Consider the following 57,671-nt stretch of genomic DNA (forward strand, 5'->3'; position numbering starts at 1 on the left):
AGATGCGGTTAAAAAAGACGATCCTCAGGCTTTTTATCAAGCCCTGCTGGTATACCTAAACCAGCAACAGCAAAGCTTGTCTGACTGGCTAAAAACTCAACCTAGTGAAGTGCAAAGCCAAGTGCATGCCTTGCAAGCCAGTCTATATGGCAAAGGTACTGGCGAGATAAACTTAAAAAGCTTATACCAAGCAGTGCAAAAAGCAGAGAAAGTACACTTACAACAACAAAGTACAGCACCGCTAGACAGTTTATACTAAAGCAAAGCGCCATTTGGCGCTTTTCTTTTATGGCTCTGTTATGCTTAATTAGCTCAGTAAACAAAAAAATGCATAATTGATGAAATAAACCTGCAATAAGGTAGGTCTTGTAAATATGACCAGTAAACAAACCCATTATGAGTCGCTGGTTCGGGCATATCACAAAGAACTCTATAAGTTCGCTTATTGGTTGTCAGGTGATCCGACAATAGCAGAAGACTTAGTCCAAGAAACTTTTTTGCGGGCTTGGCGCGCGCTTGACTCTTTACAAGAGAAAGACGCCGCCAAGCCGTGGTTATTAACTATTTTACGACGAGAAAACGCCCGACGCTTTGAGCGCAAACAGTTTGATTACAGTGATGTTGAGCAAGATACCTTGGTCGATGAGCGCAGCAGCAGTTTAGACGACAGCGCAGAGCAAGCCGTAGTGCAACGACAAATTGCAGCACTTGCCACCGAATATAAGGAACCTTTGTTATTACAAGTGGTGATGGGTTGCTCTGGCGATGAGATCGCTACTATTTTGGAGTTAAACAAAAACACCGTAATGACTCGCCTCTACCGGGCCAGAAATCAACTAAAAGAGGCATTAAAAGCAGGCTATGAACCAATTAAGGGGGCATCAAATTGATGGATGAACTCGAATTTAGGCGTCGATTATTCGCCGATCCACACGATGAAGAAGTTATCGCGGCGGCCAAAGCCCAGCCAGAATTACAGCGCATTGTCACTGAAATGCAGCAGTTCGATGACTTTCTTAATCAATCGATGGCAATCGCAGTACCGGATGATTTGGCCGATAAAATTATCGCCAAACAACAAGCCGAAGTTGCCAACAACCAAGAGCACGGCAAAGTGAGCTGGTTTAGACGAGCAACCATGCCCTTTGCTGTGGCCGCCAGTACGCTTTTTGCAGCGCTCATTTTTTATTTTGGCGGCTTTGGCGAACCGCTGAACACCGGGCAACATGCGCTAGCACATGTCTATCATGAATCTAGCGCTCTTGAGCGTGAAGACGCCATTCCACTTCAGCAAGTGAACGAGAAGCTCGCCATGTTTGGTGGTAAGTTTGATGACTTGCCGGGCAAAGTGGTGTTTGCCACTTTTTGTAATTTTAAAGGACAAAAGAGTCTGCACTTAGTGATGCAATCTGAGTTTGGTCCTTTAACTGTGTTTGTGGTGCCCACCGGGCAACAAGCCACCCTTGATGGCAGTGACCGCTTTTCAGATAACCGCTTTGCTGGCTTGATTGCTCACAACGATAGAGCCAATACTATTTTAGTTGGCGATAAAAGTGCGCCATTGCAACACTTCCAATCCGCAGTGCAAACCTCTTTGCGCTGGCTATAACATGGGAAATGGGCGCTATTCACCCATTTCCCCAAACCGTCATACCATGGCTATTTCAAAGCGCCAGCAACTTCATTACAATAGCATCAGTTTATTTTTAGATAGGAAAATCATGAAAAATTTCATTGTTTTATTCACTTTGTTAGCCTTAGTGATTGGTACTAGCTTTGATGCTGAAGCCAGAAAGAAGTTTGGTAAGCGCAGTAGCGGTAAAACCCACCAAACCACCACTACCCAGCAAAAGAAAGTGGATACCCAAACTCTTAATAGCAAAACCACCAAAACCAAGTCGAGCAAAAAAGGGATCATGGGCGGTATTTTAGGCGGCTTATTGGCCGGTGGCCTAATTGCAGCCATGCTAGGTGACGACTTTGAAGGTTTTCAACTGCTAGAGATGCTTCTGCTTGCTGGTGCGGCCTTTTTTATTTTTAAATTAGTAAAATCGGCATTACTTAAACGCCAACACCCAGGGTATGCTGGCGCAGCACCGCAATCATCTAACTACAACTCGCAACAATTCCAATCTAGCCAACCTAGTCCACAAAGCTCTGGTGGTGGGTTTGGCGCGACGTCTGTGCCACTGAACTTACCCCGCGATTTCGATATTAATGGCTTCTTACAGGGGGCAAGACAACATTATCAAACCATACAAAAAGCGTGGAATGACAATGATTTTGCTACTATTTCTGAGTACTTAAGCCCAGAACTTGTGGCTGAGTTTAAACAAGACCGCGAAGCCCAAGGCGATGTAAAGACGGAAGTGATGTTTGTCGATGCCGAAATGGTTCGTGCTGATACTCACCCCCATGTTTGGGAAATCAGCGTGAAGTTTACTGGTAAATACCGAGATTTAGGCGATATGCAAGAAGAACCCATTCATGAAATTTGGCACCTTGAGCGTCAAACCTCAGGTAATGCCCCTTGGCTTATCGTCGGTGTTGAAGATTTAGCTTCTTAAGCACGGACTATATTACCAGCCTGTGTTCACAAGTATTGCTTGAGCGCAGGCTGGCACGCTATAACTGACCACGAACAGTTAATACCTCGCGATCCTCACCCAGATCAACCACCACGTTGGCGCTTTCACTTAAGCTGGTTACGGCCCACTCCGACAGCCTTTGAAAAGGCTGAATAAATGCCAATACTTCCTCATCCGTCATGCCTTTGCCGGTTTGCGCCCGTAACGCGTGCTCTTGTTGTAAGCGCCAGCGATAAACCCGAGAAAAACTCTGACCATTAAGAAAAACAAGCCCATCAAATTGCTCAAATACTTCCTGGTAGTTAGTCGCTAGCAGGCGGTTAACGCAGTGGCGAAAACAGCCATCGCGGTCGTGTTTTCGCTCAAAATCATTGACGTCATAACCCAACTGCGCAGCTGGCTGAGCGGTTACCCCCATACACCAACCTTCTACGATTAATACTTGCGCCCCCTCTGGCACTGGCCGCCATTGGCTCTTGCTGAGCTTGTTATCTGATGCTTTATCAAACACCGGTAATAGCAACGCCCGCTGCTGTTTAAAGTCCCATAGTACCTGTTGCAATAAAGCCAGATCGTGACTGCCTGGGAGACCACGCTGTTGATACAGTGGATGGACTCGCTGTGCTAACTGTGCTCGTTCATTGGCATCAAAATAAAAATCATCAAGCGATACCGCAACCCCAGTAATATTATCCCCGTACAGCTGCTTGATTAGGTGTTGGCTCAAGGTTGACTTACCACTGCCCTGCATGCCGGAAATGGCCAGCAATAGCGGGGCCTGTTTACGCCGCCATAAACTGGCAACCTGGGTGGCGAGGTTATCTACTAATGGACTGCTAGACACGTTCGCTGACGCCTTAGATCACGCTAAAAAACATAATGGTATTGTAGCAGTAGCGTTCTGCCCTGCTGCGGCACGCGACCATCTCTTAACCTAGGGTCAAATACATCCACTTTTTTATCGGTTAAATTCTCACCTTTAAGGTAAAGCTTAGCATCATCAGCAAGCTGCCATGACAGCGACAGCCCCAACAGCCAATAACTGGGTTGGTCAAAACTGGCAATCTCTGGGTTTGGCGGACCTGGCACAAAGGTGCTATCTCGCCATAATGCGTTTAAGGTCGCTTCAATGCCGTCATATTGATGGGTTATGGCAGCGGCAAAAAACTTTTTAAAGCTGCCATTTAGGGGTTTATCGAACATCTGCGTGAAAGCCCCTTGCAGCCAAGTGCGCTCGCTAAGATTAAGGTTAGCATTGACTTCAATGCCCTGCATATTGGTTTCAAAAACATTACCAAAGGTAAATTCAGCTTGGGGGTCCTTGATTGGGATCAGGTTGATAAAGTCACTCAACTGGTTTTCGAAAAGTACCACATCCAGTTGTTTTTGTTGGTCTTGGTAATGCCATACAAACTCGGTGGTTTTAACTCGCTCTGAGGTCAAATCGGAATTACCAATGGTGACATCATCATTAGAATTTAATTCGTTGCTCACTGGCGTGCGGAACGACTCACCATATTGAAATTTTAAGGTATGGCGCTGATTAACATCGTAAATAAAGGCCAATCGCGGTGATAGCTTATCATCTATATCCTTGACTTCATCATAGCGAATGCCAGCAAACATATTCAGGTCATCGCTGAGTTTGTACTTGGCTTGGAGATACCCGGCATGAGAGTCAAACTCTTGCAGCAGTGGGTAAAATGGCGCGTAGTTTTTTACTGTGGTAACACCGCCTAAGTATGCGCTATCGGCTAAAAATACATCGCCAAAGTCGGGGTCGTAGTAACTTGTTCTAATATTGGCTTGGCTTTGCTCTTCATCTGACCACTCCAGACCAAAATTCCAATCCAGCTTGTCGTTTTGGCTAAAACGGCCATCGAGGTTGTAGGTTAAATCTCTTGATTGCCAAGCCGGCCCGACAAGAAAATCAGCGCCAGCGGCCAACCCTATCTCATCAGCGGCGACAATAAGCCCGGCACTTTCAATGTTGTGCTCAATGAAACTCAGCGAGTGACTTAACATCAGCTGCGGATTAATCTGCCAATCGTAACTTACTATCGTGGCTATATTTTCACTTTGATGCTCATTATCCGGTGAATAACGCGATAGATTTAAAAACTCATCCAGTTCCGTGCGGTTGTACCTTAACTGCCAGCTTAAGGCGTGATGGCTTCCACCAAATGTAATAAACAGGGATTTTAATGGATCTTGTACTGCGTTTTGAAAATAGCCCTCACCGGAGCGCTGATTGGCGGCAATATTACCGTATAACTCAGTATCATCGCTGATTTTTTTTGAACCACTGAGCGCCATTTGCAGCGTACCCTGTTCACCGTATCCAACACTGAATTCGTTACTGGCGGTTTTAGTGATGACGTTCATAACCCCAAGAAAGGCATTACTGCCGTACAGCGCCGATCCTGGACCACGAATAAACTCTACTTTGGCAACGATATCAACAGGAATAAAAGGGGTGTATACAGACGCTTTGCCAAATGACGATTCATTTAATCGCTGGCCATCAATCATCACCAACACATGGCCGGTATCCAAATACACACCTCGAGTATGCTCTTTTGGCACCGCTCCAACCCAATCACCACGGGTGGATTGGAATCCGGGCACATAGTTCATTAATTCATAAACATTATCAACGCCAAGGCTGGCGATTTGTTGGGCATTAAAAACGGTGGTGCTCGATGGCACAGAAGCGCGGGTCTCAGAGGTTTTACTCGCGATAGATATGTTAACATCCAATAGTTCTTCAAAAGACAACTGGTATAAGTCTTCTTCGGATCCCTGTGCTATTGGCATACCGAGCACAGCGGCAAAGAGTAAAACGGCTTTATTCATAATAACGAGCTCTATGTTCCCACACTTCGCTCGCAGCATTAGTGTTTAACTAACCTACGTAGCAGCATATGATTAATTTAATAATACTTGCTATTTGCCACTACGCAAGTTTTTGATTCGCCTTTTAAATTAGAAGCACACTGAAGTTATTAGGCAGCTGCCAGTTTGCGCGCTTTAAAATATTTGTATAAGCCAATTAATGACGCTGCAATCCAGAATAACTCGATAACAAAGCTTGCCAAATTAAAATTATAGCAAAGACTGATCAGTAACAAGATGGCGCCACTGAGATTCATCAAGTTATAGGTTAGCCCTTCTGGTGATGCTTTTTGTAGCTGTAACATAAAAAATGCACCAACCACTAAAAAGGTGCCTGTCATACCAATAATATCGAAAACTAAATCGATCATACGTTATCCATTATAATCACCAACTCCAATTCACCGAACCAGTTATATTGCAGTTGTATTTGCTTTAGACCCAATTGGCTGGCCCAGTTCCATGGGAAGGGTCGTTTTCAATCATTGAAACAGCAAGTCAAACGGCGAGATAGTAACAAATACACAGCCCCAGGTAAGGACATATGTCTGATGACATAACAAATGGCGGGGGTTATTTTGCCGTGACTTTGCCGCCAATCATTTTTAACGCTGGCGTGCCACGGACTAAGGTGTCACGGGCGAAGGTTTGCTCGCAATTAGGACAGTGAATTTGATCTTGGGTGTGATCTTTAACAATACGCTCTTTGAAGCATTTGACCAAACTCCCTTTACCGCCCTTGCGGTATTTAAATAGCGGCTGTTTGCAGCCGGCACAAAATATATCGACAGTGCGAGTTGGTCCTTTTTTGTTTGGCTTAGCCATGTTTAATACATTAACCTCAATACCATTGCTATTAGGCTAAATTGTAAAACATGATACCCCCCATTGACCAGAAACAGCTTAAATGGTCGTTGCTCGAAAATGTAACTAGTGCCCAAGCTGGTGGCAACAATAAATAAGCCAATGGCGGCACCTAGGCCAATGGTGGCAAGCAGCGACTGCCCCATAGGTAACACCACTGACATAAACACCGCTGACAGCAATGACAATATAAATGCCACACCAAAGGTTAACTTCGGGTCGCTTGTTTGCAAGTCAAGCTCGGTTAAGCCACAGCCTTCCATCCACGTTTGCTGGAACAATATTGGCGAATACCAAATACCACCGAGCATGAAAGAAGACAATGCCGCTAACAAAGTCGCCCACAGATTTAATGCCTCAAACGAAAACGTCATCACAGCCTCGAGTGCATTGAGTTTTAGTTAATAATGAGTATAAGAGAAATTTTACTGATACACAGGTTTCTTTTGTAACTTGCGCTGCAATGTCCGCCGATGCATATTCAATGCTCTGGCCGTTTGTGAGATATTGCCATGATTGGCTTTTAGCACCTGCTGAATATGTTCCCACTCCAGTCTATCTGGAGACATAACAGTCTCATTGTCGACGACCATGTTATCTTCGCCAAGCAAAGTTTGGATTATTAATTGACTGCTGGCAGGCTTGGTAAGGTAGTCATCGGCTCCCAGTTTGATGGCAGCCACCGCTGTTGCAATGCTGGCGTAACCGGTGAGCATAATGATCCTGGCCGTGGGAAAGTGCTGACGCAGCGGCGTGATATAGTTAATGCTGCTTTCATCAGCTAACTTCATATCTAACAGAATGTATTGCGGTGCAAACCCTTGGCTTTTTGCTATGACGTCATGCAAAGCACTCAAATGCAAGGTCTCAAACCCATGTTTTTGCATCCGCCGAGCCAAGGTTTGCGCAAACGCAAGATCATCCTCAATGAGCAGTAGTTTCATGTTGTATCCGAGGTAAAGTCACCACACAGGAAGTGCCCTGGGGTGATTGGTTTTTAATAATTAAGCGGCCGCCAAGCCGCTCAATGGTGGCATGACTAAGTAACACCGCCATACCAAGCCCATTTTCGCTGTCGACGATTTGCTGACCCAATTTAGCTAACTGCAGCGGCTCAACGCCAACGCCATGGTCTGTGATGTTAATGGCAATATTGCCATCGCTTTGCTCGCAGGTCACCACAATGCTCTGCTGGTTATTGGCTTCATTCGCTCTCACCGCATTAGCGATTAAATTCAATAAAGCGGGGATAAGCATAGGGTCGTCAACCACACCACCAGAGCAATGTTCTGCAGTAAAAGTAAAATGCTGTTGCGGGTATTGTAAAGTGGCCAACTGCTGTAATGACGATAGTACTTTTGTTATCGCCACAGAATGAGTTTTATTGGCTTTAACGTATTCAGTGACCCGCCGAAACTCATCCAGTTGCTGCTGACAACTGGCAATGGGTTGTGCCATTTCTTGTACAGCCTCATCCTTGGGATAATTGTCTGAGAGTTCTTCATGTAATAAAGCCAAATGTGCAATTGGCGTTGCCAGCTGATGAGTTGCTTGAGCCGCGGCACTGCCCAGTGCAATCACTTGCTCTTGTTGCAATTGTTGCTCTCTAAGTGCGGCGATATCCCGTGCTTTTCTTCTATTTTGCTGCACTAAAATGGTCACTACCGTCGCTACTACAATGATGGTAAAGGTAAAATTCACCAACATACCTAATAAGTGAGTCGACATGTCCATATGGTGCATGTGCTCGTTTGACATTCTTAAGTAAAGATAACCGTAGGCAGCAATGGCGCTAATGCACACAAATAACATGTACAAACTGGGTAAAGTCACCGCAGCAATAATGGTTGGCAATACCAATAATGAAACGAAAGCGTTGGTGGCACCTCCGGTTAATGCCAACAGCACGGTAAGAAATACAATGTCGGCCAACAGCTGCATGGTCATGCCTAAAGGCGCGGCTTCTTTTATATTGCGATAAGCATAAATACTGAGTAATTGAAATACGGATTCGGCAGCGACCACCGCAGCCACCGCGAAAAAGTCAAACTGTTTATCGAACACTAACATCGCAATGGCCACCATCACTATTTGGATCACAATGGCCACTGAGCGCAGCATAAGTAGTTGCCCTAAGGCGGAGGCAGGGGAAAAAGCGATTTTCATATTTCAAAAAGCCACTATAGTTAATGGGTGTGTCTGCAACGAATTTTTAAGGTTACAGCAAACTAGTACGTGTTAGGGTTAGCTTACCATAGTAACAGCAGCAATAGCTTGATCCCAGACAACAGCGTTAACACAAGGCGGATTGCTATTACTGACTACCTATTAGCCATCGGCAACAAAATACACGCACTTTGAGGCGCACAGCACCAGATTAATAGCAAAAGTTTAGCGAATTTGGTATAAAGAAAACATAGGCCAACTGGTCGGATAAGAATAAGAGACACTATGATTTATGCAAAGATAACCGGTTGGGGTAAATGCATTCCACCAGCCAGTATTTCTAACGATGAAATAAGCACTGTGGTAGACACCAACGACGAGTGGATAAGCTCACGTACTGGCATTAAGTCACGCCGAGTTAGCCATGTTAGCACCGCAGATCTTGCCACGGTGGCAAGTCAGCAGGCATTGGCATGCGCAGGTCTTGCTGGTAAAGACATCGACTTAGTCCTACTTGCGACTTGCACGCCATCCACCATGGTTGCGAATACCGCTTCTTTAGTTCAGAAAAATATAGGGGCAGAAGGTGCTGCAGCTTGTGACACCAATGCCGCGTGTTCTGGTTTTTTATATGCACTGCAAAATGCCACAGCGCAAATTCAAGCCGGCATGATCAAAAAAGCCGTGGTAGTCGCGGCCGAGCGCATGACTTGGTATGTCAATTGGGAAAAGCGCGACAGTGCTGTGTTATTTGGTGATGGCGCCGGTGCCGTGGTACTGGAAGCCAGCGAAGAACCCAGTGGCTTAATGGGCACCAAAACCGGCTGTGATAGCAGTGATCGCAGCATTTTGCATATTCCCAACTATGGCACCGATATGGATCGCATCGCCGGCACTGGCCCTTCTGATTTATCTTTTGAAGGCCGTGAAATTTTTAAGCGCGCAGTTAAAGGCATGAGCGAGGCCTGTGATGACGTACTAAAACAAGCGCAGCTTTCATTAGATGAAATCGATGTATTAATTCCACACCAAGCCAATCTTCGCATTATTCAAGCGATTCAAAACCGCCTTGAAATTGCCGATGATAAAGTCATGGTAAATATTGATAAATACGGTAACACTTCCGCTGCTACCATTGCCATTGCGTTATGTGAGGCGGTGGAGAATGGCTTAATCAAACCTCATGCGAACATTATGAGTGCTGCATTTGGCGCGGGTTTAACCTGGGCTGCAAGTTACTTAAAGTGGGGTGATAGAGTCACACCACTGGCCACTTCAGATGCCAGCTTGCCCCCGTGTGACAAAACCGGGCTTGAGCTAATTGCTCCGGCAGTAGCAGCTTGTAAGTCATCGTAACCACTCGATATCTCTCCTTGGATGGGCGATAATAACGCCATATTTTAGTCTCTCATCCAAGGAGAATACCGTGCTTAAAGCGCATAGCGAAATTAGTCAATTGGCTCCCCAAGCCGTTTGGAAATTCTTTGATCAAATTTGCTCTATCCCCCACCCTTCAAAACACGAAGAAGCCCTAGCCACGTTTATTGTTGACTGGGCACAAAGTAAAGGCCTTTCTGTAAAGCGGGATGAAACCGGCAATGTCTTTATCAAAAAGCCAGCCACCCCTGGCATGGAAGACAGAAAAGGTGTGGTGCTGCAAGCCCATATTGATATGGTGCCACAAAAGAATAACGACACCGAACACGACTTTATCACGGATGCTATTCAGCCTTATGTCGATAACGGCTGGGTTACCGCCAAAGGCACTACTCTAGGTGCTGATAATGGTATTGGTATGGCATCGTGCTTAGCCGTATTAGATGCCGATGACATTGCTCATGGTCCACTTGAAGTGTTGCTTACCGTCGATGAAGAAGCCGGCATGAGCGGTGCATTTGGACTGCAGCCAGGTTGGTTAGAAGGCGACATCTTACTTAACACCGACTCAGAGCAAGAGGGAGAAATCTACATGGGCTGTGCTGGCGGTATTGATGCCTCTATTAGTGTCAATATTGAACGCCACAGCGTAACTGCGCAGCAGCAAAGCTATCAACTGACGCTGAAAGGCTTACGCGGTGGTCATTCAGGAGTGGATATCCACACCGGTCGCGCCAATGCCAATAAGCTATTAGCACGTTTTCTAAAAGATCATTGCCAAGAACTCAGTGTACAGCTTATCTCTCTCCAAGGCGGCACACTGAGAAACGCCATCCCTCGTGAGGCCAGTGCCCTGTTCACTATGCCTGCAGAGCAGTTAGCGGCATTTAACCAGACATTGCGAGCGTTTGAAACCACTATAAAACAAGAGTTAAGTAGCATTGAAACCGGGATCACCTTGGTTTTAGATGAGGTGACCAATTCGCAACAGCCGATGACCGAGGCCAGTCAAAGACAAGTGTTGAATTTACTCAATGCTTGCCCTAATGGCGTAATTAGAATGAGTGATGACATTCAAGGTGTGGTTGAAACGTCACTTAATATGGGCGTGATCAGCACCACCGACTCACAATTTGAGGTATTGTGCTTGGTTCGCTCTCTCATCGATTCTGGTCGCGAACAAGTGACCGGCAGTTTACGCTCTTTGGCAGAGTTATGCGGAGCTGAGATTAATTTAAGTGGTGCCTACCCAGGCTGGAAGCCCGATCCGAACTCGCAAGTCTTGGCTATTTTTAGAGACATGTACGAAACCATTTATGGTAATAAGCCAGATATTATGGTGATCCATGCTGGGCTTGAATGTGGGTTATTTAAAAAGCCTTACCCAGAGATGGATATGATCTCTTTTGGCCCCACCATCAAGTTCCCCCATTCACCCGATGAAAAAGTAGAAATCGACAGTGTGGGACTATACTGGCAACAAATGAAAGGAATATTGGCCAATATTCCGAAAAAATAAACCGCAACAAAAAGCCCAGCATCGGATGCTGGGCTTTTAAAAGTAAAGTGATTACCTAATTACTTTGCAAAGCGACGCTCTAAGTATTCAAACATAGTGCGAAGCCCTAATGCCTCACCACCGACTGGGCGACCAGGCAAGGCTCTGAGATTCCATGCCATCACATCAAAATGCAACCAAGGCGTGGTGTTAGGATCAACAAACTCTTTTAGATACAATGCCGCCGTGATAGAGCCTCCAAATGGCGTTGAACCACAGTTAGCGATATCCGCAACATCGCTTTTAAACAACGCTTTGTATTGATCAAACAAAGGTAACTGCCACACAGGATCGGCATTATTAGCACCTAACTCCATTAAATCAGACGCAATTTGTTGATCGGTTGAGTAAAACCCAGGTAGTTCGGTACCGAGGGCAATACGACAAGCACCGGTAAGTGTGGCAAAATCAATCAACAATTCAGGTTGCTCTGTTTGTGCTTCAGCAAGCGCATCACATAATACTAGGCGCCCTTCGGCATCGGTGTTATCGATTTCAACGGTGATCCCTTTGCGGGTTTTTATCACATCTCCTGGTCTAAACGCGTTACGAGATACGGCATTTTCCACAGCAGGAACCAGTACTCTTAAACGTACTGGGAGCTTAGTTGCCATAATCATTTTGGCTAAGGCAATAACGTGAGCAGCACCACCCATGTCTTTTTTCATGTTACGCATGCCAGAGGCCGGTTTTAAATCCAAACCGCCAGAATCAAAACATACTCCCTTACCGACTAACGTTAGTTTGGGATGACTGTCGTCGCCCCAATTGAGGTCCAGCAATCGCGGAGTGTTGTCACTGGCTCGACCTACCATGTGAATGGTCGGATAGTTTTGCTCGAGCAGCTCATCACCCACCACCTGAGTTAATTCACCGCCATAGGTTTCTGCAAGCTCCGCCATGACTTCGGCTAAGTGTTGCGGCATCATATCTGCAGCAGGTGTGTTGACTAAATCTCTGGCGAGATAAATCCCCTCTACAGCCGCTTTAACATGGTGGTATAACGACTCATCAGATAGTGCTAACTTTGCCTTAACAGCGGCCATTTCTTTGTACGAATCAAATTGATAAGCACCAAGCAAAAAGGCAATAGCATGGCTTTGTGGGTTGCTTACTTGCTCATCAAAACAATAAGTACCTGCTGGCAATTGTTTAGCCAGGTCGCCCAACAGCCAAAAGTCATCTTGTTCGTCCGCTACAACAATTACTCGGTCCAACTCGTCGCTGTTTTCTTTGGCAATAACAATATGCTGCTGCGATTGCAATTTTGCAGCGTTCACCACCGCTTGAACAATGTCAGACTGCTGAGATTGCCACTGCTCTAATGCTGCAGTTGTTAAAATAGAAATGGGAATACCCGAAGAAGAGTGAACTAATAAATTGCTCATGTAGGCCTCGTTGTTATTTTATTAAGACTAAGACTACCAAGCTTGAAGATAAAATTCACGATTTCTTGTGATCTGAAGGGGGCTTTTTTTTCAAACTAAATGAACTTGGTAACACATCGACTCCAACCCATTCACCCACTTTTACGATAAGCGGGATAGTGACAGGGGCAAATGGCAGTACGGCAAACACTCCAAGACCAAGTCCTTTTAATAAATCGACCAATTGTGCATTGGCAATTTTAAGATCGGTTTTGGGGGCTTTGCCTTGGCTGTAGCGCTTGTAAATTTCTAGCATTTGTTTGGTTTCAACGCGCTCTTGAGCTAGCGCCAGCTTGAGTGCCAACATCGCTCTGCGCAGCCGGATCTGTTGTCTTCTTTTACTGATCCTAGCCACTCTTACAGGGGCTTTATGAACGACTTTTATTAGCTTCATAGGGTAACTCAACACGACGTATAGTTTGAGTTTATCAAATTTTTGCCATTAAGAGCTATTAGCCAATGGTACAAAAGTGTAACTAAGGTGACTCAGTGCAATTCAAAATAAGTGCAAAAATAATTGAAACAAAAAAACTGAGTACTAAGCGCGCTAAAGTGTACAAACTTTGTTCCGAGCTCCCCGAAAGGTTAGCTTATCATTAAAGTAAATTTATTTTTTGTACAAAAAATCGCCCTGAATTGGGGGGATTTCTACTGACTAAACGCCAAGATAAACCAAAATACATTGTAATAGCCCATAAAACCCACCCTGTTACAGTTACTTACTACTAACCTTTGTAATTAGTTTATTGATTTAACAAAAACTTACTGCAAATGTTGCAGTTTAAAAAAACACTGCTAATTTTAAAAAAGCGCTTGCCAATGCATAGCAAATTAACTTATATGTGTATTAAAGGTAAATATATTATAAACAACCTTTTTTTATTGGTATGACAACAACAATCAACTGGGGAAACAGGATGAAACTAAAAAGTAACACGCTGCGCCGTGCAGTTCGCTTTGCTTTAGCAACAGCAGCGACTTCTTCGTTGCTAACCACTACAGCAATGGCAGAAGAGGCGGATGAAACAAAAGCAGAAGAGAAAATTGAAAAAATTGCAGTCGTAGGCTCACGGGCAGCGCCCCGCTCGGTCGGCGACTCACCAGTACCCATCGATATCATCGGTGCAGAAGACATGTCCAAAGCTGCTGGCTCTGATATGCTGGAGTTGTTGAAAGGCTCTGTACCATCACTTAACGTACATGCTAACCCAATCAGTGACGCTGCAACCTTGGTAAGACCAGCAAACTTACGTGGCTTACCAGCTGATAGTACGCTGATCCTACTTAACGGTAAGCGCCGCCACCGTTCATCGGTTATTGCTTTCCTAGGTGGTGGTATCAACGATGGTGCTCAAGGTCCAGATATTTCAGTAATACCAAGTATCGCCCTGAAACAAGTGGAAGTGCTTCGTGACGGTGCTGCAGCACAATACGGTTCTGATGCTATTGCCGGTGTGATGAACTTTGTACTTAAAGATTCCAGTGAAGGTGGTACCTTTGCCGTTCGCCAAGGTGAATACTATGAAGGCGATGGTGACACTACGGTTATTGAAGGTAACGTAGGTTTACCATTTACTGACAATGGCTTTGCTAATTTAAGTTTCCAATACAAAGAAGCTGACGCAACTAGCCGCAGTGTACAACGTCCAGATGCAGCTAAATTTACCTCTTTAGGTATTGAGGGCGTTAAAAATCCTGCTCAAATTTGGGGCACGCCAGAAATAAAAGATGATATAAGTATTTTTGGTAACGTTGGCCTAGACGTTACTGATAACTCACAGTTCTACATGTTTGGTAATTACTCCGAAAGAGATGTGGAAGGTGGTTTCTATTACCGTAACCCTGAAACTCGCCCTGGTGTCTATGCAAACCCATTGAAACTGGTAGACACCAATGGAGATGGTGTTATTAACTCAGACGATGATGACAGTCACCGTCAGTGGCTTGTTGCAGACATGACTGAGAATGGCACCGGTAATTGTCCTGAGGTGATTTTCCCTGTTGACGAACACTTAGTAAACCAGCCTGGCTATGACCAAGTTATGAACAACCCTAACTGCTTTGCATTTAACAAAATGCTTCCTGCAGGCTTTACGCCAACGTTCGGTGGTAATATAACCGATACATCTTTAGTTATGGGAGTCAAAGGTGAATTAGCTGATGGTTTCTTAGAAGGTGCATACTGGGATTTAAGTGGCTCAGTAGGTCGTAACGAATCGCGCTATTTCATGACCAACACTATTAACGCCTCACTCGGCCCGGATACACCAATGGAGTTTAGTCCAGGTAAGTATATCCAACTAGAAAAAGGCTTTAGTGCTAATATCTCCAAAGGCTACGACTTTGACCTTGCTTACGATGTAAACGTAGCAGCAGGTGCAGAATGGCGAGAGGAAACGTTTGAAGTGCTCGCTGGTGATGAGCCTTCATTCATCGCAGGGCCGCTGACTCAATTGGGCTTTGGTATTGGCTCTAACGGCTTCCCAGGCTTCAAACCTTCAGCAGCAGGTGAGTTTACTCGTCGCAATATCGCAGCGTACATCGATATTGAAACGCCATTCACTGAAGACTTCTTAATGGGCTGGGCACTTCGCTATGAAGATTACGATAGCTTTGGTTCAACCACCAACTTCAAGATCACAGGTCAATATTATCTGACAGAAGACTTAGCACTTCGTGGCTCGATCAGCACAGGTTTCCGTGCACCAACCGTTGGTCAAGCTAACGTAAGTAATGTTCAAACCAACCTAAGCAGTGGTGTATTGGTTGACTCGGCACTATTACCACCGACTAACCCTGTTTCGACACAGTTAGGCGGTACTGAGCTGACACCTGAAGAATCAGAAAGTTACACTCTTGGTGCGGTATATCGCAAAGGTGATTTGTTCTTAACTATCGATTACTACAACATTGAAGTAACGGATCGTTTAAGTCAGTCTGAAAAAATTGAGCTAGACGCGGATGATAAAGCAGCCCTTAAAGCGGCAGGCGTACCAAACGTAGACAACCTAGCGCAGGTTAGCTTCTTCACCAATGACTTTGATACAACCACGCAAGGTATTGACTTAGTCGCTAACTACTCAATGGATATGCTAGGTGGCTTTGCAACCTTCAGTGCGGCATATAACTGGAACGAGACTGAAGTGGATCGCTTCTCAGCTATTACCGGTGATTTCAAGGTTTCACGTCTAGAAAACGACTTACCAAACCACAGAGGCACACTAACGTGGGCACAGCAGTGGGATGAGTTCTCAGGCTTCATTCGTTACAACTACTTTGGCGAATACCAAGGTGTTCACGTAGATTACGATGCAACCGCTAAAACAGCAGACGCGGCATCTACGTTTGACGCAGAACTGACGTACTTTGCTTCTGATTCACTGAGCTTCTCTGTTGGTGCGAACAACATCTTTGACCAAGATGCTGAAGAGTTAGACTTCTTTGATAGAACTGGTATCCCTAACAACAACTGGGGTGGCAAGTTCTACGAGACTTCTCCGTTCGGTATCAATGGTGGATACTACTACGTGAAAGCTACGTATACGTTCTAACTTTTACTGTAACCCAGAAACAAAGGCGAACTAGCGATAGCTATTTCGCCTTTTTATTTTTATTCTATAGCAAATGGTATAAAGCAGTGACGCTATGTTGTTATTGAAAAGAGCTAATGAATTATTAGCCGAAAATAAGCTTCGCGAAGCGGAGTTTATGTACAAATCTGTCTTGAAACAATCTCCAAAGAATGGCCCAGCACTATTTGGCTTGGGCCGAATTTGTATGCGCCTAGAGCAGTACGACAATGCCATCTACTATTTAAAGCGCGCATGTGAACATTTGCCCAAAATGCTGGATCCCTTGTTTGCTTTGGCTGATGCTTTTATCGCGGTAGGTTCTCCAGTGGATGCCAAGACCGTATTGGAGTACACATTAAGTGTTGCCAAACACAATGCTCAAGCACATTATCAGCTTGGACAGTTTTACTTAGATTATGGCTTTGTTGAACAAGCAGAAAAAGTATTTCGTGAAGGGTTAAACTGCCCACATGGCACGGTGACAGGCTTCATGCTGTATGAACTGGCACAAATGTCAGCAGTCATTGAGCTCGAAGGATACCTTGAACTATTAGATAAACTGGTAGCAGAAAGTGAAACTCCAAGACTAAAAGTGGTGCTTTTTTATGCCCAAGCGAAATGCCATGAGCGATTGGGTAACTTAAAGCAAGCTGAGGAGTTTTATCAGCAAGCCAATGAAACACAATTAACCTTAGCCGAATTCAAAACGGAGCAAATGCTGCCTTTATTCGACAGCATTAAAAAATGGTGCAACAAGGCTTTTTTTGATAAGCCTGCCGATAAAGTCAAAACCACATTCACTCCTGTTTTTATTGTGGGGTTACCTAGAACCGGCTCTACTCTTTTAGAACAAATGTTAATTCAACATCCTGAGGTTGGTACCCTCGGCGAAAATACAGTGATCAGCGACAAAATTGTGCCTTACCTTTGTCAACGCAATGAAGCACACTTCCCAAACTGCTTACATACATTAAGCAATAGTATGCTTGATCATTGTAGGGGGTTATACGTTGATGAAATTAAGCGGCAAAGGGTGGCTGAATCCGTGGTCATAAATAAACTACCAGCAAATTTCCAAAACCTTGGTCTTATACATAAGTTATTTCCTGAAGGGCGAATTATCCACCTGAGCAGAAATTTAAAAGCGACGGCCTGGTCGGTATACAGCAATCATTTCGCCGCCAACGAGCCTTATTTTTGTTCAATGTCTGAGTTTGCACTGTATGCCCAAGCAGAGCATGACTTAATGACGCATTTCAAACAGTTTTTAAAACACGATATTTTCTCTTTAAGCTACGAACAGCTAATTGCAGAACCTGAGCGATACATTAAACGTTGTTTGAACTTCTTATACCTAGAGTACGATCCTGAGTGTCTATCCTTCTACAAATCTAAAAAGCCCGTTCATACGTTAAGTAAGGCGCAAGTAAGACAGCCGATCAATACAACTGGCTTGGAGAAGTGGCAGCGTCATGCCGACTTCATTACTGAGCAGCTTCCTGACCCAGAACCGAGCCCTCCGGAGCATACCGAGCAAACCACTTAAGTAAGTCCTTAAACTGATCGTTATGGGCATGTTTACTGGTCAACATATCGATGTGGCCGTAATTATGCCCATGTCCAAACTTTTTGCCATACACTATCATCTTTTGAACTCCGTTACCTGACTCTTTAATAAAAGCTTTTATATCAATTGGTTGAGCTAAAGCCTTATCGTTTACGCCAGCAATATGAAGGGTCGGTGGCAAGCTTAATTGTTGTAACGCTTGAGCATAATTAAAGCCATCGTCGCTGTCTACCCAAGGTCTCTTTTGTGCCCATCTGGCACTTTGCGCATGCGACTTAAGCGATTCATCATCACTGCCCCACCCCAGCTGTTTAGCAGGTAAATAGCCATGCTTTTTGGCGTAGTAATGGGCCAGCTTAAACCAAATTAGATTTGCTTTTAATAGCTTGCTAGGGTGGTTATTATGTAAACTTCGTTTTGACCCAAAATAGACACACGCCTTTACCTTACCAATCTCTTGCGGGAAACGGGCAAACACACTATTCATCAGAACGCCGCCCCAAGAATGCGCAACCCAGTAACATGGGCGAGCAGAGAACTCAGCTTCGATATAATCCAACATCGCTGGAATTTCATGCAGTATAGATTCTGTTTGGCCATACTGTGCAGTGGGGTCAATTTGCGGAATACTGCCACCGCGACCGCGAAGATCGGCAACAAAGCAGCGATAGCCATGCTCTGCTAAAAATGGCGCTAATCCCTTATTTGATTCAGTATAAAAAATCTTGCCATTTTCTACCGCGCCATGCAGCAAAAACACCATGGCGCCGGCTTTTTCGGCATTATAAATATGCCTTAAATGCAGTTTGTGACCCTCACCAATATCAACAAATAATGATTCCTGCTGTACCATTTTGTAATTCTTCTTAGTTCATTTTTCTCATCGTACCAGTTAAACAGATTATCTGTGTGCATTCAATCAAGCTGAGGTGGGAAGCAAACCCTAGTTAAGTGACACCATTTAAATGGTATAATAACCCTTATTTGCTTAAAGAATCGTTAAAAGTGCACCCACGTAATAAACACCGTAATGGCTATGACTTTGAATCACTCATCAGCGCAGAGCCGACATTATCACAACATGTAATATCACGAGAAACAGGTGCCCAAACCATCGACTTTAGCGACCCAAGTGCCGTCAAGTGCTTAAATAAAGCATTATTAAAAGCCGATTACCAGATTCAAGCTTGGGATATCCCGCCACAATTCCTTTGCCCACCAGTACCAGGTAGAGCGGACTATATTCATGCTTTAAAAGACTTATTAGATAAATCAGGCCTACCTGAGAAGGTAATTGGTGTTGATATCGGCACCGGCGCTAACCTTATTTACCCAATCCTTGGTAGTAAGGAGTATGGCTGGCGATTTGTTGCATCCGATATTAACCCTGCGGCGGTGAAATGCGCCAAGACCATTGCACAATTAAATCAATTACCAGTAAAGGTTTTGCAGCAAAAGAACCCAGAACACTATTTTCGCACCATAGTAAAACCAAATCAGTTTTATCATTTTTCCATGTGCAACCCGCCCTTCCATCATAGCGATGAAGCGGCACAGGCAGGTACACAACGTAAGTGGAAGAACTTAAACAAAACTCCGAAAAGCCAACTTAATTTTGGCGGTCAGGCACAAGAGTTATGGTGCCTAGGTGGTGAGAAGCAATTTATCTTAAACATGATTAACGAGAGCAAAGAATTTGAACAGCAGATCTACTGGTTCACCTCGTTAGTATCAAATAAGGATAACCTTAAACCATTACAAAAGCGCCTTAAAGCGCTAGCGGCACAGCAAGTAAAAGTAATCGATATGGGGCAAGGTAATAAAAAGAGTCGCTTTCTTGCTTGGAGCTTTTTTTCTCCCAAAGTTATCGAATAATTAATACCAATTCGTTTAATTAAGTGGTCCATTTGAGGCAAGAAAATTCTGTCGATAACACCGCTCTTGCGTCCTGCTACCGCCAAGGTACCTACATCCATATATGCAAGGCGAAAATTTTGCTATTTAGTTGTTCTAAATGAGAAATTTTAACGCAGTTAGCGTCGAATTTGCTCTCTCAAATTGAGCAAGTATTAATGCGGGTTGGTATAAGGGGCTCACTGCGACCGAAGCACCACTTCGCAATACAATGAACGCGAGGGTGACGAGAAACCGAAGCAATGCTTCGCAGCGCAATGAACGCGAGGTATGGACATCGAGTCGGAAGCCCTTCACAGGGATGTGTGCCCAAAGGTTGTCTACCCGGTAGGCGCGGGTTTACCCCGCGCTTTTTATTGTGCACTGAACGCAAAAAACCCCGACTCTTCCGAATCGGGGTTTTCTTTATAAGGCCCTGGCTCGCTACGAAGTAGGATGTTCTCATTCTTTTCATAGAGAGACACATGGGTGAACTGCGACCGAAGCACCGCTTCGCAGCGCAATGAACGCGAGGTATGGATACCGAGCCGGAAGCCCTCCACAGGGATGTGTGTCCAAAGATTGTCAGAGCAAGGCTTGTGGTTTGTCTCTATCCTATTGCTTCCAGGCTGTTTAGATTTTGTAGGCGCGGGTTTACCCCGCGATGTTTTTATGGTGCTGTAAACGCAAAAAACCCGCTACATTACTGCAGCGGGTTTCTCTTATAAGGCCCTGACGATGTTCTACTTTCACATGGGAAGCCCACACTATCATCGACGCTGTTTTGTTTCACTTCTGAGTTCGGCATGGGGTCAGGTGGTTCCAAAACGCTATTATCATCAGGAAAATTCTGTTTTTTTAGTTCTTGTTTTTATATATAAAATAAGGCCCTGGCGATGTTCTACTTTCACATGGGAAGCCCACACTATCATCGACGCTGTTTTGTTTCACTTCTGAGTTCGGCATGGGGTCAGGTGGTTCCAAAACGCTATTATCATCAGGAAAATTCTGTTTTTTTAGTTCTTGTTTTTATATATAAAATAAGGCCCTGGCGATGTTCTACTTTCACATGGGAAGCCCACACTATCATCGACGCTGTTTTGTTTCACTTCTGAGTTCGGCATGGAGTCAGGTGGTTCCAAAACGCTATAGTCACCAGGAAAACTGGGTGCAAATGTCTAATGACATCGTGCCACGCACGACCATTCCATTTGCGCAAGGTGAACTGATTTCGCGATACCGCTGAGGTTAGTCACCTTGTTTAATCATTAAAATCTGGAAAAAACTGCTTAAATTCTTTGTCTTCGTCGCGGTCTAAAACCGCTGCTACTTTAGTATCTTATCAACTTCTGTCGCTAAACCACTTTGGCGTTGTATGGTTAAGCCTCACGGGTAATTAGTACAGGTTAGCTTAATGGCTCGCACCACTTCCACATCCTGCCTATCAACGTTGTCGTCTTCAACGGCCCTTTAGTGGAGTTAAACTCCAAGTGAGAACTCATCTCGAGGCCTGCTTCGCGCTTAGATGCTTTCAGCGCTTATCAGTTCCGAACGTAGCTACCGGGCAATGCTATTGGCATAACAACCCGAACACCAGCGGTTCGTCCACTCCGGTCCTCTCGTACTAGGAGCAGCCCCTCTCAATTCTCAAACGCCCACGGCAGATAGGGACCGAACTGTCTCACGACGTTCTAAACCCAGCTCGCGTACCACTTTAAATGGCGAACAGCCATACCCTTGGGACCGACTTCAGCCCCAGGATGTGATGAGCCGACATCGAGGTGCCAAACACCGCCGTCGATATGAACTCTTGGGCGGTATCAGCCTGTTATCCCCGGAGTACCTTTTATCCGTTGAGCGATGGCCCTTCCATTCAGAACCACCGGATCACTATGACCTACTTTCGTACCTGCTCGACGTGTCTGTCTCGCAGTTAAGCTGGCTTCTACCATTACACTAACCGTACGATGTCCGACCGTACTTAGCCAACCTTCGTGCTCCTCCGTTACTCTTTGGGAGGAGACCGCCCCAGTCAAACTACCCACCAGGCACTGTCCTCAATCCCGATCCAGGGACCTAAGTTAGAACATCAACACTACAAGGGTGGTATTTCAAGGTCGGCTCCACACCATCTAGCGACGATGCTTCAAAGCCTCCCACCTATCCTACACATGTAGGGTCAATGTTCAGTGCCAAGCTGTAGTAAAGGTTCACGGGGTCTTTCCGTCTAGCCGCGGGTACACAGCATCTTCACTGCGATTTCAATTTCACTGAGTCTCGGGTGGAGACAGCGTGGCCATGGTTACACCATTCGTGCAGGTCGGAACTTACCCGACAAGGAATTTCGCTACCTTAGGACCGTTATAGTTACGGCCGCCGTTTACCGGGGCTTCGATCAAGAGCTTCGCATACGCTAACCCCATCAATTAACCTTCCGGCACCGGGCAGGTGTCATACCCTATACGTCATCTTACGATTTTGCAGAGTACTGTGTTTTTAATAAACAGTCCCAGCCACCTGGTCACTGCGGCTGACTTCAGCTCCGGGCGCGGGCCCTTCACCTAATGTCAGCGTACCTTCTCCCGAAGTTACGGTACGATTTTGCCTAGTTCCTTCACCCGAGTTCTCTCAAGCGCCTTAGTATTCTCTACCTGACCACCTGTGTCGGTTTAGGGTACGATTCAGTATGAACTGAAGCTTAGAGGCTTTTCCTGGAAGTAGGGCATCAACAACTTCACCACCGTGGTGGCTCGTCTCGGCTCTCAGCCTTAGCGACCCGGATTTTCCTAAGTCACCAGCCTACTGCCTTTCACATGGACAACCAACGCCATGCTTGCCTAGCCTGCTCCGTCCCCCCATCGCATTCATACTGAGTACGGGAATATTAACCCGTTTCCCATCGACTACGCTCTTCAGCCTCGCCTTAGGGGTCGACTCACCCTACCCTGATTAACATGGGATAGGAACCCTTGGTCTTCCGGCGTGGGAGTTTTTCACTCCCATTATCGTTACTCATGTCAGCATTCGCACTTCTGATATGTCCAGCATGCCTCCCGGCACACCTTCAGCCACTTACAGAACGCTCCCCTACCCCGCGAATAAATTCGCAGCCGTAGCTTCGGTGGTATGTTTAGCCCCGTTACATCTTCCGCGCAGGCCGACTCGACTAGTGAGCTATTACGCTTTCTTTAAAGGATGGCTGCTTCTAAGCCAACCTCCTAGCTGTTTTAGCCTTCCCACATCGTTTCCCACTTAACATACACTTTGGGACCTTAGCTGACGGTCTGGGTTGTTTCCCTCTCCACGATGGACGTTAGCACCCACCGTGTGTCTCCCGGATAGTACTTTACGGTATTCGGAGTTTGCAAAGGGTTGGTAAGTCGGGATGACCCCCTAGCCTTAACAGTGCTCTACCCCCGTAAGTATTCGTCCGAGGCTCTACCTAAATAGATTTCGGGGAGAACCAGCTATCTCCCGGTTTGATTAGCCTTTCACTCCTAGCCACAGGTCATCCCCTAACTTTTCAACGTTAGTGGGTTCGGTCCTCCAGTTGATGTTACTCAACCTTCAACCTGCCCATGGCTAGATCACCGGGTTTCGGGTCTATACCCTGCAACTTAAGCGCCCAGTTAAGACTCGCTTTCGCTACGGCTCCCCTAAATGGTTAACCTCGCTACAGAATATAAGTCGCTGACCCATTATACAAAAGGTACGCAGTCACCCATCACTAAGCTACCTCTGCTTGATTTTGGCGGTTGATCGTCGGCTAACAAGTTAGGTCGACGTTAACGCAATTTCAAACATTGTGCTTACTTAGGAGTTCACCAAAGTAACTTAGTGATGGGCTCCTACTGCTTGTACGTACACGGTTTCAGGTTCTATTTCACTCCCCTCACAGGGGTTCTTTTCGCCTTTCCCTCACGGTACTGGTTCACTATCGGTCAGTTGGGAGTATTTAGCCTTGGAGGATGGTCCCCCCATATTCAGTCAAAGTTTCACGTGCTCCGACCTACTCGATTTCACTGTAAATAAGTTGTCGTGTACGGGACTGTCACCCTGTTTCGTCATACTTTCCAGAATGTTCCACTAACTACATTACAGCTTAAGGGCTAATCCGATTTCGCTCGCCGCTACTTTCGGAATCTCGGTTGATTTCTTTTCCTACGGGTACTTAGATGTTTCAGTTCTCCGCGTTCGCCTCAACAACCTATGTATTCAGTTGTTGATGACCCAAAGGGCCGGGTTTCCCCATTCGGAAATCCTAGTCTCAAGCGCCTCTTACTGGCTCAACTAGGCTTATCGCAAGTTAGTACGTCCTTCATCGCCTCCAACTGCCAAGGCATCCACCGTGTACGCTTAGTCACTTAACCATACAACCCAAAGTGGTTTTGCTTGGTCTTTGTCATTTAAACGGCCTTGTCAGCACAATTTACTTGGTCACATAACACGTTATGCTCCCAGCGATAAATTGCTTGACGGCGTTGTCTAAATAACAAATCCACGTCGCAAAATAGTGCATTACATCACTAGTTGTACGTCAAAGACTGATTTAACTTCGCCAGAAGTTAATATTGAATACTAAAGTAGACGCTAATTAATCATCGAAATGATTAATTGGCATTTTCTTTCGAAAACTCGATAAATAACGTTACGTTATTCATCAGAATTTAATTATCAGCTTTTCCAAATTTTTAAAGAGCAATATCACTCAGCCATCAGGCCAAGCAACAATCATCTGTGTGGACACTTCGAACAAATCAGTTCTAAATCGTATAAGGAGGTGATCCAGCCCCAGGTTCCCCTAGGGCTACCTTGTTACGACTTCACCCCAGTCATGAATCACTCCGTGGTGAACGTCCCCCCTAAGGTTAGACTATCCACTTCTGGAGCAACCCACTCCCATGGTGTGACGGGCGGTGTGTACAAGGCCCGGGAACGTATTCACCGCAGCATTCTGATCTGCGATTACTAGCGATTCCGACTTCATGGAGTCGAGTTGCAGACTCCAATCCGGACTACGACAGGCTTTAAGGGATTCGCTCACTATCGCTAGCTCGCTGCTCTCTGTACCTGCCATTGTAGCACGTGTGTAGCCCTACACGTAAGGGCCATGATGACTTGACGTCGTCCCCACCTTCCTCCGGTTTATCACCGGCAGTCTCCTTAGAGTTCCCGACCGAATCGCTGGCAACTAAGGATAGGGGTTGCGCTCGTTGCGGGACTTAACCCAACATCTCACAACACGAGCTGACGACAGCCATGCAGCACCTGTCTCAGAGTTCCCGAAGGCACCAAACTATCTCTAGTAAGTTCTCTGGATGTCAAGTGTAGGTAAGGTTCTTCGCGTTGCATCGAATTAAACCACATGCTCCACCGCTTGTGCGGGCCCCCGTCAATTCATTTGAGTTTTAACCTTGCGGCCGTACTCCCCAGGCGGTCTACTTAATGCGTTAGCTTTGGAAAACAGTCCCGAAAGACCGAGCTCCTAGTAGACATCGTTTACGGCGTGGACTACCAGGGTATCTAATCCTGTTTGCTCCCCACGCTTTCGTACATGAGCGTCAGTGTTGACCCAGGTGGCTGCCTTCGCCATCGGTATTCCTTCAGATCTCTACGCATTTCACCGCTACACCTGAAATTCTACCACCCTCTATCACACTCTAGCTTGCCAGTTCGAAATGCTGTTCCCAGGTTGAGCCCGGGGCTTTCACATCTCGCTTAACAAACCGCCTGCGTACGCTTTACGCCCAGTAATTCCGATTAACGCTCGCACCCTCCGTATTACCGCGGCTGCTGGCACGGAGTTAGCCGGTGCTTCTTCTGTCAGTAACGTCACAGCTAGCAGGTATTAACTACTAACCTTTCCTCCTGACTGAAAGTGCTTTACAACCCGAAGGCCTTCTTCACACACGCGGCATGGCTGCATCAGGCTTGCGCCCATTGTGCAATATTCCCCACTGCTGCCTCCCGTAGGAGTCTGGACCGTGTCTCAGTTCCAGTGTGGCTGATCATCCTCTCAAACCAGCTAGGGATCGTCGCCTTGGTAAGCCATTACCTTACCAACTAGCTAATCCCACTTGGGCCAATCTAAAGGCGAGAGCTAAAAGCCCCCTTTGCTCCGTAGAGATTATGCGGTATTAGCCGTCGTTTCCAACGGTTGTCCCCCACCTCAAGGCATGTTCCCAAGCATTACTCACCCGTCCGCCGCTCGTCATCTTCTAGCAAGCTAGAAATGTTACCGCTCGACTTGCATGTGTTAGGCCTGCCGCCAGCGTTCAATCTGAGCCATGATCAAACTCTTCAATTAAAAGTTTTTTTGAAGCCTAAGCTTCAGCTCAATGAATACTGATTTTGATACCTTTCGGTATCGAATTGACTGTGCTGCAATAAATAAATTTATTGCTGTTGGTCACTCAGCTTCTCTTTTGAGAAAACACATTGAGACTCTAAATTTGTTTGCGTCATCTAGCGAACTAGAATCGGCTGTTAGAACTCAATCTGTACGAGCGCCCACACAGATGATTGCTTCATATTGTTAAAGAACGTTGCGATGCTTTCATCGCGTCAGGGCTCCGCATTCTACGCTTTCCTGATTTGTTGTCAATGCTTTATTTGCCTTTCTTTTTAGAGCAACAAATTCAGTCTTATTTGACTCTACCGTTACGTTGCTACGTTGCTACGTTGCTTTTCAGCGCTGTGCTCCGTGTCGGTGGATGCGCATTATAGGGAGAATCGATTTCAGTGCAAGCGTTTTTTCACGATTTATTTAATTAAATTTGAAATGCTTTTTAGCCCACCGCATCCTCACAACTTATCCACATTTTCTGTGGATAACCGCAGGTCATTTCCGCTTTGTTGCTCCTTTGTGGTAGATTACCGCCCCATTATTTACTCGTTCGTAGGAAAAGGCTAAATACATGGCTGAGATCTTAAATTTTATCAGTGGACTACTATGGGGCCACTTACTTATCTACCTTCTTATTGCTGCAGGCGTATTCTTTACTATTCGACTTGGCTTTATACAGTTCACCCAGTTTCCTTACATGGTTAAAGTAATGTGGCACAGCCGTGAAGGCGCAGAAGGTGGCATTTCTTCTTTCCAAGCATTTTGTACTTCCCTCGCTGCGCGAGTAGGTACTGGTAATATGGCTGGTGTCGGTGTTGCTTTATACTTAGGCGGCCCTGGCGCCATTATGTGGATGTGGCTTATTGCTTTAATAGGCATGGCCACCAGTTTTGCAGAAAGTTGCTTAGCTCAGCTTTATAAGACACGCGATGATGAGGGAAACTTCCGTGGCGGTCCTGCTTATTATATGGAGCTGGGGTTAAAACGTAAGTGGATGGGTGTAATATTTTCACTGTGTCTTATCTTAGCGTTTGGATTGGTGTTCAATGCTGTGCAAGCCAACTCCATTGCCGCTGCATTTGAAGTTGCCTTTGATGTACCCAAACATGTCATGGGCATTGGCTTGGTTGCGGCTTCTGGCATTATCATTTTTGGTGGCTTAAAAACCATTTCGCGTTTTGCTGAATTAGTGGTGCCTTTTATGGCGGCTGCCTACTTAATACTTGCACTTTACGTTTGCGCAGTAAATGCAGCCCAATTACCTGAAGTCTTTGCGCTGATCATCAACAGTGCCATGGGTTTTGAGCAAGCTGGTGCAGGAGCCATTGGTTACGCAGTAATGCAAGCCATGATCCAAGGTATCAAGCGTGGTCTGTTTTCTAACGAAGCTGGTATGGGTAGTGCAGCTAATGCCGCAGCAAGTGCAACGCCTAATCCAAACCACCCAGCCTCTCAAGGGTATGTGCAAATGTTAGGCGTGTTTGTTGATACTCTTATTATCTGTACTGCAACAGCTTCACTTATATTGTTATCTGGCTATCTAGAGCCTAACTCAGGTTTGAGTGGTATCGAATTGACCCAAGCCGCGTTAGTGCATCACGTTGGTGATTGGGGCGCGACATTTGTAGCTGTGGCCATTCTATTTTTTGCCTTTACTTCAATTGTTGCCAATTATAGCTATGCCGAAACTAATCTTTTATTTTTAGATCATCACTCCAAAACCGGTATGCTGGTATTCAGAGCGTGCGTGCTCGTAATGGTGATGTTTGGTGCAGTCAGTGAGCTGGGTTTGGTCTGGACGATGGCAGACATATCTATGGGCATGATGGCCGTTGTCAACGTAATAGCGCTGTTTATGTTACGTAAAGTAGTACTTTGGCTGGCCAAAGACTACAAACAACAATTGAAAGCTGGCAAAACTCCCGAGTTTAACCCCAGTAGCAACCCTGAAATCGAAAAGACCCTACCTGAAGGGATCTGGAAAAAATAGCAGAACCATCAACAGTATGGGGCGCTATAATCAGCGCCTCTTTCCTGCAACTCACTGTTATTGTTTATTCCCTACAAATAAAACCGCGATACCGCACATTTAATGTCCAAACAAACCAACCACTTATTGCCTTTCGAAAAAAAATCCGTATAGTAACTCCCAAGTCGGCATATAGCGCAGCCTGGTAGCGCACTGTCATGGGGTGTCAGGGGTCGCAGGTTCAAATCCTGCTATGCCGACCAACTTTTCTCTATCTTAACACCACCAAAAGCCACGAATAACAAGGCTTTCAGAATCTCTCAAAGAAAACTTCAAGGTCTCACACAGACCGACAAATCCGCATCAATAATAAGCCAATTTGTGAACGTTCACAATCGTCTTCACCATCAGGTTAAAACGTTCGGTAAAACTTCTTGTATTCCTGAACCAAGTCTTCAGCTAACGAGAAGTCGCCACTAAGACCACCGATAACCGCTTGTTGATACAGTTGTTTAATCTTCAGGTCTTTGTTGGCGGCATAGGCTACCCATTGAGCTAAGTGTTCAGTGTCGCTGATACCCAGTTCACTGGTCGTGTATGTCTGAAAGTCCTCGTAAAGCTCCTCTGTAACGCTCTCAATCTCACTCTGAGCTTGCTCTAAGGAAACGCCATAAGATTCACTTAGCTCACTCAGAGCATCGCTAGTAAGCTCCTCACCAGCTAATACAGAGGTCACTGAGTCAAGGGTTCTTGCTGAGCCTAAGACCTCCTCAATCTGAGTAACCGTGTTGAGTGTCTCGGTGTTGCTCTCAGCTTCGGTTTCGTTGTTCTGAAAGCTCATGTCTGAGTCAGTCTCAGCGTTACTGGTGGATTCGTCTGAGTCGTTCTCGTTGGCTAACAGTTCAGCGACTTGTTGTTGTGTGGTCGGACACAGTTCTTCAAATTCGATTGTCATAGATTACCTCCGTTAATCAGTAAATTGGTTGAACGTAAGCGACCTCCTGAGAGGCGATATAAGATCGTCTTTTCGTGGGCAATAGGATTGATAAGGTGACGCTTAGAAGTCGTCTCAGGAGATCGCTGAGATCGTTACATGGACGCTTTTACATTTATCACTGGTGGTGGAACTGATCGAACGCGTAAGAAGTCGCCGAACTGTCGTGAAGTATTGCTAACATATGCTTCAACATTGATTTCAGATGAATAGAGTTGTCGTAAATGTCAAGATTCTCGTTTATGTTGTGTGTTGGCTTATCACTCTCAAAGGACTTGTGAGTTGCGGAACAAACCCTTTCGATTAAATCCTCCAGAGTCGCTTCCACAAAGTCTAAACTTTCTCGAGTCGAACGCTTCTTAACTTTCAGACTACAATCAGGGAAGACTTGGATACGTTTGGTAATACATTGAGCATGAGAGTTAATCCAATCGATATATACATAGACAGCCATAAGTGTTCCCAAGATACGACCATTTACAAAATGCACTTGCTTCATTTCACTAATGCCTGAACTGTTGACTTTGAGCCAGTCGCTTGGACTTTGCTTCATTGACTCTGGGAAGTCCAAGCGTAGCTCTCTCGCAATCAGAGTAAGGTCATAAAAACCGCTCTCGTCAGGAGCTACAATGGTTGAGAAGTGTGGTGATTTAATTGTTAGATTCATGGTTTCCTCCTTTTCTTGTCTGCATTCATTCACCCAGCGGCTTCACTCGCTAAGGTATCTGCAAGCTCATTGCCCTCGATACCGTCATGTCCTTTGACCCATTGAACCTGAACATCAGGCTTACTCTGCTTGAGTGCGTCAATACGAAGCCAAAGGTCTTTATTAGCCACTGGTTTCTTATTTGCATTCTTCCAGCCTTTACGCTTCCAGCCCTCAAGCCACTCGTTGTAGCCTTTCGCTACCATGTCGTTGTCTGTAAGAACAATGTCGTTGCTGGCGCTCAGCTCCAGACCTTTAATGAATGCCAGCATTTCACAGCGTACATTGGTCACTCTTGCTGGCGCTTGGTCAGTTGCTTCAATGCGCTGGCTGAATGTCTCCAGAAGCTCGCCTGATTCACTGTAAACAGCCACACCGATACCACCAGCCTGACAGTGAGACTGGTTGTTCGGTGCAGCTCCGTCTGTGTATATCAATCGAGTTTGTTTGTTGTTGTGTGTTTGCATAGTCGATGATTCCTCTTGTTAATTACTGCATCAAAAGCTCTGCCAGTGCCTTCTTGACCTTGATGAGTTCTTCTCGACTCTGTTTTAGTCGGTTCAACTCGGTCTTGGCTGAGTTAATCTGACGCTTGTTGTCGTTGATTGCTTGACGAATCTTGGCGGCATACAGCGCTTCTGTTTCTTTGATTTGCTGCTCACGCTCTGATTCGGTCAGTTTGTCGTCTTTGCGTAGCTTAGCGACCTGAGCCTTAGCTTCACGCTCCAGTCTTGTGGTTGCGTTAGTCAGTGACTTCTCACAGTGTTTAATGAGGTCATGACAGTAGCCTTCATTGATACTGCGAATGATGCTCTCCAGCTCTGACTTACGGCTCATCAGTTGGTTTTCCGTTGGTGCGGATACGGAATAGGTTGGTTGCTTGGCATTCTTAGGTAGCTCTAGTCCATCAGTAGCGGTTGACCAGATATCGCTGAGCGCTTTCTCTTGGGCTTTGCTATCCATAAATACCAATGACCAATACTGAGCCTCTACTCGCTCCTTAAACTCAGCGGTAGCGGCTCTCAGATTGTCTTTAAGCATCTTCTCTCGTGCTTCAGCTTCACGCTTATCAATGGCTTCTTGGGTGTACTTGATGCGGTAATCATCAAACTTAACCTGAGCCTGTGAAGCGTTGTTGTGCTGCAAGGTCAGAAAGTCAAAGCAGATAGCTTCCAGCGCATTGACGCGGTCGGTTAACTGTTGGATGGTTTCAGATTGTTTACTCATAGGTTCAGTCCTCCTGTGTATTTCTTTTCAATGGATTTAATGATTCGTTTGCGGGTGAGTGACGATGGAAAGTCAGGGTCTTGTGCCTGCTTTCGTTTCATCGTTTGCTTGCCGATATTGGAGTAGTTCAGATATCGGAAATAGAAGCGATACCACAACGCCATGTCGTTCGCTGAGATGAACGATAGCTCAAAGATAGGCTCAAGGATGTCGAGCATGACTAAGGCTCTGTTAGCGTTTAACCGATAACCTCCGAGCTTGCCTTTCCGTGTCTTGTGTTTTGGCATAGACACTCGTCCGAGTAGGCTCTTACGGCACACAAAGGCGGCAAAGGTCTTACGGTTTGGGAATAGTGCTCGTCTGTGATGAGCCGCACGATACACACACAACCACTGACGCTGAGTCTCCTCTCTGCCTCGGCTCTCAATGGAGAGTTTGAGCAGATACAGAAGCTGTTTATCAATGCTCAGGTCTCCGAGTCTGCGATAGTGTGATAGTGGTTTCAGGTCTTGCGCTTGGTCTAGCAGTTGACCAAAAGCCTTGTGATAGTGCGTTAGCTCAGCTTCCTTGTACCAGCGTTTACTGCCACGATATGCAACAGATAACTCTTGGTCATAGCGCTCTTTGCGTCTGTTTAATACTGGCAACTTGAAGGTTGGGTGTCCGTTGTGATGAACGACTTCTTTGTGGCGCTTACAGTACCCTGAAAGGTTGTTGTAACGAGGCTCTGAACACTCCCACACTTTGCACGTGGGGTGTGTCATGGGTTACACCTCGTCTTTCAGGTAATTGTGGATACATTCATTGATGATAGCGCTAGCACTGACTTTCAGACCTCGCGATTCCTGAAGTTGTGCTTGGTGTTGTTTCAGTTTCTTTAGGTTATTAGCGGTCAAGTTCACTCGGATGTCTGAGTGGCTAATGACCTTAAAAGGTTTACCTCGTATTGGCATAGTAAATCTCCTCTTTCATGGGGTTTGGTAAAACTAATTAACACAGCCAGAAGAAGACTCTAGGGATGAAAACAGACACGAGCGTTAGTGAATAACCTTGGTGCAAGAGTCTTCTTATGGATGTATTCGATTCGCTAAAAGGTCACTCATGCGTGAGCACAGGAGGTAACACACACGCACAAGTGAACAAGAATCAACGACAGCAAAATTGGAGGTAATTGAATTGATGTGGAGAGCGTTCTTTAAGACCGTCTTGTAGCTCAATCAATTACTGATTAATCAATCAAGTATCGAATACAAGTTGTCTTAAAGACTGTCTAAGAGGTCATCTCGTAGACGTCTAGTCATCATTATTTATGAGTAAACTCAGTTATCCATATTCAGCTGACAGACTATTCGTTGTCTTTAAGATAAGACTAAGAGATATAGGTGTTGGACTTAGATTTGATGACTTAGAGTTGCCCCCCTTACCCCCCACGATTTGTGAGTTGGTAAGAGCGGTAACAATCATCGTCACACCGGTATCACTTGTCTTGGTGTTGGACTTGAGTTTGATTGACTGGTCACTTGCCCCTGAGCCGTAGCTCACCACCGTGAAGTTAGTGACCGAGTATTTGTCTTCACGATGTCCTTATAGCGGAAACCTTTTCTCCCTTACGTCAGGGAGTCGTCAGCTTTTCCTCCATATGTCAGGGAGTCGTAAAGCCACGTATTACTTGGGCTTCAGAGGTGCAGTGCGCTGCCGATTTCAGGCGCTTCATATCTCGCTGTTGTCTGCTACCATCTAAAAGCTGAAGACTGAGGTCATTAAGGGCGCTAGGAGATCGTCAGAGCCGCGACACGATCTTTTTTATGGGTGGGTGATACGTTGACCTTAGTCACGACAAAGCGATCTCACAGGCGCTCTCAGAGCTTTTCAGAGCCTCTCGCTGAGATTCAGCGTTGAGAGACTCCGTGATATTAAAAGATGGTCGATTAGAGGTCGATACGACAAGCCATCCTAAATAACCAGAGTGAATAATGCTATTAATTTCAGTTACATAGGTACTTCACCAACGACACATCATTAAGAAAAGTTATTCAAGCTGACGTCTGAATTAACCTTGTTTACATACTCGCTGATTACTTTATGAACAGCCCCTTTACTGCAACCAACTTCCTCAGCAATCTTAGCCATGCTGAGACCGTCTTCACGTAACTGACAGATTCTCTCACGGTCTAACGACTTCTTGCGACCAAACTTAACGCCTTTTTGCTTAGCTGAGGCTATTCCCTCCATCTGGCGCTCATATCTCAAAGACAACTCGAACTCAGCGACTGCGGCAATCATATGGAACATCAGCTTACCGTGAGGTGTCGTTGTGTCGATGCCTTGGTCAATGACAATCAAGCCAACGCCTTTTTCTTCCAGATGCTTAGAGATATTCGCTAAGTCAGCCACTGAGCGTCCTAAGCGGTCTAGCTTGGTCACAACGATAACTTCTCCCTCACGCACATAGTCGAGCATCTTCTCAAGCTCAGGACGTTTAGCGGTCTTACCAGAGCGTTTCTCTTGGTATATCTTGGTACAGCCTTGTGCTTTCAGCTTTTCTAACTGTACGTCTAGCTTTTGTCCTGTGGTTGATACTCGTGCGTAGCCAATCAATTCACCAGCCATGATTACCTTTCTCCGTTCACTAACCTTTTGACTATGGTGAACACTAGATTAATGAACGATAAATGAACGGTCAATAGTGAAGTTCAAAAATTTATGCTTTTGTGAACTGTTTTGACTGACCGTACTCGTGCTGGGTCTGGTCTCCCAGCTTTTTCTTGCATATGTCAGGGAGTCGTCATAGACGAGCCTGAACGTTGTCGTTTGGCTCTCTAAAGGAAAGCTAAAGACAATCACAGAGAAACGCGCCAGCGATCTCTGCGTTCGTCTTATGGGGCGGTATGGGGGGAGTTTCGGCTTTGTTATTGTCGATTTGTGCTCTCAGATTTTTGCACCAAAAGTTACTTCGAGACACTATAGTGAATACTGTTTATCTCGCTTGCCAATTCACCTGTCATAGTAACTGCTTTATACCCACGCTGAGGGCTTGGTTTAATCCAGTTCTTTTTGGCAAGCTTTTTAGCATAAGCAACGGCATGAGCTTCGTTTAACTTCATGTTCTCGTCTTTAAGAACCAGTTCTTTAGCTGACCAAGGCTCAGGATAACATTTTAAAAGTTGACTGATTATTTCATAGTAGCCGCTTAGCTCTCGGCTATGTATCGGGTCATTTTTATCCAGCTCCATCTTTGAAGCAATCAGGTCTTTAATATAAAACGAACTATCTGTGTTCTTTAAGACTTCATCTGGGTTATCCAAAAGCAGGCTGTCTGTTTCATTTAGCCTTTCTTGCATTCCAGAAGTTGGTTTGAACTCCACATCTGACTCTTTATGTTCTACCGATACACCTTGTTCACTCAGACCCGCATAAAGTGAGTCAATCAGAGCTTGTTTGTCAGCTAATTCTTTACGATAGCTTTCTTCTCGCGCTCGCATTTGCTGATATAGCCTTGCTGACTCTTCACGTGACAGAGGGACTCTTTTTTCAAGAATATAGTTTGAAATGAAGCGTCCAAGCTTATCCATGCTAATCCAAGCTATATTAGCTAAATTAGAAATCAACGGATAAAAAACTATGTAACCCGTAGTTGTTAAAAGCGGATAAATCAAGTTAAACCATATGTCAGCATATTTAATGTCTATATGCCGTATCTTGTGAGTGGTATCCAAGTCAGCAAATAAAAGAAAGTAGACAAGTTGCCAATTAAAAATTAACCAAGCCAGAACAAATGTTCCAACAAGGGGGCTTTTGGCTCTCTCTTTGGCAGCCTCTAATGTGCTAAAAAGCAAGTCTCCGATTGACTTCAAAACGTCCATATTTATGCCTCGTTGGACAAGATATCCATTAAACAAAAGATAAGTCTATACTCGGTTTGGATTAAGTTAAAGTCAATGTTTGTACTTAATTCAAAAGCGCCAGTTCTTTGACTGCCAAATAAAATCTTTCAACACGTTTGAACTGCCCATATATAGCGCTCCCATAAATACAGTAGGCGTTCTGTAACCAACGTTTCCCTTTGTGAAATAGCATTTTCCAAGGGTAACTTTTCGGTAGATAACTTGTTGCTTACTCAAAATAAACTGAATTTCATTACTTTTCCGACAGTTCACGTGCTCCTCGATGATTAACAGCTCTGGCTCTAAGTCCTCCATAGCAACTCTCCGATGAGCCGATTGATGAACACGCGCTGTTGCTGTAAGTCCACATCAAGATTGTCGACAATACTTAACACCATATTGACTCTGCTGTTGATGAACTCGTCATCAGACTTGTACTGATAGTTATCAATAGCTTTAGCCACGAGATCGCTTACGTGTTCGTTAGTTTTAACACGCAGATTGCCAAGCTTATCGATGTGTCTTTGAGATAGGTAAAAGGTCTTTTGGGTTCTTTTGGTCATAGTCACCTCCTAACGTTGTTGAGGAGATAAATATATATTTTTATAATAAAAACAGCAACTTAGAGCTCACTTGTGATAATTAGTCATAAGTGACTGTTACCAATGTAGAAGTCTAGCGGCTCACAAGACTATCTTATGAACCGCCAATCGACTCAGTTCATCAGGTTAATGACATCGTTTACGCCTAGGTGAGTGTAGCGTTCGAGCATCTCTGTTGACCTATGCCCTGATATAACTTTTAACTGGTTAATGGATAGCCCTCGTCTAGCATACTTGGTAATTGCTGAATGCCTCATGCTATGAAACGACAGTCCTTGTATGCCTAAGCGCTTACATGAGCGTCTGAAAGCTTTCGACAGGCTCTCAGCGGTCACAGGGTACAACGCTTGTTGTTTACCACAGACAGCCATTCTATCCATCAGCACACGCTCAGCGTTGTTGTTCAACGGTACATAACGAGAGTAACCGTTCTTTGCTTCTGGCACGTATAATCGCTTTTGGTGAAGCTCTATATGATGCTTTTGAATCTTTACGATCTCCCCTCGCCTCATGGCTGTCTCGTAAGAAAGCTCAGCGGCTGAGGCAACCAGAGGCGGTAAGTCTTTAAGCAAGAGCTTTAGCTCGTCTGTTGTTACTACACGGTCTCTGGGCTGACATTCAGGTGGATACTTAAAGTCCTTAAACGGATACTCCCAGTCTAGCTCTAGGTGTTTGATGCCGTATTTAACGATACGAGAGAGCATTTGTAGGTCGAGTCGTGCTGTACTGCTCTTAACCGTTTTCATCCGTTGACGCTTGAACGCTTCGATGTCTGCTAGTTTCGGTGGATTCTCAAAGTATTTTTTCAAGCCATTCACACGGTATCGAACAGACTCTCCCATGAACTCAATGTACCTGTCACAGACTTCGTGAAAGGACAGTGAACTTGAGCCTGTCTCGACAAATCGAACAGCTTCTTCTCTGGTTGGAAATGTTTTAGATAGCTTAACGCCCTGCTGACGAATCTGAACGTTCCAATTGCCTGATTTAAGTTGACGGATAGTTGCCATTTTAGTTCTCCATAATCGTTTTAAATTATGGACTTGTCCGTCTGTAAGCCTTGCGTAAGCTGGCGCTCAGAGCTTGGCGAGTTGTTCGCAGCGACCTCGCGCAGGCACTCATGGGGTGTCAGGGGTCGCAGGTTCAAATCCTGCTATGCCGACCAGCTTTTCCCCCTAACCTTTCAATCACTTAGAAAGGCATTTCAATTTTTATAAAATTCACTTTCTACAAAATACATGCAAAACTCTAGCGTAAAAAGCACGTATAGAGTCATGCAAAATCACCTTGTCCGTTAGTGCTAAAACTATAAAGTTACCATCGGTAAATAATGTATCTTTACTTCTACCTTATATAGGCATCCCTGCAACTCTGAGAGAATCATCTGATTTTTTACCTGTTGAATGTGTTTAAGCCCTTTTTGCGTTTTTTTGCATTACGGTTCTAACTGCAATATCAGTCTACAACACCAGGCACGGATACTCTTTTAACTTTGCATGACTGCATTATTTTCAACACATAAACGCACAGACGTGGCGTGGGTTCAACGGCATACGCTGAATGAAAACCTAGGTGAATTATAGGCGCAACTAAACCATCCTAAGGGGTTTTGGTTGTTCAAAGTGAAGTAGCTCATATCGAGCCTTTTTGTTTGTAATTATTAGAACTAAATATCACCTGGTAATAAGCGAGGAGCAATGACTTAGTTATTAGACCCCAACTTTTTAACCTTTGGACTATTAGCTTTCCCCCGTATTTAGGAGAATGAGTAATTTGCGCATTTCTTGCCCTAGCTCTATTATTTACTAACTTGCAAATACGTTACAGCCAGCAAAATGTTAGACGCATTTCTTTCAAATGGTGCTGTTGTTAATTACACATTTACTGAAAGACAAAACCCTTACCCAATGCAAGTTAATTAAGCGTATATAACAAATGCGTAAACCAAAGGACGTGGAATTGAAGGGCGAAAACTTTATGAAACCAATAATACTTCTAGCCGGAGTAATAACAATTTTACTCCTTAGTGGGTGCGCATCTCCTACTGGTTCTATAGGTATAGGTGGTCCATCTACCAACCCCAGTATCGATGAATGCTTTTCACATTGCAAAAAAGTATCCGATGAAGGTCGTTGTTTAGAATTTGATCCTCTAGTAAAAGAACTTTGCGACGTATACCTGGACAGGAATTAGTGATTGCTATGAAGCCTGAAACAATGACCGCGATTGCATCAACTGTGATTGCAGCCGCTGCACTTATAGTTGCCTTTTGGTCTGAGCACTTAACAAGAAAACACAATGAGTTATCAGTTGAACCCATTTTAAAAATTACATTTGCCAATCATCCTGAAGAGGAATACTCTGGGTTTTTGGTTAGCAATGTTGGTTTAGGTCCAGCAAAAATCACTAGTTTATCCGTCAGTGTGGATAATCAATTAATGCCTGACTTAGGATATAGCGGAGTTAAAACAGCTCTATCGAATCTGAAGATAGATCGGGACTGGGTTACGATCACAAAATTAAATTCTGAGACGGTAATACCCGCAGGGAAAACTGTTCCACTAATTTCAGTGTCTAGGAAAAACTACGAAGACCACATAAATAGTATTCTCGGAATAAAGAAAAGAGTTGGTCTCAAGTTAATGTACGAATCTATGTATCACGTAAAAGCTTCAGTGGCTTATGGGCCAAAATAGCATAACAATCGTGTCAATTAACATCGCAAACTCACACTTTGAGGCTGCCAGTGGCGATTAATTCACACCAATCGGCTCAGACTTTTTATGCTTTAACCCTATCTATTCTCTTCATCAGCCCAATAACCGACACTTTAGTTAGAGCTAGCGCCTAAGTAATTGTTTAATTCTATTCATAATGAATTTGTAAATTGGCTTCATTACACTAGTATAGAAGATTAGTTTCAGAACAAGGAGTCATGTATGCCAGGTGCATTTGCCCATATAACGGCCGCAAATATAGCGACGGAGAACAATGCGTTGCTTACGATGGATATGCCTATTGAGGCTAAACGTATTCTTAGCACTCAACAAAAATATGTGGAACTTGGCTGTGTTTCACCAGATTACCCTTATTTGGCTGTCGCTCAATCGCAGCAAAATAAATGGGCTGACTACATGCATTACGAGCGCTCTGGAGAGATAATTAAAGCGGCTGTAACATATTGCCAAACACTCGAGGGGATAGCGCAAGAAAAGTGCTTTGCTTGGCTTTGTGGTTATATGTCTCACGTTGCAGCTGACATCACCATTCACCCCGTTGTGGAATTAAAAGTTGGCACTTATAAGCATAACCAAACAGCTCATCGCAATTGTGAAATGCATCAAGATTCGTTTATTTGGGCAAGACTAAATTTAGGTGAAATTGGTCATGCCGATAGAGTAAATCTTAATATCGGTTCATGCACGAACTCAGACGGCACTTTTGATCGCGATATTCAAGGTATTTGGCAGCATGTGTTAGCACTTGTACACACTGATTATGCAAGTCATGTAGCGCCAGACTTTGAGGCATGGCACAATGGCTTCCAGCTTGTTGTCGACAATGTCGAAGAAAGTTACCGGCTTTTCCCTCTCGCCCGGCATGTGGCTGCTGATTGTGGCCTTTTTTACCCTCGACCGGATGAAATAAACCAAGACTACATCACACACTTAACTACCCCCGATACTCCAATGCATTATGATGAAGTTTTCGATAAGGCAGTTGATAACATTAGATACTACATAACTATTATCGCTAATGCTGTGTTCGAAAATAAATCGTGCATGGAAATCCGCAACTGGAATTTAGATACCGGTAAGGATGAGTTGGGTCACTTAACCGCATGGTAGCGTTAATATGAAATACATAGGACTTGTCACCGTTATTGTTCTGTCATTGGGGTGCACCAATACAGCATCATCCAGTCATAACCCAGAGATCATGGCTGACCTTGCTTCTCAGCTCAAAGATGTTGCAGCCGCTGTAGATGGAACTCTAAAGTTCAACGCGAATACCTTTAACGACCCACAAGCGCTCCTCATGGCCGCTATTAATAACGACGCCAGCAAAATTGCACCATTTAAGGGTTATCAACTCAAGATAGAAACACAAGCAAATAACGCTGTACTGCTGTTATGTAAAGATGAGGTAATACTCATCGAAGATGCAGGCTGCACCGCGCAATCTGACGTACAACACTGGCAATCAAAACAAAAACAAGCATGCCAACTGACCATAAATACCACCGAGATATGCAAACCTTAAGCTATTTCTTTTAAGCTGTAGCCTCACACTCAGTGAGGCTGCTTGGAACAAGTATTACCTTACACTTAAAAGCTGTGAGCTCTCGCTGCTGAATAGCTATTACCTAAATTTATTAAGCAATTTAAGATAACATGCTAAAGCGCGGTGTACTTTTCCCCAGTTTTGAGTCCACATTGATGCTCTCGGGTATTAGAAAAAGTAACTGGTAGCGTTTGACCACAAGGTAATTGGTTATAGTTTGGCGGTAAGTTAGGACCACATTGCTGCACATCAAAATGCAAGTGCGGGCCACCGCTTTGTCCGGTATTGCCACTCAGCGCAATGACTTCTCCCGCCTTTACTTGCTCGCCTGGTTTTACTAGCACGCCGTTATAAGTGAGGTGAAAGTATCTGGCAACGGTGCCATCGCTGTGCTTAATAAAGACGTAATTTTCTTTAAGGTCTTCATTATTGCCATCTTTATAACTTGCTTGAATGCTGACCACTTCACCATCTCTGGCTGCAACTACTTTGGTACCAATGGGCATAATAAAGTCGATGGCATAGGTGCCGACGCCATTATTAGCACTGCGATAATGCTCAGTGGTGGCATAAATATCCCATGCTGAGCCCACTTCATAGGGTAAAAGATAAGGCGATTCTTGTTGTGACGGGCAAGCCGTGCCGTCTACTTCAGGTTTTGCACAAGCGTTTAAAGAAAGCAGCACTAACGCTAACAAAGCAGTTATTTTTTTCATGATATTCCCTTTATTAAAACCCATTAGTCGCATGAGTTTGGCAAAAGGCTTAATCAACATATCATAGACTTAAATAATAAATTGATGATGACCACTGCATTAGGCATTTTTGTTTGTCTACGTTCTGCCTTTCTTCGAATTGATAAATTAAAGTCAATTACAGAGCCAAGCAGCACTACCTGCTTGGCTCTGACTTAACCGTGCTGAATTTTATTACCAGCTAATTTGCATATCTTTGACAACATACTGGCCACTTGGTTGTTTAATACATGTTGTTTTAGCTGAGCGCCCAATGGTAATGCGAGGCAAGTCGTCACTGCTTGCTATTACCTGTAGGTTGCCATTGTCACACAACCTTTGTGCTGTCGCTCGCATGCGCTCTTCTTCCACCAAGTTTTCCACCACCTCAGTTCGGCGAGTGTCATTGGCTTGAGCCTCAGTTTGATGCTGCTGCTCAATTAATTGCGCCATGGTGAACTCGCTCCCTCCAGGGTAAAAAGAGTAACTAAACTGGTTTTGTCCCAAAACTTTAGTCACCACCACTCCAGCTTTGCCAATTACCTGCATCTGTTGCTTGCGTGTATCAACCACTAAGGCTGTGGTTTCATCTACGCCAAAACCAAACTTTTGCTTGCTGTGTTGCGTTAGCACAGCCAAACGAAAGGTTCTGCCGCGCTCACTAAAATGGGTGTCCAATATGCCGTGGTTAAAGCTGCCAAGCCCACCTTGGTCATGATACGTTAGAGTATCAGCGCTTAAGTCCTCACAGCCACCATGTTGATCGCAATTAGCGGCTGGGGCTGGGGCATTTTTAGCGCCCTGCAACAACGCTTCAATACTGCTGCCATTGGTGATCATAGGCACACGGCCGTATTGGTTTTCACCACCCGATTGCACCGCAGTGCCTGCACTGGTACCAATAAGTACCGCTTTATTTCGCACCATGTCGGTCCAAGGCAATTCAGCATCGCTTTGATTGTGGTAAAAAACTTGTCGCGTCAGTGATTGATCGCCGCCATTTAGCATCACAGCATCCACGCTTTGCAGTGCTTTTTTTACGCCTTCAACGCCCGCCATACAAAGGTTATATTCTTTGGTGGTGAGGTCAGGGTAGACGTAATCACGGTTAAACACTTGGTTAATACTGGTGCGATAGTGATCTAGGTTCTCACAATCTTGATTACTAACCGCCTGTGCCAACGCTGGCGTCAGGGGCAGCCATTGCGCTTTGATACCATAGGCCTTAAATAAGCCCTGATAGAAATCCGCCGATTCGTAAGGATCACGAGAAGAGGCGGTGAGTAAATAGAGTGATTGGCTTGGGGTTTTTGCTACTTGAGTGGCGATTTGTTGAATAATATCACTGCTGGCAGGCTCACTATTGTATTTGGTTAACACCAACTCAGCCACTCGTTTGCCATTTACCATCAAGGGTAACTCGAGCATATCGAAGATAAAATAATATTCTCGATTTGACCATTGATGATAGAGCTCACTGTCATGCTGATTAATGGCTTTAATTAATTGCGAGCGGGTAAATATTTTGTCTTTGGGGATACGTCTTAGCAATCGCATGGTGCGATTAAAGCGCTTTTGTGAGTTGCTTGGCCACAGCGCGGCAATCTCTTTCATTGCTTTTTTAGTCACAATAAAGTTTGCATGCGTTTTGGCTATATCAGGAAATTGGGCATTGGGAGTGCAGTTTCTTGGCGCCATACTGGAGCAGGTTTTAAGGGCACCACCAATAAGATAAAGCGTTTGAGAGTAGGCACTTACGCTAGAAAAAAGCAATGCAAAAGCCAGTAACGCTTTTACAAAAAAGACAATGTTCATAAATAAAATCCAAACAGTTTTTAAAAAAAATGACTTGTCAGCACAAAAAAGGCTGTGCTATAAAATTAAATGAACATTGCGAAGAGCAAGCTAGCACAGGTTAGTTTGCATTGTCAAAACACAAGAGATGAAGATATGTATAAAAAAGCATTTGAGCTTGTTTGCTACTTCTACTCACCTCACTACCTCTCAGAGTGGTTCGACGAGTAGACACACGATGTAATCATCGTGGCGTTGTCTGTTTGTCACAACCCACAACACAAAAAATCCAACAACAAGTAATTAAGGCTAATGCAGATCGTACACCTGTTTTGGTGTCCGTCAGCTATGGTCGGTGGTATTAACCCAAGCTCCAATTACCTCTAAAATACGGCAACTTTGCTGTGCTTTAGTGTGCCTATGGTTTGTGCTTGAGCTCATCGACTAGAAACACGGATCTCGTTGCGACTGTACTCAGCCACTCATCAACAGAAGTAGGTGAAGTAATGTACAACAAGTTATCCCTAGCAATTTCCGCTGCCATTGCAGCGACCAGTCTCAGTGCTTACGCTGAAAGTGAAACAACATCCGATGTGCAAACGGTGGAACGTATCGAGGTCACCGGTTCACGCATAAAAGGGGTGGATTTAGAGGGCACCCAGCCCGTTACCATTTTAAGTGCCGAAGACATCGACCGCTCTGGCGCCTCATCCATTTACGAATTACTGCAAGATATTCCCCAACTCCAAGGCGGCGCAGGTACTTTTTCCACCAGTGAAAGTGGCAGTACCTCAACCTCTACACCGGCAGGTCAAGCAGCCGCCAGCTTACGCGGTATGGGCCCATCGGCAACGTTAACCTTGATAAACGGTCGTCGTGTTGCCCCCAGCTCCTTTGCCGCCGGCACACAAAACTTTGTCGACGTAAACTCAATTCCATTAGCGGCCATTGAACGGGTTGAAATTCTGGCCACTGGCGCTTCGGCGATTTATGGGGCTGATGCTGTCGCCGGGGTTATTAACTATATCCTCAAAAAAGACTACCAAGGTGCAGAGCTAGAAGTCAGCTATGGCAATAGCCTAGAGCAAAGCGATGAAGGCAAAAAACAAGTCAACTTTATCTGGGGCACGGAAATCGACGGCGGCAACCTCACTTTGTTTGCCGATTACTACGACCGCAACCAGTTTAATGCCAGCGATCGTGACTACCTTGCAGAGCCCAGTTTAGTGAACGGCTACTCCTATTTACCAAAACTGGAAAACACCCCAAATATCTATTATTACAGCAGCCGCGATGGTAATGAGCTGCCCGCACCTGGATGCCAAACTGAACTGGTTACCACCGAATATGGCGAGCAGATCTGTGCCTATTATGGCAACCAAGATGACGTGTTACGGGCGCCATTTGAAAGTATGTCTGCGGGCTTTATGGTAAACAAAGCCTTTGGTGAACTAACCTGGGAAAGTGAGTTTTTCTTCAGCAAAACCAAATCCACAGCCTACTCAACGCCTGCACCAATTAATCAAATTGATGATGGTGAAGGGCCGTACGTGAAAGAGGATGCCCTTTTCATTTTTGACGATGCCAATGGCAATAACCCCTTGCTCGACGCTTTGTATATTGACCCCTTTACTACTGTGCTTGGCAAAGAGCAGTGGGGCTTTGCCTTTGATGCCCGCTTTAATGATCCGCGTACCGTTGAAGTGGAGTCGCAAAATATGCGCTTTGTTTCCAGCCTAGCTGGTTTTATTGGCGATTGGGATTGGGAGTCTGGCATTATGTTGTCTGAGTCAAAGTCCGATCAGGTAGCCACTGCTGGTATTTATAACCGCTACAAATTCCACGCAGCGCTCGCTGGTGAGTTGTGTAGCGACGGTACCATTGCCACTAATCAGGCAGGTGAAATAAGTTGTGGTTCAGGTACATTGCAACCTTTTTATAATCCATTTTTAGTCGGTGACAGCCAAAACGACGCAACCCTTGCCTTAACGCAAGAGATGCCTACCCGTGAAGGCAAAAGTCGCGTGTACAGTTGGGATCTGACCTTCACTGGTGAGTTAATGACCATTGCCGATATCAGCATTCAATCTTCTTTTGGCGTAGAAGCTCGCCGTGAGGAGTTATCGGATATTCCTTCTGATTTAGCGGTGGCCGACGCCAGTAATGACTATTTAGTTGATGTGTTTGGCTTTGGTTCGAGTATCGCAGAGGCAGATCGCACTCAATACGGCGCCTTTGCCGAATTGTACGTGCCGCTCACCGAGCAAGTTGAAATGCAACTAGCTGGTCGCTATGACCATTTTGATGACTTTGGCTCTACCTTTAATCCTAAAGTGGGAATTAGCTACCGCCCCAACGACTCAATGATGTTACGGGCTGGTTGGTCAACTTCATTTAGAGCACCGTCACTTACTCAGGCTGGGGTAAAACTCAGAACCACCACATCAACATTCGATTGTGGAGCCAACCAAGCAGTGGCCGATCTCTATTGTGAAGGCGACGGCACCTTAGTGACAGTCAACTCATTAGAACTTGGCAATAATGCCCTAAACGCCGAAGAGTCAGAGTCATTATCGCTGGGCTTTGCTTGGAGTCCAAGCCGCGATACTACCTTAACTCTCGACTACTGGCAGTTTGAGTATACCGACGTTATTGATACCAATATGACCGCCGTGTTGGCACGCGCTATCAACGACGAAAGTTTGCGTCATTGTGGCTTAGTCCCGAATGGTGCTATGGGCATTTCGTACGACCAAGATGTGTGTAGCGTTACCGACGCTCAAGGCCGTTTTATTGATCAAGCAGGCGCCGATCTCAGTCAAATTCTAACCAACTACGTTAACGAGTTTGATCCCCGCTCACAAAGCCTACAACTGTATCGTGATCACGTCATTCAGTTAGAAAACACTGGTACACAAGACATTGCTGGCTTGGATATTAAATTTGATCAGCGTTTCCGCTTCGAACATGGCGACTTACTGATGCGCTTTGATGCCACCCACTATCTCGAGTACGACCGTAATAAGCCAGGCTCAGATCAAATCGAGTCGCTGATTGGCAGCTTCAGATACCCAGAAAATGTCGGTCGCTTGTCGTTTACCTATGACGCTGAAAAATATTACGTTTCTATTGGCGCCAACTATACTGACAGCTACGAAGACGATATTGAAGGGCTGCGCGGCCGTGAAATCGATGAGCTAATCTCGCTCGGCGAAATCGATGACAGTGAGCAGCGCCAAGTGGATAGCTGGACCGTGGTTGACTTAAGCGCAGGCTATGAAATCTCTGAGAGCTTGATGATCCGTGCCAGTATCAACAACTTGTTTGATAAAGCACCACCGCGTATCTATGGTTCGTCACGGGGCTTTGATTCCATCAACCACGATGCTTTTGGCACCACTTACACCCTTGGTGTGACTTACCAGTTTTAAACGGAAAAATGGGGGCAACCCCATTTTAATTGATTATGCAAAAATCCTTTAAAATGCCAGATGCGTTGGTGATCTTGCTGCTTATCGCTGCAGCATGCTACGTCATCTCATTTTTTGTATTACCAGGACACTTTGCCATCAGTGACGGTGCGCAGCAGGTGGCTTTGACGCAGTTTGTGCAAGCAGACAGCGTCAACACCGTGGCCCTGTTTGCCACTGATGGCCAGCCTGGGCTTTTCAATGTGCTGTTTGATGGTCTGGTTAGTGGTGACCGGAATGGAGCCGCCATTGGTGTGATTGCCTTTATCCTTATCACCGGCGGTGCTTTTGGTATTTTGATGCGCACCAAAGCCATTGATAACGGCATTATGGCACTTATCGGCTCAACCAAAGGCATTGACTGGCTGTTTATCCCTAGCTTGTTTATTACTTTTGCTCTCGGTGGCGCCATCTTTGGCATGGGTGAAGAAGCCATCGCCTTTTGTATTGTGCTCTACCCTATTATGCAGCGACTGGGCTATAACGCTCAAGTGACCGTGTTAGTGACCTATGTGGCAACCCAAATTGGCTTTGCTACCTCGCCGATGAACCCATTCAGCATTGCCATAGCTCAAAGTATTGCAGAGTTAGCGGTATTCTCGGGAGCAGGTTTGAGAGCGGCGGTTACGGCACTGTTTATTATTGCAGGTACTGTGTTTACGGTCAGGTATGCCAACCGCATTCGCGTTAATACTCAGGCACAGCAAGATTGCCCCACTCTAGCATTACAAATAACCGACAAAGCGTTGTTGTTTGCGTTTTTGGCCGTCATTGTCTGGGTTATTTATGGTGTTACGGTGGAGGGGTTTTATATTCCCGAATTAGCAGCACAGTTTTTTGTATTGGCCATTGTGGTTGCTGTTATTGCGAAGTTAGGTGGCAGACAAACCATCGCCGATTCCGTCGAGGCATTTAAACAAGGCAGTGCCGAGTTGTTACCTGCGGCGATCCTGGTTGGTCTTGCCAAAGGCTTGGTGTTATTACTCGGTGGTAGTGAGTTGTCACAGCCCTCCATGCTAAACACCCTATTGTTTCATGCCGCGACGCTCATTTCCCATCTACCAGAAGTAATGGCGGCTTGGTTTATGTATTTATTCCAATCCGTGTTTAACTTTTTTGTCTCTTCCGGTTCCGGGCAAGCAGCTATCACCATGCCCATTATGGCACCTTTGGCTGACTTAATTGGCGTTACCAGACAAACTGCCGTGCTGGCCTTTCAACTTGGCGACGGCCTCACCAACATCATTATTCCCACTTCAGCCAGCTTAATCGGCTGTTTAGGCGTGGTTAAGCTGTCGTGGAACGAATGGGCGCAATTTATCTGGCGCTTCATGTTATTTCTTTTCACTCTGGCGAGCGCAGTTATTATTTTCGCTCACCTCATCAATTACCAATAACACTATGCTGACATTAATTAAGAGTGCCGAGCTTTACACACCAGAAAAGCTTGGAAAACGCGATGTCCTGATCGCAGGCAAGAAAATCATTGCCATTGAAGAACACATAGAGCTCAACAGTAATCTCGAGATTGTCGAAATCGACGCTAAGGAGAAAATTTTAGCCCCCGGCTTTGTCGACGCCTTAGTGCACTTTAGCGGTGGCGGCGGTGAAGCCGGTTTTGCTAGTCGCACCCCAGAAATGCGGTTAACTGACGCCACCCTCAGTGGGATCACCACCGTGGTTGGGGCTCTCGGCACCGATGATATCAGCCGTACCCACAGCGATCTTATCGCTAAGGCCAAGGGGTTAAAGCAAGAGGGGCTAAATGCCTATTGCCATACGGGGTCTTATCATTTTCCCATAAAAACCCTAGGCGACAGCATTAGCCATGACATCATGTACATTGATGAAGTCATTGGTGTTGGTGAAGTGGCGATTTCCGATCATCGCGGCTCGCAGCCAACAGTACAAATGCTGGCAAAAATGGCGGCAGAGTCTCGCACTGCAGGCTTATTAAGCAACAAGCGTGGCACTGTGTCTATTCACGTGGGAACTGGCGCTGAGCACCTTGACTTACTGCACCAAGTGGCGGCGACCACTGAGGTGCCTATAAGTCAATTTTATCCCACTCATATGAATCGCAATGCTGAGCTACTGACCGCAGGCATCGCCTTTTGCCAAGCCGGCGGTACCATTGATTTTACCACCAGCACCACGGAGTACGATCTTGCCCATGGCGAACTGGCCGCCGCAGAAGCCTTAGCCTACTGCTTGGAAAAAGGCGTAGATCCCAGCAAGCTCACCATGAGCTCGGATGGTCACGCAAGCTTGCCGGTGTTTGATAGTAACAACCACATGGTTGGCTTTGAAGTTGGCCAAGAAGCATCGTTATTGACTTCATTGCAGCAAGCGGTAAACGAGTTCAAGGTGCCGTTAGAGCTGGCGTTGCAAGCAATCACTAAAAACCCCGCCAGTATATTAGGCCTAGCAAAAGGCATTATCACTCGAGGTGGCGATGCCGACTTAGTGTTGCTTGATAAAGATACTCTTAGCGTGCATAGCGTGTGGTGTAACGGCGAAGCAATGGTTACTGAATACGTACCGGTAAAACACGGCTTTTTCCCCAGTCGTAGCAATTAGACAACTTAGCCCATCTAATCGTCATAATTGCTATTTCTCAAGTAGCCGCTTGCGCGGCTACTTTTTTATTGTGTTATGAAAGCAGCATCCAAACACCAGCAGCAAACATTACCACGTTCTCTGTTAATGAAATAAAGCCTAATGGCACATCGCTGTCACCACCAACACAGGCACATTTTAACTCTCGCTTGTCGATATAAACGGCTTTAAATACCGAAACACCACCAATTAAACCAATAAAAATGGCCAATGGCGCGTAATAAAGTGCCGGTAAGGCAGCCAACATGCCAAGCCCTGCGTACAGCTCAACATAAGGATATACGTAAGCGTAACGTAATTGCCGCATAGCCAATAAATCGTATGTAATAAAGGAATTACTAAAGCTGTGAACATCACGAATTTTTTGCACCGCCAGCAGCACCATGGCAAAGCCAATAAAGTGCACCGCCAAAGCCGGCCATGAAAAGGCTGCAAGCTGGGTGGCTACAGCCAGCAAGAGCGATACTAAAAAGATTGATAACACCGGCCAGTAAGTATTGCGTTTGGCTGCGTGACTTGGCTTTCCTAAGTACTCACGGAGCTCCTCATAGCCGCCAATACGCTCATCACCAATAAATATCTGCGGTGTGGTTTCAACATTGTGTAGCGCTTTGAACTTATCTGTTTCGCTGCGGCTAGTGAGCTTATTGTCATCCAAGTCATAATCACTGTTTTCCAATAAGTGCTTTGCTCTTAAACCAAAAGGACAAATATGCTCATCAGTGTGCATTCGATATAACGTTGCTGTTGTCATTGCCGCCTCCTTTATCGCAATTTGGTAAATAATTACTCATGCGTGCAGTCACTGTGAAGAATTTACACAATGTCATGACCTCTTCGCACCGCACAGCAGTTTTCCATAAATAAACAGCAAGGATTACGCCATCATCCTTAGGTAACACATATCCCCTTTTTAATTGTTGATTTATAACAAATTATAAAAAAGTGTAATCTCTCTCTTAGCAACAGACTGATTGAGATCATAGAAATGTTAAATGGATGCCACATTTAGCATAAAAACACTTCTACCAAAAAAGTATTAGATTTATATTTGCAGCGTATTCAGCTCCTGAGATAAAAATATGTCAAAAACAACAGGTAAGGAAATTAAGTTAACGGAACAAAGCGTTTTGCTTTCCACCACCAGTTTAGACAGTCGCATTACCTATGCGAACCAAGCATTTTGCCAAATTGCAGGCTATGACTTAGATGAAATGCTGGGGCAGCCGCATAACTTAGTTAGGCACCCAGATATGCCAAAGGCCGCCTTCGCCGATATGTGGCAAACTTTAAAAAGTGGGCAATCTTGGATGGGCCCAGTAAAAAACCGCGCCAAAAATGGTGATTATTATTGGGTTAATGCCTTTGCTACGCCAATCAAAGACGAAAAGGGTCGGGTAACCGAATATCAGTCAGTACGCACAAAACCCAAAGCTGAAGTCGTCAACAAAGCACAGCAGTTATATCAAACGTTGGATCATAAAAAGCCACCAAAGCGTTACGACACCACGCGCTGGATAGTGCAATTATTATGTTTCGCCATTGCCACGCTAGCAATTTCCCCTTTCATTGCATCGACATGGTTTGTGCTATTGCCTTTGCTTGCCATGCTCGCTGTAACGGCGCTAATGATTAAGTTTCGGCGAGACTACAAGCGTGTGCTAAAAACAGCCTCTGATATTTATGAAAATGACCTCATGGCTTATTTGTATGGTGGCAGCCGCGATAAAATTGCCGATATTAGCTTGGCCTTTGAGATGCAAAAAGCCAAGATTGCCGCCGTGGTTGGCCGGGTGAATGACGTTTCGTTGCAGGTCAGTGATAATGCCAAAAAGACCACAGAAAGTGGCCGTTATGTGTCTGAACTACTGAAACAACAAAGTGATGAAGCCAAAGAGATGGTTACCTGCATGGAGGAGTTTTCTCAAACCATTGATGAACTCTCTGAAAACGTCAACCATGCAGCAGACGCAGCCAACAACTCCGAGCAGCAAGCCGGCTTGGGGCGTGGCGCAGTTAATGAGGTGATTGAGTCTATCCACACTTTAGATTCACACCTACAAGAGGTTAACAACGCGGTCGACCGCTTAGTCACCGGCAACGATAGGATCCAAAATATTCTCAGTGTTATTAACTCCATTGCCGATCAAACCAATCTATTAGCCCTCAATGCCGCTATCGAAGCCGCTCGGGCGGGAGACCATGGCCGTGGCTTTTCAGTGGTTGCCGATGAAGTACGCTCTTTAGCACAGCGCACCCAAAGCTCAACCGAGGAAATTGCCCAGTTATTGCAAGAACTTGGCGAGATATCCAACTCCGCAGTTGAATCCGTTAGCAAAAGTAACAATTTATCTAATCGCAGCGTTGACTTGGCCAAGAATAATGGCAGCAGTTTGGAAACCATTCAAAGCCATGTTATGCACTTAGCCGACTTGAACCGCAGTGTGGCAGCAGCCATTGAACAGCAAACCTGTGTGGTAAAACAGATCAGTGTCAATGTCGAAAGCGTCACCACCTTATCTGAAAAAGGCACCGAGCACGGTGAAAAGTCATTTGAATTATGCCAAGAATTGCTCAAGCAAATTGAAAATCAAACCCGCTTAATTCAACAGTTTTCTTAATCAATTTTTTGCCAGGTTTAATAGCTCACTCTCGTGCAAACCTGGCAACCATTGAAAAGCACATTTACTCAACCGCAATCCTATCCAATAAATCACGCACCTCTTGAACCACCATCTCAGGCTCATCTTGTTGTGGGAAATGGTAGCTTTTGTCTGTTAATACGGCTTTACCTTGCGGGAATGCCAGTGCCCACTGTGTATGCAATTCTCCCCACATTTCTCTGGCTTTATCAGTAAAAAACAGCACTTCTTTATTGTTATACTTTTTCACTGAGGCAATAACAGTGACAGGAATATCCCCTATCTCAGGGTAGTCAGGTAATGGCCGTTTAGACCAAAAGTCTAAATATTGGTTAGACATACCATTTTTAAGGTCATCTAATTTCACTTGGGCGATTTGCTTTTCAGCTTTGGCCAGATCAATGCTTCGCATAATATCCACATCATGCTCTGATGCCGGCTCAATGAGCATTAACCCAGACAGCCATTCTGGGTAAGTAGCTGCGAACCGCCGAGCGATGTAGGCACCATACGAATGAGCCACATACACCACAGGCTTTTTAATATTCAGTGCGTCCAGCACTAAACGCGCCTCTTCAGCATATTCTTCAGAGCTGTAATTTTTGCTTAATTGTTCGGAGCCGCCATTGCCAATTCGAGAATAGCGGACCACTCGGGAGAATTGCGCCAAACGATTAAAAATGGGATCCCAATCAGATAATCCTGCCGAACCACCAGCCTCCAAAAACACAGTCTGTTTGCCCTTACCCGCTATTTCGTACTCGACTTTATAACCCTTTATGGTAATGAAACTCGGTTCAGCAACCACTGCAATTGGCAATAAAAGACTCAATAATAACCCTAGAGATTTCATTTTTGCTTATCCTTAATTTACACAGTAATGATTGTACCTGTTACACTTAAAAATAACCTTTTATTGCAAAGACCAAGCATAACTGATTTAAACTGTAATAGGGTTTAACATTTTACTGATTGCAAGGGAAAAATCATAAAAGTATCTAGGCGGGTATGGTGAAGTGGTTAATGCAGAGAGTGTTTATTAATCAGCATCACAAAAGGCAGACTCACTCCGATAAGTGCAAAGTGAGCCCACCCAAATCACATCTCGGCTTCTAAAATAGCCAAGGCGTCTTTTTCTGCTTTTTCTACATTGCCATCGGCTTCAATTACTCGCACCGCTAAATCTTTTGCCAGCTTGCGCATTGGCTCATCAACAATGTTGTTCATGCGGTGTTGCACATAAGCCTCAATATCGTTTTGCGAAATCGCGACCACTGACTTAGCCAGGCTGTCTTCAATGTAATCATGCAGTGCAATTGCCAAATTCCAATGTAAACCTTCAGCCCAGTCATGAACGACTTGCTTTTCTGACCCGCTGATCACTCCATCTACGCCAATAAATAGCAGTGCAATATCTAATAAGGCTTCTTTTTGCATTTGATCGACGCACATGCCAGTGTCGAAGTGATTTAATAGTTGTTCAAATTTCATTTCCTTAACCCTCACGGCTGCTGTAACTAATCCGATGACTGAAAATCGCTCAAGCTTTAACCATATTCTAAGTTGTACGATTTGTCATATTAAAAAGTTGCAACTTTATTGCTATTAACGCGCTTATTGATGAAAAGCATGATTTTATAGCATTAAAAGTCATCCTTTTTAGCCAGAAACGAGTGGATTTACCATACATTATAAGGGTTTTAATCGACTTTATTTGCTGCTCCACAATTGCTTCATTTTGTTGCCATACCTTACCCAGCGTTCGATTATGATGAATGATAGGAAGTACAGTGAAAGAGTTAAAACTAGGATTGAACTTTTCATTTTATGTGATGTTGAGTCTCACCGCGTTTTGTTTATTGTTGAGTGAGTCTTGGCTATACCCAGATTCAGCTCAAGGTATATCTAAGCTGCAGCAGCTTATTGCTCTAGCGATCCTTGGTTATGTGTTGATTGCACTGGGCACTTTTATATTTGGCCGCAGGCAATTTCGTATCTGTAGCCAAGGTGTGGCCTACCGCAATCTATTTGGCCAACAATGCTATCTCCCAGCCGAGCAGATCCGCGCCATTAGCGCAAAGCAAATATACTGTTTTAACTACACAGAAGTAAGCTTGAAAGAGAGAAATATACGATTTTGGTCATTTAAGCTACGCCCCAGTCAACTCGAACGGCTAAAATTACTGGGCTACTGAAGGTATCAGCCCAGCGTATTAAGTTGCGTTGCCATAACCAAGACTCTACCATTGAGAAAAATGTAGAGAGGTAACTATGCAAAGACAGTATCCGATTGGCACACCCGGTGTGCCATGGAATGCAGAAGAAAAACAGCAATGGTTTGCAACACAAACCGTAAAGCGCAGCTATTTCGAGCAAGTAGCAACAGAAATAACAGCGCTCAGTGAGCAGTTTGAGCTCAACCAATACGGCGAGCTAGACTATCCGCAGGATTGCTATCCTTTATATGCGCTAACCTCAAAGCAATGGCAGCCAGAAAAACCTTGTGTGCTAGTGACCGGCGGTGTGCATGGCTATGAGACCAGTGGCGTTCATGGCGCATTGGCCTTTGCTAAGCATGAGGCACAGAAATACCCTGAGTTTAATTTCATTATTTTGCCATGCCTAAGCCCGTGGGGATACGAAACCATCAATCGTTGGAATCCAGAGGCCATTGATCCTAATCGCTCGTTTTATGCAAACAGTCCCGCTCCAGAGTCGGCTTTGGCGATGGCATTTGTCCAACAAAAAGCACCCCAGGTGTTGTGTCATGTGGATTTGCACGAAACGACCAACAGTGATAATGAGGAGTTTCGTCCGGCCCTTGCGGCTCGCGATGGTAAAGAGAACCACAACTGGAATATTCCCGATGGCTTCTATCTCGTTGGGCACAGCCAAAAGCCACAACCAGAATTTCAGCAAGCCATTATTAACGAAGTCGCCAAGGTAAACCCAATTGCTCCTGCGGATGACAACCAACAGCTCATCGGCGTCGACATCGAGCAATTCGGTGTCATTAACTACGATGGCACGGCTCTGGGGTTATGTATGGGCATGACCGAAGCGCCGTATGTGACCACCACAGAAGTCTACCCTGATGGCGATAATGCCACCCCAGAGTCTTGTATTGAAGGACAAGTGGCTGCTGTGCGTGGAGCACTTGATTACTTAAAGGAGCATACCCTTTAGCAGTAATGCCATGTTTTTGTTTCATGCGGAGCCAGAAACATGGCGCAATTGCCGTTGGCTTAAACGTAATGGCAGTACAGATGCCTTTTACTATCGCCTCCCAAGCGCCCTACTCGACCTTGCACTCTATAAAAAGTTCTTCAATGTCAAGGAGTTAGTAGGTGCTTTGGAAAATTGAACTGTAATGCGTTGTAATAGCCAAGGTGACATAAAAATATTACTATAACGTTAGTTTGATAGAGTGCTCCTCTTCAAATTAACTGGTGTCATGCCAGGCTTGTAAAAGACTTCTGCGTCAAACTAAAATTAGAGAACTCTGATACAAGTATTGTCGGCACCTTGGTGCCGGCAGATTTTTCCCTCAACTAGACTCACCTAGTGAGTCTTTATTGCTGAGTTTGCAAGCAAAGCTTGCAGTAAAACCTAATATTAACGATGCCACCGTTATGGCTGACGGGTAAGCTGGCATTTTACTGAGTTACATGGGACAGGCTATGGCTTATTTAATTGACGAGCAAAAGCTCGAACGCGTTTATTTAAAAAGTTATCACACCGTAGGTAGATACAAATACAGCGTAGATACCTTAATAGATAAGCCAGGTGTTTCGCGCCACCATGCCATTATCGAGTTAAACGACGGCAAATGGTTTATTCGCGACGTCAGCACCAATGGCGTTTGGGTGAACGACAAAAAGCTCGACAAAAACATGCCTTACCAATTGTTTGAAAACGATAAAATCGACTTTGCCGCGCCTGGACAAAATTCATATGTGGCTGCCAACTTAAAAACCGAGTGTCAGTACTTAGTGTCGCAAACCAACGGGCAAAAGGTCATTGAAGTAGTAGATCAATTACTCCTGCCTAACGAAGAGCAACCGGAACATATTATTTACTATGAGAAACTGCTTAATTATTGGTTTTTAGAAGACCTCAATAGCGCAGACAGACAAGCGCTAATTGACGGCAGTATTATCAGTTTAATGAACGATCAATGGATGTTCTTTTCCGCTAACAGCATTGCCGTGACCAAACATTTAGAATGCCAAAAAGCCGCCAAGCCTATGGCTCTGGAGTTTAACGTCAGTCAAGACGAAGAAGAAACACAACTCAGCTTGCGCGTAGACGATCAAGAAATGGATTTAGGCACTCGCAGTCATCATTACCTCTTATTGTTACTCGCCAGAACTCGAATTCAAGACAAAGACGCGGGTCACGAAAGCGATGTTCAGGGCTGGGTGTACCGAGATGATTTAGCAAAATCATTAGGTGTACAGGCAAATCATATGAACATCATGGTTCATCGCGCCAGAAAGCAGTTTATTGACAGCTGTGGAGATACTTATCCAGAAGCGGAGTTTTTGTTAGAAACACGTTGTGGTCGGCTGCGGTTAAATTGTCAAGACATCACTATAATCAAGGGCGCAAAACTAGAAACCCGCATGACGCTGTAGCCATAACAACTGGGCAGCTCACACAGCTGCCCACAATTAGTTGCAGTTAAGCCCGATACTCTCCGGCTTGGTTAATAATTTGCTGCTCTAGCTGCGACATGAACCCCAATAAAAATAACAACTCCACCAACACAAATAACGGCCCAATGGCTAAGCCGACAATATCGTCGACAAACGCGGGCTTTTTACCTTCGAAATAATGGCCAATAAACTGCAATACCCAACCGAGCACAAACACACCCAGCCAAATCGCCCAGCTCCAGTAGCCCTGAGCCTCAAAGTATGCATTACTTTGTGCTACCACGGCATAGAAAACCAGTAGCACTGCGGTCATCATTATTCCCAGAGGCAGCGATAACACCAGATAATAACTGCATAACAGCGCAGCTAACACCATGGTTAAGGTAATTGCCACCTGATTGATGGCGGTAATGGGCACAAACGTAAGCCCCATCACCGCAATGACAATTAAAGGGATACCAAAAAAATGCGTTAAAATATTTCGTTTGCTGCGATGATAGCGCGCATATTGGCTCAGTTGCGTGGTTAAACTTTTCATTGTTTCTCTCTTGTTATTGTTGTTTATCTGTTTGCCAAAGCAGGTTGGCGGTTAATAAAAGCCGCTATGTCATAACATTAGAACAATTACTCAATACTGAAAAGTACCAGGTTTAAAAGAATAACAATAAAAATAAGCTACCAGAGAGCAAGGTTTGCAATAGCAACACCATAAACAGTTTATAATTAAAGCTGGGTTTTTGCGTTTTGTGTCGTAACAAGTACATGGCCACTGGCGTGATAATATTTAGCCCCAGCAAAGCAAGAATAAGTAACCTAAGCTCTGACACTCTATCGGCGGCCATGGTTGCCTTACGCTTGTCCCACCACATAACAGCAAAGGTCAGTAAATTAAGTATTAACAACCCAACGGCTGTGTATAACGGTGGCCAAGGCAGTTTACTCAGGCACACGATACCAAGCCAAACACTTAACCCCCAAAACAGTCCCGACTGATTCTGAACCAAACGCACTGCTGACATAACTACTGTGCCTGTCTTATTCCATTAATTTGTAAAAAGAGCTCTGCTGTGGCACTCGCATCGGCCATGGCACGGTGATGTTGTGTCAACTCGATGCCAAGCTGCTGGCACAATTTTCCTAGAGAGTAGGATGGTAGACCAGGCAAATGCTTACGCGCCAGCTGCACGGTGCATAACTTCGCGCGGCTAAAAGCATGTTGATGCCGAGCAAAGGCTTGACGGATAAAGCCATAGTCAAAATTGACATTATGCGCCACAAAGATGGCGTCTTGAGTAAATGCCGCTATCGCTTCTAATAGTTCAGTAATAATTGGGGCAGAGGCCACCATAGCGTTATTTATACCAGTCAAATTTTGAATACGCTGAGGGATATTGCGCTCAGGGTTAACCAATGACGTCCAGCTATCGACAACCTGACCATTTTGTACTTTTATCATGGCAATTTCAGTGATGCGATCATAGTCTTTGTTCCCTCCTGTAGTCTCAATATCAACAATCACATACGGTTGATCCGCAGCAACATTCCACTGCACCGCTTGCACCCGAACATCGAGGCCAACATCGCTGAGTTTAGATAAGGTAATCACTTGATTACGACTCAGGCTATCTCCTTGTGCTTTGATTTCTTCAAAGCGCAGCTTGCCGTGCTTGTCTATGATCATCAGATCGGGAAACCCCGAGCGCAACTGCTCAAAATGCTGGCAAATAAGCCGCATCACCCCATGAAGCTGGGCTATATCGCCATGCTCAATAAGCAGCGTTAATGGCGCTAAAATGTCTTCGTGCCATGTAAATAGCCGGTTGGGCTGCTGGTAG

General features: G+C 45.1%; 48 protein-coding genes, 1 tRNA gene and 5 rRNA genes (2 of these 54 cut by a window edge). 21 read left to right on the top strand and 33 right to left on the bottom strand.

All coding sequences use genetic code 11. The annotated features are described in order from the left end of the window. The 4 genes from R3P39_RS00505 to R3P39_RS00520 form a co-directional block, all read left to right on the top strand. Positions 1 to 259 carry the 3' end of a BatD family protein gene (locus R3P39_RS00505; RefSeq protein ID WP_336565060.1) on the top strand. The gene continues 1,364 nt to the left of window position 1, outside the view, so only the last 259 of its 1,623 coding nucleotides appear in the window; its start codon lies beyond the left edge, outside the window; the stop codon is at positions 257 to 259. 115 nt (positions 260 to 374) lie between these two features. Further along, entirely contained in the window at positions 375 to 890 is a 516-nt protein-coding gene (locus tag R3P39_RS00510) for a sigma-70 family RNA polymerase sigma factor (RefSeq protein WP_336565061.1), read from the top strand. Further along, positions 890 to 1,609, top strand: coding sequence for a DUF3379 family protein (locus tag R3P39_RS00515; protein WP_336565062.1), 720 nt, complete (start codon positions 890 to 892; stop codon positions 1,607 to 1,609). The genes R3P39_RS00510 and R3P39_RS00515 overlap by 1 nt, the downstream gene beginning before the upstream one ends. Positions 1,610 to 1,721: 112 nt before the next feature. Beyond that, positions 1,722 to 2,567: a Tim44 domain-containing protein gene (locus R3P39_RS00520; protein WP_336565063.1), complete on the top strand. Its 846-nt coding sequence runs from the start codon at positions 1,722 to 1,724 to the stop codon at positions 2,565 to 2,567. Between the two features lie 58 nt (positions 2,568 to 2,625). Here R3P39_RS00520 and R3P39_RS00525 read toward each other — a convergent pair whose 3' ends face one another. From R3P39_RS00525 to R3P39_RS00555, 7 genes are all read right to left on the bottom strand, one after another. Beyond that, positions 2,626 to 3,432, bottom strand: a complete 807-nt coding sequence (locus R3P39_RS00525) for a kinase (RefSeq protein WP_336565064.1) — start codon at positions 3,430 to 3,432, stop codon at positions 2,626 to 2,628. Positions 3,433 to 3,455: 23 nt separating this feature from the next. Next, positions 3,456 to 5,444, bottom strand: coding sequence for a TonB-dependent receptor plug domain-containing protein (locus tag R3P39_RS00530; protein WP_336565065.1), 1,989 nt, complete (start codon positions 5,442 to 5,444; stop codon positions 3,456 to 3,458). A 149-nt stretch (positions 5,445 to 5,593) separates the two neighbouring features. Then, the gene (locus R3P39_RS00535) at positions 5,594 to 5,854 is read right to left on the bottom strand and encodes a CBU_0592 family membrane protein (protein WP_336565066.1); all 261 of its coding nucleotides are present in this window, start codon (positions 5,852 to 5,854) and stop codon (positions 5,594 to 5,596) included. Positions 5,855 to 6,056: 202 nt separating this feature from the next. Then, positions 6,057 to 6,308 (bottom strand): hypothetical protein, encoded by a 252-nt coding sequence (locus R3P39_RS00540; RefSeq protein ID WP_336565067.1) that lies wholly within the window; start codon positions 6,306 to 6,308, stop codon positions 6,057 to 6,059. Positions 6,309 to 6,310: 2 nt separating this feature from the next. Next, entirely contained in the window at positions 6,311 to 6,721 is a 411-nt protein-coding gene (locus tag R3P39_RS00545; RefSeq protein ID WP_336565068.1) for a DUF1761 domain-containing protein, read from the bottom strand. Between the two features lie 51 nt (positions 6,722 to 6,772). Continuing rightward, complete coding sequence (locus R3P39_RS00550) at positions 6,773 to 7,291, bottom strand: response regulator transcription factor (protein ID WP_336565069.1); 519 nt, start codon at positions 7,289 to 7,291, stop codon at positions 6,773 to 6,775. Further along, entirely contained in the window at positions 7,272 to 8,513 is a 1,242-nt protein-coding gene (locus R3P39_RS00555; RefSeq protein WP_336565070.1) for a sensor histidine kinase, read from the bottom strand. Before R3P39_RS00555 ends, R3P39_RS00550 begins: the two co-directional genes overlap by 20 nt. Before the next feature lie 285 nt (positions 8,514 to 8,798). Here R3P39_RS00555 and R3P39_RS00560 point away from each other — a divergent pair, with 285 nt between their 5' ends. Together R3P39_RS00560 and R3P39_RS00565 are read left to right on the top strand one after the other, a co-directional pair. Next, a complete protein-coding gene (locus R3P39_RS00560) occupies positions 8,799 to 9,869 on the top strand; it encodes a ketoacyl-ACP synthase III (RefSeq protein ID WP_336565071.1) in 1,071 nt (356 codons plus the stop codon). Positions 9,870 to 9,939: 70 nt separating this feature from the next. Further along, on the top strand, positions 9,940 to 11,409 hold the full coding sequence (locus R3P39_RS00565) for an aminoacyl-histidine dipeptidase (protein WP_336565072.1): 1,470 nt from the start codon (positions 9,940 to 9,942) through the stop codon (positions 11,407 to 11,409). Between the two features lie 59 nt (positions 11,410 to 11,468). On the opposite strand, the gene R3P39_RS00570 is transcribed toward R3P39_RS00565, so the two are convergent. After that, the gene (locus R3P39_RS00570; protein WP_336565073.1) at positions 11,469 to 12,836 is read right to left on the bottom strand and encodes a leucyl aminopeptidase family protein; all 1,368 of its coding nucleotides are present in this window, start codon (positions 12,834 to 12,836) and stop codon (positions 11,469 to 11,471) included. 55 nt (positions 12,837 to 12,891) lie between these two features. Beyond that, on the bottom strand, positions 12,892 to 13,269 hold the full coding sequence (locus R3P39_RS00575; protein WP_336565074.1) for a hypothetical protein: 378 nt from the start codon (positions 13,267 to 13,269) through the stop codon (positions 12,892 to 12,894). A gap of 523 nt (positions 13,270 to 13,792) precedes the next feature. Here R3P39_RS00575 and R3P39_RS00580 point away from each other — a divergent pair. Both R3P39_RS00580 and R3P39_RS00585 read left to right on the top strand, forming a co-directional pair. Further along, positions 13,793 to 16,426, top strand: a complete 2,634-nt coding sequence (locus R3P39_RS00580) for a TonB-dependent receptor plug domain-containing protein (protein ID WP_336565075.1) — start codon at positions 13,793 to 13,795, stop codon at positions 16,424 to 16,426. A 94-nt stretch (positions 16,427 to 16,520) separates the two neighbouring features. Beyond that, positions 16,521 to 17,993 (top strand): tetratricopeptide repeat-containing sulfotransferase family protein, encoded by a 1,473-nt coding sequence (locus R3P39_RS00585; protein ID WP_336565076.1) that lies wholly within the window; start codon positions 16,521 to 16,523, stop codon positions 17,991 to 17,993. On the opposite strand, the gene R3P39_RS00590 is transcribed toward R3P39_RS00585, so the two are convergent. Further along, positions 17,932 to 18,867, bottom strand: coding sequence for an alpha/beta fold hydrolase (locus R3P39_RS00590; protein ID WP_336565077.1), 936 nt, complete (start codon positions 18,865 to 18,867; stop codon positions 17,932 to 17,934). The two genes, R3P39_RS00585 and R3P39_RS00590, sit on opposite strands and share 62 nt — an antisense overlap. A 152-nt stretch (positions 18,868 to 19,019) precedes the next feature. Between R3P39_RS00590 and rlmF the strand changes: the two genes are divergently transcribed. After that, positions 19,020 to 19,889 (top strand): 23S rRNA (adenine(1618)-N(6))-methyltransferase RlmF, encoded by an 870-nt coding sequence (rlmF, locus tag R3P39_RS00595; RefSeq protein WP_336565602.1) that lies wholly within the window; start codon positions 19,020 to 19,022, stop codon positions 19,887 to 19,889. 748 nt (positions 19,890 to 20,637) lie between these two features. Here rlmF and rrf (R3P39_RS00600) read toward each other — a convergent pair. From rrf (R3P39_RS00600) to R3P39_RS00620, 5 genes are all read right to left on the bottom strand, one after another. Beyond that, positions 20,638 to 20,751 (bottom strand): 5S ribosomal RNA (gene rrf, locus R3P39_RS00600). Between the two features lie 44 nt (positions 20,752 to 20,795). Beyond that, positions 20,796 to 20,909, bottom strand: a 5S ribosomal RNA gene (gene rrf / locus R3P39_RS00605). A gap of 44 nt (positions 20,910 to 20,953) precedes the next feature. After that, positions 20,954 to 21,067 (bottom strand): 5S ribosomal RNA (rrf, locus tag R3P39_RS00610). 215 nt (positions 21,068 to 21,282) lie between these two features. Next, positions 21,283 to 24,277: ribosomal RNA gene (locus R3P39_RS00615) — 23S ribosomal RNA — on the bottom strand. A gap of 403 nt (positions 24,278 to 24,680) precedes the next feature. Beyond that, a 16S ribosomal RNA gene (locus R3P39_RS00620) occupies positions 24,681 to 26,214 on the bottom strand. The 16S, 23S and 5S rRNA genes sit together here, the layout of an rRNA operon. A gap of 610 nt (positions 26,215 to 26,824) precedes the next feature. On the opposite strand from R3P39_RS00620, the gene R3P39_RS00625 reads away from it, so the two are divergent. Both R3P39_RS00625 and R3P39_RS00630 read left to right on the top strand, forming a co-directional pair. Then, positions 26,825 to 28,243 (top strand): alanine/glycine:cation symporter family protein, encoded by a 1,419-nt coding sequence (locus R3P39_RS00625; RefSeq protein ID WP_336565078.1) that lies wholly within the window; start codon positions 26,825 to 26,827, stop codon positions 28,241 to 28,243. Between the two features lie 165 nt (positions 28,244 to 28,408). Further along, positions 28,409 to 28,485 (top strand) — tRNA-Pro (locus tag R3P39_RS00630). Positions 28,486 to 28,634: 149 nt separating this feature from the next. Here R3P39_RS00630 and R3P39_RS00635 read toward each other — a convergent pair. The 10 genes from R3P39_RS00635 to R3P39_RS00680 form a co-directional block, all read right to left on the bottom strand. Next, positions 28,635 to 29,177, bottom strand: coding sequence for a hypothetical protein (locus R3P39_RS00635; protein WP_336565079.1), 543 nt, complete (start codon positions 29,175 to 29,177; stop codon positions 28,635 to 28,637). Between the two features lie 157 nt (positions 29,178 to 29,334). After that, the gene (locus R3P39_RS00640) at positions 29,335 to 29,883 is read right to left on the bottom strand and encodes a hypothetical protein (RefSeq protein ID WP_336565080.1); all 549 of its coding nucleotides are present in this window, start codon (positions 29,881 to 29,883) and stop codon (positions 29,335 to 29,337) included. Positions 29,884 to 29,912: 29 nt separating this feature from the next. Further along, positions 29,913 to 30,389: an RNase H family protein gene (locus R3P39_RS00645; RefSeq protein ID WP_336565081.1), complete on the bottom strand. Its 477-nt coding sequence runs from the start codon at positions 30,387 to 30,389 to the stop codon at positions 29,913 to 29,915. 22 nt (positions 30,390 to 30,411) lie between these two features. Further along, complete coding sequence (locus tag R3P39_RS00650) at positions 30,412 to 31,149, bottom strand: hypothetical protein (protein WP_336565082.1); 738 nt, start codon at positions 31,147 to 31,149, stop codon at positions 30,412 to 30,414. Then, positions 31,146 to 31,913 carry a hypothetical protein gene (locus tag R3P39_RS00655; RefSeq protein WP_336565083.1) on the bottom strand — a complete coding sequence of 256 codons (768 nt, stop codon included), beginning with the start codon at positions 31,911 to 31,913 and terminating at the stop codon, positions 31,146 to 31,148. Before R3P39_RS00655 ends, R3P39_RS00650 begins: the two co-directional genes overlap by 4 nt. Before the next feature lie 3 nt (positions 31,914 to 31,916). After that, positions 31,917 to 32,102 (bottom strand): hypothetical protein, encoded by a 186-nt coding sequence (locus R3P39_RS00660; protein ID WP_336565084.1) that lies wholly within the window; start codon positions 32,100 to 32,102, stop codon positions 31,917 to 31,919. Between the two features lie 1,066 nt (positions 32,103 to 33,168). After that, positions 33,169 to 33,759, bottom strand: a complete 591-nt coding sequence (locus R3P39_RS00665; RefSeq protein WP_336565085.1) for a recombinase family protein — start codon at positions 33,757 to 33,759, stop codon at positions 33,169 to 33,171. A gap of 338 nt (positions 33,760 to 34,097) precedes the next feature. Further along, positions 34,098 to 35,012, bottom strand: coding sequence for a hypothetical protein (locus R3P39_RS00670; protein WP_336565086.1), 915 nt, complete (start codon positions 35,010 to 35,012; stop codon positions 34,098 to 34,100). Between the two features lie 323 nt (positions 35,013 to 35,335). Then, positions 35,336 to 35,596 (bottom strand): hypothetical protein, encoded by a 261-nt coding sequence (locus R3P39_RS00675; RefSeq protein WP_336565087.1) that lies wholly within the window; start codon positions 35,594 to 35,596, stop codon positions 35,336 to 35,338. A gap of 152 nt (positions 35,597 to 35,748) precedes the next feature. Further along, the gene (locus R3P39_RS00680; RefSeq protein ID WP_336565088.1) at positions 35,749 to 36,645 is read right to left on the bottom strand and encodes a tyrosine-type recombinase/integrase; all 897 of its coding nucleotides are present in this window, start codon (positions 36,643 to 36,645) and stop codon (positions 35,749 to 35,751) included. Positions 36,646 to 37,836: 1,191 nt separating this feature from the next. Here R3P39_RS00680 and R3P39_RS00685 point away from each other — a divergent pair. The 3 genes from R3P39_RS00685 to R3P39_RS00695 all read left to right on the top strand — a co-directional run bounded on the left by R3P39_RS00685 (position 37,837) and on the right by R3P39_RS00695 (position 39,898). Continuing rightward, on the top strand, positions 37,837 to 38,331 hold the full coding sequence (locus R3P39_RS00685; protein WP_336565089.1) for a hypothetical protein: 495 nt from the start codon (positions 37,837 to 37,839) through the stop codon (positions 38,329 to 38,331). Positions 38,332 to 38,574: 243 nt separating this feature from the next. Next, positions 38,575 to 39,483: a zinc dependent phospholipase C family protein gene (locus tag R3P39_RS00690; protein WP_336565090.1), complete on the top strand. Its 909-nt coding sequence runs from the start codon at positions 38,575 to 38,577 to the stop codon at positions 39,481 to 39,483. 7 nt (positions 39,484 to 39,490) lie between these two features. Continuing rightward, a complete protein-coding gene (locus R3P39_RS00695; RefSeq protein WP_336565091.1) occupies positions 39,491 to 39,898 on the top strand; it encodes a hypothetical protein in 408 nt (135 codons plus the stop codon). A gap of 134 nt (positions 39,899 to 40,032) precedes the next feature. On the opposite strand, the gene R3P39_RS00700 is transcribed toward R3P39_RS00695, so the two are convergent. Further along, entirely contained in the window at positions 40,033 to 40,635 is a 603-nt protein-coding gene (locus R3P39_RS00700) for a M23 family metallopeptidase (protein WP_336565092.1), read from the bottom strand. 213 nt (positions 40,636 to 40,848) lie between these two features. Further along, on the bottom strand, positions 40,849 to 42,468 hold the full coding sequence (locus R3P39_RS00705) for a cyanophycinase (protein ID WP_336565093.1): 1,620 nt from the start codon (positions 42,466 to 42,468) through the stop codon (positions 40,849 to 40,851). Positions 42,469 to 42,953: 485 nt separating this feature from the next. Here R3P39_RS00705 and R3P39_RS00710 point away from each other — a divergent pair, with 485 nt between their 5' ends. From R3P39_RS00710 to iadA, 3 genes are read left to right on the top strand one after another with little or no spacing between them, the layout of a single operon-like run. Then, positions 42,954 to 45,878 carry a TonB-dependent receptor gene (locus tag R3P39_RS00710; RefSeq protein ID WP_336565094.1) on the top strand — a complete coding sequence of 975 codons (2,925 nt, stop codon included), beginning with the start codon at positions 42,954 to 42,956 and terminating at the stop codon, positions 45,876 to 45,878. A 35-nt stretch (positions 45,879 to 45,913) separates the two neighbouring features. Beyond that, a complete protein-coding gene (gene yfcC / locus R3P39_RS00715) occupies positions 45,914 to 47,314 on the top strand; it encodes a putative basic amino acid antiporter YfcC (RefSeq protein WP_336565095.1) in 1,401 nt (466 codons plus the stop codon). Between the two features lie 4 nt (positions 47,315 to 47,318). Then, positions 47,319 to 48,497 carry a beta-aspartyl-peptidase gene (iadA, locus tag R3P39_RS00720; RefSeq protein ID WP_336565096.1) on the top strand — a complete coding sequence of 393 codons (1,179 nt, stop codon included), beginning with the start codon at positions 47,319 to 47,321 and terminating at the stop codon, positions 48,495 to 48,497. 73 nt (positions 48,498 to 48,570) lie between these two features. On the opposite strand, the gene R3P39_RS00725 is transcribed toward iadA, so the two are convergent. Next, a complete protein-coding gene (locus tag R3P39_RS00725; protein WP_336565097.1) occupies positions 48,571 to 49,290 on the bottom strand; it encodes a MauE/DoxX family redox-associated membrane protein in 720 nt (239 codons plus the stop codon). A 328-nt stretch (positions 49,291 to 49,618) separates the two neighbouring features. On the opposite strand from R3P39_RS00725, the gene R3P39_RS00730 reads away from it, so the two are divergent. Then, positions 49,619 to 51,157 (top strand): methyl-accepting chemotaxis protein, encoded by a 1,539-nt coding sequence (locus R3P39_RS00730; RefSeq protein ID WP_336565098.1) that lies wholly within the window; start codon positions 49,619 to 49,621, stop codon positions 51,155 to 51,157. 64 nt (positions 51,158 to 51,221) lie between these two features. Here the strand turns inward: R3P39_RS00730 and R3P39_RS00735 are convergent, their stop codons facing one another. Both R3P39_RS00735 and R3P39_RS00740 read right to left on the bottom strand, forming a co-directional pair. Then, positions 51,222 to 52,031 carry an alpha/beta fold hydrolase gene (locus tag R3P39_RS00735; protein WP_336565099.1) on the bottom strand — a complete coding sequence of 270 codons (810 nt, stop codon included), beginning with the start codon at positions 52,029 to 52,031 and terminating at the stop codon, positions 51,222 to 51,224. A gap of 245 nt (positions 52,032 to 52,276) precedes the next feature. Continuing rightward, a complete protein-coding gene (locus R3P39_RS00740; RefSeq protein ID WP_336565100.1) occupies positions 52,277 to 52,669 on the bottom strand; it encodes a hypothetical protein in 393 nt (130 codons plus the stop codon). Positions 52,670 to 52,968: 299 nt separating this feature from the next. Between R3P39_RS00740 and R3P39_RS00745 the strand changes: the two genes are divergently transcribed. The 3 genes from R3P39_RS00745 to R3P39_RS00755 all read left to right on the top strand — a co-directional run bounded on the left by R3P39_RS00745 (position 52,969) and on the right by R3P39_RS00755 (position 55,815). After that, positions 52,969 to 53,373 carry a hypothetical protein gene (locus R3P39_RS00745; RefSeq protein ID WP_336565101.1) on the top strand — a complete coding sequence of 135 codons (405 nt, stop codon included), beginning with the start codon at positions 52,969 to 52,971 and terminating at the stop codon, positions 53,371 to 53,373. 76 nt (positions 53,374 to 53,449) lie between these two features. Further along, a complete protein-coding gene (locus tag R3P39_RS00750; protein ID WP_336565102.1) occupies positions 53,450 to 54,364 on the top strand; it encodes a M14 family metallopeptidase in 915 nt (304 codons plus the stop codon). A 494-nt stretch (positions 54,365 to 54,858) separates the two neighbouring features. After that, complete coding sequence (locus tag R3P39_RS00755; RefSeq protein ID WP_336565103.1) at positions 54,859 to 55,815, top strand: FHA domain-containing protein; 957 nt, start codon at positions 54,859 to 54,861, stop codon at positions 55,813 to 55,815. A 46-nt stretch (positions 55,816 to 55,861) separates the two neighbouring features. On the opposite strand, the gene R3P39_RS00760 is transcribed toward R3P39_RS00755, so the two are convergent. The 3 genes from R3P39_RS00760 to R3P39_RS00770 all read right to left on the bottom strand — a co-directional run. Then, positions 55,862 to 56,374, bottom strand: a complete 513-nt coding sequence (locus R3P39_RS00760; protein WP_336565104.1) for an Mpo1 family 2-hydroxy fatty acid dioxygenase — start codon at positions 56,372 to 56,374, stop codon at positions 55,862 to 55,864. 112 nt (positions 56,375 to 56,486) lie between these two features. Then, the gene (locus R3P39_RS00765; RefSeq protein WP_336565105.1) at positions 56,487 to 56,855 is read right to left on the bottom strand and encodes a DUF1294 domain-containing protein; all 369 of its coding nucleotides are present in this window, start codon (positions 56,853 to 56,855) and stop codon (positions 56,487 to 56,489) included. Between the two features lie 2 nt (positions 56,856 to 56,857). Beyond that, positions 56,858 to 57,671 carry the 3' portion of an exonuclease domain-containing protein gene (locus R3P39_RS00770; RefSeq protein WP_336565106.1) on the bottom strand. It continues 1,337 nt past the right edge of the window, so only the last 814 of its 2,151 coding nucleotides appear in the window; the start codon falls outside the window, past its right edge; the stop codon is at positions 56,858 to 56,860.

Origin of the sequence: Pseudoalteromonas sp. UG3-2, from assembly GCF_037120705.1 — a bacterium.
Taxonomy (GTDB): domain Bacteria; phylum Pseudomonadota; class Gammaproteobacteria; order Enterobacterales; family Alteromonadaceae; genus Pseudoalteromonas.

Excerpts from the sequence above, each read along its gene's own strand:
- R3P39_RS00510 (WP_336565061.1), top strand. The coding sequence starts at position 375 with ATGACCAGTAAACAAACCCATTATGAGTCGCTGGTTCGGGCATATCAC.
- R3P39_RS00515 (WP_336565062.1), top strand. The coding sequence starts at position 890 with ATGGATGAACTCGAATTTAGGCGTCGATTATTCGCCGATCCACACGAT.
- R3P39_RS00520 (WP_336565063.1), top strand. The coding sequence starts at position 1,722 with ATGAAAAATTTCATTGTTTTATTCACTTTGTTAGCCTTAGTGATTGGT.
- R3P39_RS00530 (WP_336565065.1), bottom strand. The coding sequence starts at position 5,444 with ATGAATAAAGCCGTTTTACTCTTTGCCGCTGTGCTCGGTATGCCAATA.
- R3P39_RS00535 (WP_336565066.1), bottom strand. The coding sequence starts at position 5,854 with ATGATCGATTTAGTTTTCGATATTATTGGTATGACAGGCACCTTTTTA.
- R3P39_RS00540 (WP_336565067.1), bottom strand. The coding sequence starts at position 6,308 with ATGGCTAAGCCAAACAAAAAAGGACCAACTCGCACTGTCGATATATTT.
- R3P39_RS00545 (WP_336565068.1), bottom strand. The coding sequence starts at position 6,721 with ATGACGTTTTCGTTTGAGGCATTAAATCTGTGGGCGACTTTGTTAGCG.
- R3P39_RS00550 (WP_336565069.1), bottom strand. The coding sequence starts at position 7,291 with ATGAAACTACTGCTCATTGAGGATGATCTTGCGTTTGCGCAAACCTTG.
- R3P39_RS00555 (WP_336565070.1), bottom strand. The coding sequence starts at position 8,513 with ATGAAAATCGCTTTTTCCCCTGCCTCCGCCTTAGGGCAACTACTTATG.
- R3P39_RS00560 (WP_336565071.1), top strand. The coding sequence starts at position 8,799 with ATGATTTATGCAAAGATAACCGGTTGGGGTAAATGCATTCCACCAGCC.
- R3P39_RS00570 (WP_336565073.1), bottom strand. The coding sequence starts at position 12,836 with ATGAGCAATTTATTAGTTCACTCTTCTTCGGGTATTCCCATTTCTATT.
- R3P39_RS00575 (WP_336565074.1), bottom strand. The coding sequence starts at position 13,269 with ATGAAGCTAATAAAAGTCGTTCATAAAGCCCCTGTAAGAGTGGCTAGG.
- R3P39_RS00580 (WP_336565075.1), top strand. The coding sequence starts at position 13,793 with ATGAAACTAAAAAGTAACACGCTGCGCCGTGCAGTTCGCTTTGCTTTA.
- R3P39_RS00585 (WP_336565076.1), top strand. The coding sequence starts at position 16,521 with ATGTTGTTATTGAAAAGAGCTAATGAATTATTAGCCGAAAATAAGCTT.
- R3P39_RS00590 (WP_336565077.1), bottom strand. The coding sequence starts at position 18,867 with ATGGTACAGCAGGAATCATTATTTGTTGATATTGGTGAGGGTCACAAA.
- R3P39_RS00625 (WP_336565078.1), top strand. The coding sequence starts at position 26,825 with ATGGCTGAGATCTTAAATTTTATCAGTGGACTACTATGGGGCCACTTA.
- R3P39_RS00635 (WP_336565079.1), bottom strand. The coding sequence starts at position 29,177 with ATGACAATCGAATTTGAAGAACTGTGTCCGACCACACAACAACAAGTC.
- R3P39_RS00640 (WP_336565080.1), bottom strand. The coding sequence starts at position 29,883 with ATGAATCTAACAATTAAATCACCACACTTCTCAACCATTGTAGCTCCT.
- R3P39_RS00645 (WP_336565081.1), bottom strand. The coding sequence starts at position 30,389 with ATGCAAACACACAACAACAAACAAACTCGATTGATATACACAGACGGA.
- R3P39_RS00650 (WP_336565082.1), bottom strand. The coding sequence starts at position 31,149 with ATGAGTAAACAATCTGAAACCATCCAACAGTTAACCGACCGCGTCAAT.
- R3P39_RS00655 (WP_336565083.1), bottom strand. The coding sequence starts at position 31,913 with ATGACACACCCCACGTGCAAAGTGTGGGAGTGTTCAGAGCCTCGTTAC.
- R3P39_RS00660 (WP_336565084.1), bottom strand. The coding sequence starts at position 32,102 with ATGCCAATACGAGGTAAACCTTTTAAGGTCATTAGCCACTCAGACATC.
- R3P39_RS00665 (WP_336565085.1), bottom strand. The coding sequence starts at position 33,759 with ATGGCTGGTGAATTGATTGGCTACGCACGAGTATCAACCACAGGACAA.
- R3P39_RS00670 (WP_336565086.1), bottom strand. The coding sequence starts at position 35,012 with ATGGACGTTTTGAAGTCAATCGGAGACTTGCTTTTTAGCACATTAGAG.
- R3P39_RS00675 (WP_336565087.1), bottom strand. The coding sequence starts at position 35,596 with ATGACCAAAAGAACCCAAAAGACCTTTTACCTATCTCAAAGACACATC.
- R3P39_RS00680 (WP_336565088.1), bottom strand. The coding sequence starts at position 36,645 with ATGGCAACTATCCGTCAACTTAAATCAGGCAATTGGAACGTTCAGATT.
- R3P39_RS00685 (WP_336565089.1), top strand. The coding sequence starts at position 37,837 with ATGAAGCCTGAAACAATGACCGCGATTGCATCAACTGTGATTGCAGCC.
- R3P39_RS00690 (WP_336565090.1), top strand. The coding sequence starts at position 38,575 with ATGCCAGGTGCATTTGCCCATATAACGGCCGCAAATATAGCGACGGAG.
- R3P39_RS00695 (WP_336565091.1), top strand. The coding sequence starts at position 39,491 with ATGAAATACATAGGACTTGTCACCGTTATTGTTCTGTCATTGGGGTGC.
- R3P39_RS00700 (WP_336565092.1), bottom strand. The coding sequence starts at position 40,635 with ATGAAAAAAATAACTGCTTTGTTAGCGTTAGTGCTGCTTTCTTTAAAC.
- R3P39_RS00705 (WP_336565093.1), bottom strand. The coding sequence starts at position 42,468 with ATGAACATTGTCTTTTTTGTAAAAGCGTTACTGGCTTTTGCATTGCTT.
- R3P39_RS00710 (WP_336565094.1), top strand. The coding sequence starts at position 42,954 with ATGTACAACAAGTTATCCCTAGCAATTTCCGCTGCCATTGCAGCGACC.
- yfcC (WP_336565095.1), top strand. The coding sequence starts at position 45,914 with ATGCAAAAATCCTTTAAAATGCCAGATGCGTTGGTGATCTTGCTGCTT.
- iadA (WP_336565096.1), top strand. The coding sequence starts at position 47,319 with ATGCTGACATTAATTAAGAGTGCCGAGCTTTACACACCAGAAAAGCTT.
- R3P39_RS00725 (WP_336565097.1), bottom strand. The coding sequence starts at position 49,290 with ATGACAACAGCAACGTTATATCGAATGCACACTGATGAGCATATTTGT.
- R3P39_RS00730 (WP_336565098.1), top strand. The coding sequence starts at position 49,619 with ATGTCAAAAACAACAGGTAAGGAAATTAAGTTAACGGAACAAAGCGTT.
- R3P39_RS00735 (WP_336565099.1), bottom strand. The coding sequence starts at position 52,031 with ATGAAATCTCTAGGGTTATTATTGAGTCTTTTATTGCCAATTGCAGTG.
- R3P39_RS00740 (WP_336565100.1), bottom strand. The coding sequence starts at position 52,669 with ATGAAATTTGAACAACTATTAAATCACTTCGACACTGGCATGTGCGTC.
- R3P39_RS00750 (WP_336565102.1), top strand. The coding sequence starts at position 53,450 with ATGCAAAGACAGTATCCGATTGGCACACCCGGTGTGCCATGGAATGCA.
- R3P39_RS00755 (WP_336565103.1), top strand. The coding sequence starts at position 54,859 with ATGGCTTATTTAATTGACGAGCAAAAGCTCGAACGCGTTTATTTAAAA.
- R3P39_RS00760 (WP_336565104.1), bottom strand. The coding sequence starts at position 56,374 with ATGAAAAGTTTAACCACGCAACTGAGCCAATATGCGCGCTATCATCGC.
- R3P39_RS00765 (WP_336565105.1), bottom strand. The coding sequence starts at position 56,855 with ATGTCAGCAGTGCGTTTGGTTCAGAATCAGTCGGGACTGTTTTGGGGG.